Source organism: Pseudomonas sp. RA_35y_Pfl2_P32, from assembly GCF_963970735.1.
Lineage (GTDB): Bacteria > Pseudomonadota > Gammaproteobacteria > Pseudomonadales > Pseudomonadaceae > Aquipseudomonas.
The window spans coordinates 55701-112358 of record NZ_CAXAQF010000021.1 but is presented as its reverse complement, the minus strand read 5'-3'; the positions used below and the strand labels follow the sequence as shown (position 1 = coordinate 112358).

The window sequence follows — 56658 nt, the reverse complement described above, 5'->3', positions numbered from 1 at the left end:
AAAAGTCACAAGATGGGCGAGGTGCATGACGGCGCCGCGACCACAGACTGGATGGTGCAGGAGCAGGAGCGTGGTATTACCATTACTTCTGCTGCCATCACCGCCTTCTGGAAAGGTTCTGCCAAGCAGTACAAAGACGAGCATCGCTTCAACGTAATCGATACCCCGGGCCACGTAGACTTCACTATTGAAGTTGAGCGTTCCCTGCGTGTACTCGACGGCGCTGTCGTTGTGTTCTGCGGTACCTCGGGCGTTGAGCCTCAGTCGGAAACCGTATGGCGTCAAGCCAACAAATACGGCGTCCCGCGTCTTGTTTACGTCAACAAGATGGACCGTGCTGGTGCGAACTTCCTGCGCGTGATCGGTCAGATCAAGCAGCGTCTGGGTCACACTCCGGTGCCAATCCAGTTGGCCATTGGTTCGGAAGATAACTTCCAGGGGCAGATCGATCTGCTCAACATGGAAGCGGTCTACTGGAACGATGCCGACAAGGGCATGACTCCACGTCGTGAAGCTATCCCTGCTGAACTGCAGGAGCTGGCTGACGAATGGCGCAACAACATGGTTGAGGCTGCTGCCGAAGCCAACGAAGAGCTGATGAACAAGTACCTTGAGGGTGAAGAACTCACCAACGAGGAAATCAAGGCTGCTCTGCGTCAGCGTACTATCGCTGGTGAGATCGTCTTGGCTGTTTGCGGTTCTTCCTTCAAGAACAAGGGTGTTCCCCTGGTTCTCGACGCTGTTATCGACTACCTGCCTGCACCTACCGATATTCCAGCCATCAAGGGTACTGACCCGGATGACGAGACTATCGAGCTGGAGCGTCATGCAGACGATGCGGAGCCGTTCTCGGCTCTGGCGTTCAAGATCGCTACCGACCCATTCGTGGGTACTTTGACCTTCGTCCGCGTTTACTCGGGCGTGTTGAGCTCCGGCGACGGCGTGATCAACTCGGTTAAAGGCAAGAAAGAGCGTGTGGGTCGTATGGTGCAAATGCACGCAAACGCCCGTGAAGAGATCAAGGAAGTGCGCGCTGGTGACATCGCGGCCCTGATCGGCATGAAGGACGTCACCACTGGTGAAACCCTCTGCAACGCTGACAAGCCAATCATCCTGGTTCGCATGGACTTCCCGGAGCCGGTTATTTCGGTTGCCGTAGAGCCTAAGACCAAGGACGACCAGGAAAAAATGGGTATCGCTCTGGGCAAGCTTGCTCAGGAAGATCCATCTTTCCGCGTTAAAACCGATGAAGAGACTGGTCAAACGATCATCTCTGGCATGGGCGAGTTGCACCTGGACATCCTGGTTGACCGGATGCGCCGTGAGTTCAACGTCGAAGCCAACATCGGCAAGCCTCAGGTTTCCTATCGTGAGCGCATCACGAAGAACTGCGAAATCGAAGGCAAGTTCGTTCGTCAGTCCGGCGGTCGTGGCCAGTTCGGTCACTGCTGGATTCGTTTTGCTCCTGCTGACGAAGGTCAGGAAGGTCTGCAATTCCTGAACGAAGTAGTAGGTGGTGTGGTTCCTAAGGAATACATCCCGGCTATCCAGAAGGGTATCGAAGAGCAGATGAAGAACGGCGTTGTTGCCGGCTATCCGCTGATCGGCCTGAAGGCTACCGTGTTTGATGGTTCTTACCACGACGTCGACTCCAACGAGATGGCGTTCAAGGTGGCTGCTTCCATGGCGACCAAGCAACTGGCCCAGAAGGGCGGTGGTGAGTTGCTCGAGCCGATCATGGCGGTAGAAGTTGTTACGCCTGAAGACTACATGGGTGACGTGATGGGCGACCTTAACCGTCGTCGCGGCATGATCCTGGGTATGGAAGACACGGTTTCCGGCAAGGTAATTCGTGCTGAAGTGCCGCTGGGTGAGATGTTCGGTTATGCAACCGACGTTCGTTCCATGTCCCAAGGTCGCGCAAGCTACTCCATGGAATTCAAAAAATACAATCCAGCTCCGACGCACATCGTCGAAACTGTCACCAAAAAACAAGGCTGATTCAGCCCTTTAGGCAAGGAGTTAATTGTCGTGGCTAAAGAAAAATTTGATCGTTCCCTACCGCACGTCAACGTTGGCACCATCGGTCACGTCGACCACGGTAAAACCACGCTGACTGCTGCTCTGACTCGCGTCTGCTCCGAAGTTTTCGGTTCGGCTGTTGTTGCTTTCGACAAAATCGACAGCGCTCCAGAAGAAAAGGCTCGTGGTATCACCATCAACACCGCGCACGTTGAATACAACTCGCTGATCCGTCACTACGCTCACGTTGACTGCCCAGGTCACGCTGACTACGTGAAGAACATGATCACCGGTGCTGCTCAGATGGACGGCGCTATCCTGGTTTGCTCGGCCGCTGATGGTCCGATGCCACAAACCCGTGAGCACATCCTGCTGTCCCGTCAGGTTGGCGTTCCGTACATCGTTGTCTTCCTGAACAAGGCTGACATGGTAGACGACGCTGAGCTGCTGGAACTGGTTGAGATGGAAGTGCGCGATCTGCTGAGCACTTACGACTTCCCAGGTGACGACACTCCGATCATCATCGGTTCGGCTCTGATGGCTCTGAACGGCCAAGACGACAACGAAATGGGCACCACTGCCGTTCGTAAACTGGTTGAAACTCTGGACAGCTACATCCCAGATCCAGTTCGTGTTATCGACAAGCCGTTCCTGATGCCAATCGAAGACGTATTCTCGATCTCGGGTCGCGGTACTGTTGTAACTGGTCGTATCGAGCGCGGTATCGTCAAGGTTCAGGATCCACTGGAAATCGTTGGTCTGCGTGACACTACCGTCACCACCTGCACCGGTGTTGAAATGTTCCGTAAGCTGCTCGACGAAGGTCGTGCTGGCGAGAACTGCGGCGTGCTGCTGCGCGGCACCAAGCGTGACGACGTTGAGCGTGGCCAGGTTCTGGTCAAGCCAGGTTCGGTTAAGCCGCACACTACCTTCGAAGCTGAAGTGTACGTGTTGAGCAAAGAAGAAGGCGGTCGTCACACTCCGTTCTTCAAAGGCTACCGTCCACAGTTCTACTTCCGGACCACTGACGTGACCGGTAACTGCGAACTGCCGGAAGGCGTTGAAATGGTAATGCCAGGCGACAACATCAAAATGGTTGTCACCCTGATCAAAACCATCGCAATGGAAGATGGTCTGCGTTTCGCTATCCGTGAAGGCGGTCGTACCGTCGGCGCTGGCGTCGTAGCCAAAATTATCGCTTAAGTAAGTGATGACTTGAAAAAAGCCCCCGCTCAGCGGGGGCTTTTTTTATTGAGTTGACACTGTGATAGCCCGTCTATAGAATTGCGCCTCCTTTTAACGGGCGTATTGCGCTCGCTGGGAATAGCAGCCGGAGTCTGAAATCCAATGCAAAATCAGCAAATCCGTATCAGGTTGAAGGCTTTTGACCATCGCCTGATCGACCAATCCACCCAGGAAATCGTGGAAACCGCGAAACGTACTGGTGCTCAAGTGCGTGGTCCAATTCCACTGCCTACCCGTAAAGAGCGGTTCACCGTTCTGGTCTCCCCGCACGTCAACAAAGACGCGCGTGACCAGTACGAGATCCGTACTCATAAGCGCGTTCTGGACATCGTCCAGCCAACGGATAAAACCGTTGATGCACTTATGAAGCTTGATCTTGCGGCCGGTGTGGAAGTGCAGATCAGCCTCGGCTAAGACTCGGTCTTAGTCGTGTAACGCTCTGAAATGGGCGGCCATAGCGGGTGAAAGCCCCGTACACTCATGAGGTTTACAACATGACTATTGGTGTAGTCGGTCGTAAATGCGGTATGACCCGTATTTTCACCGAAGAAGGTGTCTCCATTCCGGTCACGGTCATTGAGATCGAGCCGAATCGCGTCACCCAGTTCAAAACTGAAGAAACCGATGGCTATCGTGCAGTGCAAGTCACTGTCGGCGAGCGTCGCGCTTCGCGTGTTACAGCTGCTCAAGCTGGCCACTTCGCTAAAGCGAACGTTGCCGCTGGTCGTACCGTAATGGAATTCCGCCTTGAAGAAGGCGAGTACCAGGCCGGCGATCTGATCAACGCTGAAATCTTCGCCGCTGGTCAACTGGTTGATGTAACCGGTCAGTCCAAGGGTAAAGGCTTCCAGGGTACGATCAAGCGTTGGAACTTCCGCGGGCAAGATAATACCCACGGTAACTCCGTGTCCCACCGCGTTCCAGGCTCTATCGGCCAGTGCCAGACTCCTGGTCGTGTATTCAAGGGCAAAAAAATGTCCGGTCATATGGGCGCTGAGCGCGTGACCGTGCAGTCCCTCGAAGTAGTGCGCGTGGACGCTGAACGCAATCTGTTGTTGGTCAAGGGCGCTGTTCCTGGCGCTACTGGCGGCAACTTGGTTGTACGTCCAGCAGCCAAGGCTCGCGGTTAAGGGGAAGCTGACATGCAATTAAATGTAAATGACGCTCAAGCGATCGAAGTTTCCGAACTGACATTTGGCGGCGAATTCAACGAGACGCTGGTTCACCAAGCAGTCGTGGCCTACATGGCCGGCGGCCGTCAAGGTAGCAAGCAGCAAAAGACCCGTTCCGACGTTCGTGGCGGCGGCAAGCGCCCATGGCGTCAGAAAGGTACTGGCCGTGCTCGTGCCGGTACTATCCGTAGCCCAATCTGGCGCGGCGGCGGCACCACTTTCGCAGCTCGTCCACAGGATCACTCCCAGAAGCTGAACAAGAAGATGTATCGCGCAGCAATGCGTTCCATCCTTGCTGAGCTGGTGCGTACTGATCGTCTGGTCGTGGTTCAGGATTTCGCCGTTGAAACGCCGAAAACCAAAGACCTGCTGGGCAAACTGAACAACATGAGCCTGACCGACGTTCTGATCGTGTCGGACGCTGTTGATCAGAACCTGTACCTGGCTGCTCGTAACCTGCCACACGTTGATGTACGTGACGTGCAAGGTTCCGATCCAGTTAGTCTGATCGCATACGACAAGGTGTTGATCACCGTGTCGGCCGTGAAGAAATTCGAGGAGCTGCTGGGATGAACCAGGAACGCGTATTTAAAGTTCTGCTTGGCCCGCACGTTTCCGAGAAGGCTACGGTTCTGGCAGACAAGAAAGGCCAGTTCGTTTTCAAGGTTGCTACTGATGCAACCAAGCTGGAAATCAAGAAGGCCGTCGAAAGCCTGTTCAGCGTGAAAGTAGAGCGTGTTACTACCCTGAATGTTCTGGGTAAGAGCAAGCGCACTGCTCGCGGTCTGGGCAAGCGTAATGACTGGAAGAAGGCAGTAATCTCCCTTCAGCCAGGCCAAGATCTCGATTTCAGCAGCAGTGCTGAGTAAGGAAGGGGTGCATCATGGCAATCGTTAAATGCAAACCGACTTCCCCTGGCCGCCGTTTTGTGGTCAAGGTGGTCAACCAGGAGCTGCATAAAGGCGCTCCTCACGCACCGCTGCTCGAGAAAAAATCGAAGACTGGTGGTCGTAACAATAATGGCCGTATTACTACCCGTCACATCGGTGGTGGTCATAAGCAGCATTATCGTATGGTCGATTTCCGTCGCAACGACAAAGATGGCATCGTCGCCACTGTCGAGCGTATCGAATACGATCCAAACCGTACTGCTCACATCGCACTGCTGTGCTACGCAGACGGCGAGCGCCGCTACATCATCGCCCCTAAGGGCGTGAGTGCTGGCGACCAGCTGATCGCAGGCGCACTGGCTCCAATCAAGCCAGGCAACGCTCTGCAACTGCGCAACATTCCAGTCGGTTCCACCGTACACGGCATCGAACTGAAGCCGGGTAAAGGCGCTCAGATCGCTCGTTCCGCTGGTGCTTCGGCTCAGTTGATCGCTCGTGAAGGCGTTTACGTGACCCTGCGTCTGCGTTCCGGTGAAATGCGTAAAGTCCTGGCTGAATGCCGTGCGACCCTGGGCGAAGTCTCGAACTCCGAGCACAGCCTGCGTTCGCTGGGTAAAGCTGGTGCCAAACGCTGGCGTGGCGTTCGCCCAACCGTTCGTGGTGTTGCCATGAACCCGGTTGACCACCCACATGGTGGTGGTGAAGGTCGTACCTCTGGTGGTCGTCATCCGGTATCGCCATGGGGCTTCCCGACTAAGGGCGCGAAGACTCGTGGTAATAAGCGTACCGACAAAATGATCGTCCGTCGTCGCAAGTAAATAGAGGGATACGACAGTGCCACGTTCTCTGAAAAAAGGTCCTTTTATCGATCTTCACCTACTGAAGAAGATCGAAGTGGCGGCGGAAAAGAATGATCGCAAACCGGTGAAAACCTGGTCGCGTCGTTCGATGATCCTGCCACAAATGGTCGGTCTGACCATCGCAGTACACAACGGTCGTCAACACGTCCCGGTTCTCGTTAACGAAGACATGGTCGGCCACAAACTGGGCGAGTTCGCCGGTACCCGCACTTATCGTGGGCACGTGGCAGACAAGAAAGCCAAGCGTTAAGGGGTTAGGAAATGGAAGTAGCCGCTAAGTTGTCGGGCGCTCGAATCTCCGCCCAGAAAGCCCGCTTGGTCGCCGACCAGATCCGCGGGAAGAAGGTGGGCGAAGCGCTCAACCTGTTGGCTTTCAGCAGTAAGAAAGCCGCCGAGATCATGAAGAAAGTGCTGGAGTCGGCCGTAGCCAACGCCGAGCATAACGAAGGCGCAGACGTTGATGACCTGAAGGTCAGCACCGTTTTCGTCAACGAAGGGCGTTCGCTGAAGCGCATCATGCCACGTGCCAAAGGCCGTGCTGATCGCATCGTCAAGCGGTCTTGCCATATCACTGTCAAGGTTGCTGACAAGTAACGGAGTCGAAGAGATGGGTCAGAAAGTACATCCCATTGGCATTCGCCTGGGAATCGTCAAGGAGCACACCTCCGTCTGGTACGCAGACGGTCGGACTTATGCGGACTACTTGTTCGCTGATCTGAAGGTGCGTGAGTATCTCCAAGACAAACTAAAAAGCGCGTCCGTAAGTCGTATCGATATCCATCGTCCGGCCCAAACTGCACGTATCACCATCCACACCGCTCGTCCAGGTATCGTTATCGGGAAGAAAGGTGAAGATGTTGAGAAACTGCGCCAGGACCTGACCAAGCAAATGGGTGTGCCTGTGCACATCAATATCGAAGAGATCCGCAAGCCGGAGCTCGACGGTATGCTGGTTGCGCAGAGCGTAGCTCAGCAGCTGGAGCGTCGCGTAATGTTCCGTCGCGCTATGAAGCGCGCTGTTCAGAACGCCATGCGCATTGGTGCCAAAGGCATCAAAATCCAAGTGAGCGGTCGTCTCGGCGGTGCTGAAATCGCACGTACTGAATGGTATCGCGAAGGTCGTGTGCCACTGCACACCCTGCGTGCCGACATCGACTATGCCAACTACGAAGCTCACACCACTTACGGTGTGATCGGTGTAAAGGTTTGGATCTTCAAAGGCGAAGTAATTGGTGGTCGCCAAGAAGAGCTGAAACCACAAGCACCAGCGCCTCGTAAAAAAGCTGCTAAGTAAGGGGTACGCCAAATGTTGCAACCAAAGCGTACGAAGTTCCGCAAGCAAATGACTGGCCACAACCGTGGTCTGGCATTGCGCGGTAGCAAAGTCAGCTTCGGCGAGTATGCGCTGAAGTCTGTAGCTCGTGGTCGTCTCACCGCTCGTCAGATCGAGTCAGCGCGTCGTGCTCTGACCCGTCACGTAAAACGTGGCGGCAAGATCTGGATCCGTGTGTTCCCGGACAAGCCTGTAACCAAAAAGCCACTCGAAGTTCGGATGGGTAAAGGTAAGGGTAACGTGGAGTACTGGGTTGCCCAGATTCAGCCAGGCAAAGTCCTGTATGAAATCGAGGGTGTTTCTGAAGAGTTGGCGCGTGAGGCCTTCGCCCTGGCTGCTGCAAAGCTGCCACTCGCCACCTCCTTTGTTAAGCGGACGGTGATGTGATGAAAGCGAATGAACTTCGTGAAAAATCAGCACAGCAGCTGAACGAGCAACTGCTCGGCCTGCTGCGCGACCAGTTCAATCTGCGTATGCAGAAAGCAACTGGCCAGTTGGGGCAGTCTCATCTGCTCTCGCAAGTTAAGCGTGACATCGCTCGCGTGAAGACTGTGCTCAACCAGCAGGCAGGTAAGTAATCATGGCTGAAGCCGAAAAAACTGTCCGTACGCTGACTGGCCGTGTTGTCAGCGACAAGATGGACAAGACCATCACCGTTCTGATCGAGCGTCGCGTTAAGCACCCGATCTACGGTAAATACGTTAAGCGTTCGACTAAGCTGCACGCGCACGACGAAACCAATCAGTGCCACATCGGCGACAAAGTCACTATTCGTGAAACTCGTCCGCTGGCCAAGACCAAGTCTTGGGCACTGGTTGATGTTCTCGAACGCGCTGTGGAAGTCTAAGGACTAGGGGTCGGAGAAATTATATGATTCAGACTCAATCCATGCTCGATGTGGCCGATAACAGCGGCGCACGCCGCGTTATGTGCATCAAGGTGCTGGGTGGCTCCCATCGTCGTTACGCTGGTATCGGTGACATCATCAAAGTTACCGTGAAGGAAGCAATTCCTCGCGGTAAAGTGAAAAAAGGCCAAGTGATGACTGCTGTTGTAGTCCGCACTCGTCACGGCGTTCGCCGTGCTGATGGCTCCATTATCCGCTTTGATGGCAACGCTGCTGTTCTGTTGAACAACAAGCAAGAGCCGATCGGCACCCGTATCTTTGGGCCAGTGACCCGTGAACTTCGTACTGAGAAGTTCATGAAGATCGTCTCGCTCGCCCCAGAAGTGCTGTAAGGAGATCCGACATGCAAAAGATTCGTCGTGACGACGAGATCATCGTGATCGCCGGCAAAGACAAAGGTAAGCGCGGTAAGGTGCTTAAGGTTCTCGCTAACAACCGTCTGGTTATTGGTGGTCTGAACCTGGTCAAGCGTCATACCAAGCCTAACCCGATGTCGGGCGTACAAGGCGGTATCGTCGAAAAAGAGGCTCCACTGGACGCTTCTAACGTCGCCATTTTCAACGGCGAAACCAACAAGGCTGACCGCGTTGGTTTCAAAGTAGAAGACGGCAAGAAAATTCGTGTCTTCAAGTCGACCCAAAAAGCGGTTGATGCTTGAACACTGCTAGGTAGATAAGACCATGGCACGACTAAAAGAGATTTACCGGAAGGAAATCGCTCCGAAACTTAAGGAAGAACTTAAGCTTTCGAACGTGATGGAAGTTCCGCGCGTTACCAAAATCACCCTGAACATGGGTCTGGGCGAAGCGATCGGCGACAAAAAAGTCATCGAGCACGCTGTTGCTGACCTGGAAAAGATCACCGGTCAAAAAGTCGTTGTGACTTACGCTCGGAAATCCATTGCTGGCTTTAAAGTCCGTGAAGGTTGGCCGATCGGCGTCAAAGTGACTCTGCGCCGTGAGCGTATGTACGAGTTCCTGGATCGTCTGCTGTCGATCTCCCTGCCTCGGGTTCGCGACTTCCGCGGCCTGAATGCCAAGTCCTTCGATGGTCGTGGTAACTACAGCATGGGCGTGAAAGAGCAGATCATTTTCCCGGAAATCGATTACGACAAGATCGACGCTCTCCGCGGTCTGGACATTACCCTGACCACCACTGCCAAGAACGATGATGAAGGCCGCGCTCTGCTGCGTGCTTTCAAATTCCCGTTCCGCAACTGATTGGAGTAGGAAAATGGCCAAGAAGAGCATGAAAAACCGTGAGCTGAAGCGTCAGCTCACCGTTGCCAAGTACGCCACCAAGCGTGCAGCGCTGAAAGCTATCATCGTTGATCTGAACGCAAGTCCAGAAGCGCGTTGGGAAGCTACCGTAGCTCTGCAGAAGCAGCCACGTGACGCAAGCGCTGCGCGCATGCGTAACCGCTGCCGCCTGACTGGTCGTCCGCACGGCGTTTACCGCAAGTTCGGCCTCGGCCGTAACAAGCTGCGTGAAGCTGCAATGCGTGGTGACGTACCAGGTCTGGTTAAAGCCAGCTGGTAAGTGCTGTCAAAGTCTCGATGGTCGGGATCGTATGATCCCGACCATCGGTGGCCTTGAATCTGAATCAAGCCCCTTTTGGGGCTTGATTCATTTCTGGAGTGTGTCTAGAATATCCGGCTCGCCTGAGCCCGTGTTTTTTATGCTCGGAGATTCTCGGCGACATGTAGTAGCCGCAAGGCTAATTTTTCTGTATTAGGAGCGTCTAGCCCATGAGTATGCAGGACCCGTTAGCGGACATGCTAACTCGAATCCGTAATGCCCAGATGGCTGAAAAGTCCGTCGTAAGCATGCCGTCTTCCACGTTGAAGGTGGCTGTAGCTAAAGTCCTGAAGGACGAAGGTTACATCGCGGGTTATCAGATCAGCAGCGAAATCAAACCACTGCTGTCTATCGAGCTGAAATATTTCGAAGGCCGTCCGGTCATCGAAGAAGTGAAGCGCGTTAGCCGTCCAGGCTTGCGTCAGTACAAGTCCGTCGATGATCTGCCAAAAGTTCGTGGCGGTCTCGGTGTGTCTATCGTCTCCACCAACAAAGGTGTGATGACGGATCGTGCTGCGCGCGCTGCCGGTGTCGGCGGCGAAGTTCTTTGCACTGTGTTCTAAGGGGGGATAAGCATGTCTCGCGTCGCTAAGAACCCCGTTAAGCTGCCAGCCGGTGTCGAAGTAAAATTCGCAGGCCAACAGCTTTCGGTGAAGGGTGCCAAGGGTACTCTTGAACTGAACATCCATTCGTCCGTTGAGATCGTTGAAGAAGCCGGTGAGCTGCGTTTTGCTGCTCGCAATGGCGATCAACAGACTCGCGCAATGGCTGGTACCACTCGTGCGTTGGTAAACAACATGGTCCAAGGCGTAAGCCAAGGCTTCGAGCGCAAGCTCCAGCTGGTCGGTGTTGGTTACAAAGCGCAAGCAAAAGGCACAGTGCTGAACCTGGCTCTCGGCTTCTCGCACCCAGTGGATTACGAACTGCCGGAAGGCATCACCGCTGAGACTCCTAGCCAGACCGATATCCTGATCAAGGGCATCGACAAGCAGCTGGTAGGTCAAGTGGCCGCCGAGATCCGCGACTTCCGTCCACCAGAGCCGTACAAAGGCAAAGGTGTGCGCTACGCGGACGAAGTCGTCCGTCGTAAAGAAGCCAAGAAGAAGTAGGGCATAGCAAATGACCGACAAAAAAGTTACTCGACTGCGTCGCGCTCGCAAAGCACGCCTGAAAATGCACGAACTCGAAGTCGTGCGTCTCTGCGTGTTCCGCTCTTCGCAGCACATCTACGCCCAGGTCATTTCGGCCGACGGCAACAAAGTTCTGGCATCTGCCTCGACTTTGGACAAAGAACTGCGTGATGGTGCCACTGGCAACATTGACGCGGCCACAAAGGTTGGCCAGCTGGTCGCTACGCGTGCTAAGGCCGCTGGCGTCTCGCAAGTGGCTTTCGACCGCTCTGGCTTCAAGTACCACGGCCGCGTTAAAGCGCTGGCTGATGCTGCTCGTGAAGCTGGGCTGGAGTTCTAAGTTATGTCAAATAACGACCAAAAGCGCGACGAAGGCTACATCGAGAAGCTGGTTCAAGTTAACCGCGTAGCCAAAACCGTTAAAGGCGGCCGTATCTTCACTTTCACCGCGTTGACCGTGGTAGGTGATGGTAAGGGCCGTGTTGGCTTCGGCCGTGGCAAGTCGCGTGAAGTGCCTGCTGCAATCCAGAAGGCAATGGAAGCTGCTCGTCGCAACATGATCCAAGTGGACCTGAACGGCACCACTCTGCAGTACGCAATGAAGTCCGCCCATGGCGCTTCCAAGGTGTACATGCAGCCTGCCTCTGAAGGTACCGGTATCATCGCTGGCGGCGCTATGCGTGCTGTCCTCGAGGTTGCTGGCGTTCAGAACGTTCTGGCCAAGTGCTACGGCTCGACTAACCCGGTAAACGTGGTTCACGCCACTTTCAAAGGTTTGAAAGCTATGCAATCTCCTGAATCCATTGCCGCCAAGCGTGGCAAAAGCGTCAAGGAGATCTTCTGATCATGGCTACCGTTAAAGTAACGCTGATCAAAAGCATGACCGGCCGCATCCCTAACCACAAACTGTGCGTTAAGGGTCTGGGTCTGCGTCGCATCGGTCACACTGTAGAAGTACTGGATACTCCCGAGAATCGCGGGATGATCAACAAGGCTTACTACATGCTGCGTGTCGAGGGTTAATCGATGAAACTCAATGATCTGAGTCCAGCGCCGGGTTCCCGTCGCGAAAAGCATCGTCCGGGCCGTGGTATCGGTAGCGGTTTGGGTAAGACTGGTGGCCGTGGCCACAAAGGTCAAACCTCCCGCTCCGGTGGCACCATTGCTCCAGGCTTTGAAGGCGGCCAACAGCCGCTGCATCGTCGCCTGCCTAAGTTCGGTTTCGTTTCCCTGAAAGCCATGGATCGCGCAGAAGTGCGTCTGTCCGAGCTGGCTAAAGTGGAAGGCGACATCGTCACTGTGCAGTCCCTGAAAGATGCCAACGTGATCAACGTCAACGTACAGCGTGTGAAAATCATGCTGTCCGGTGAAGTGACTCGCGCTGTCACTATCGGCAAGGGAATCGGCGCCACCAAAGGTGCGCGTGCGGCTATCGAAGCAGCTGGCGGCAAGTTCGAGGAATAAATGGCTAAGCAAGGTGCTCTCTCTGCGCTCGGCAAAGGCGGTATGTCTGAACTCTGGGCTCGTCTGCGTTTTCTGTTCCTGGCGATTATCGTCTACCGAATAGGCGCACACATCCCGGTTCCAGGTATCAACCCGGACCGACTCGCGGACCTGTTTCGACAGAATGAGGGGACCATTCTTAGCTTGTTCAACATGTTTTCCGGCGGCGCGCTGGAGCGGATGAGCATCTTTGCACTGGGGATCATGCCGTACATCTCGGCATCGATCATCATGCAGCTGATGACAGCCGTCAGCCCGCAGTTGGAGCAGTTGAAGAAGGAAGGTGAAGCTGGGCGTCGCAAGATCGCTCAGTACACCCGCTACGGCACTGTCGTCCTCGCTCTCGTCCAGGCAATTGGCATGTCCATTGGTCTGGCAGGGCAGGGCGTTGCGTTCACTGGTGACTTTGGCTTCCATTTCGTTGCGGTAACCACTTTTGTGGCAGGCGCAATGTTCATGATGTGGCTGGGTGAGCAGATTACTGAGCGTGGTGTTGGCAACGGTATCTCGATGTTGATTTTCGCAGGTATCGTCGCCGGTCTTCCGAGAGCGATCGGGCAGTCTTTCGAGTCTGCGCGTCAGGGTGATATCAACATTTTTGCCCTGGTTGCCATCGGTTTGCTGGCAGTAGCGATTATCGGTTTTGTGGTGTTCATTGAGCGTGGTCAGCGTCGTATTGCTGTTCATTACGCCAAGCGTCAGCAGGGCCGCAAGGTGTTTGCTGCGCAGACCAGCCACTTGCCGCTGAAGGTGAACATGGCCGGTGTTATTCCGGCCATTTTCGCGAGCAGCATCTTGCTGTTCCCGGCTTCGTTGGGTACCTGGTTTGGTCAGTCTGAAGGTATGGGCTGGCTGCAGGACATCTCGCAGTCGATCGCTCCTGGTCAGCCGTTGAATATTCTGCTGTTTAGTGCAGGGATTATTTTCTTCTGCTTCTTCTATACGGCGTTGATGTTCAATCCGAAAGACGTAGCGGAAAACCTGAAGAAGTCCGGTGCCTTTATTCCGGGCATCCGTCCAGGTGAGCAGTCTGCGCGCTACATTGATGGCGTTCTGACTCGTTTGACCCTGTTCGGTGCTCTATATATGACGGCCGTGTGTCTGTTGCCCCAGTTCCTGGTGGTTGCGGCAAACGTTCCGTTCTACCTTGGCGGGACCTCGTTGCTGATCGTCGTCGTGGTTGTGATGGACTTCATGTCCCAAGTACAATCGCACCTCGTTTCGCACCAGTACGAATCCCTGATGAAGAAAGCCAACCTGAAGGGTTACGGCAGCGGCATGCTGCGCTGACCCATAAGGTTCGAGGAGTTGGTGATGAAAGTTCGTGCATCGGTGAAAAAGCTGTGCCGTAACTGCAAGATTATTCGCCGCGAAGGTGTTGTTCGAGTAATTTGCAGCGCGGAACCGCGTCACAAACAGCGCCAAGGCTGAGTGTGATTGTGCTTCAAGCCCGGCAGCTAGTGCGCTGCCGGGTTGATTATTTGTTATTACAGCGATATTATCTCGCGCCCTATTTCTTGGCTTCCGGGGCGTAGGTAGCTGTCAATTGGAGTCCCACTGAATGGCCCGTATTGCAGGCGTCAACATTCCAGATAACAAGCATACTGTTATCTCGCTGACCTACATCTATGGTGTTGGTCGCACTACTGCGCAGAAGATCTGTGCAGTGACTGGGGTAAACCCAGCAGCAAAGATCAAAGATCTGAGCGACGAGCAAATTGAACAGCTGCGTGGCGAAGTGGCGAAGTTCACCACTGAAGGTGATCTGCGTCGCGAAATCAACATGAAAATCAAGCGCTTGATGGACCTCGGTTGCTATCGCGGTCTGCGTCATCGTCGTGGTCTGCCAGTACGCGGTCAGCGTACCAAGACCAACGCGCGTACCCGTAAAGGTCCGCGTAAGCCGATCCGCAAGTAATCGCCCCAGCGAATCGACAGGAAAATTATCATGGCAAAACCTGCTGCTCGTCCTCGTAAAAAAGTTAAAAAGACAGTGGTTGATGGCATCGCCCACATCCATGCATCTTTTAACAACACCATCGTGACCATCACCGACCGTCAAGGTAACGCGCTTTCTTGGGCTACCTCCGGTGGTTCGGGTTTCCGCGGTTCCCGCAAGTCCACCCCGTTCGCTGCTCAAGTAGCTGCTGAACGTGCTGGTCAAGCTGCGCTGGAATATGGCCTGAAAAACCTCGACGTTAACGTCAAAGGTCCAGGTCCAGGTCGTGAGTCCGCTGTCCGTGCTTTGAACGGCTGTGGCTATAAGATCGCCAGCATCACCGACGTGACGCCAATCCCGCACAACGGGTGCCGTCCGCCGAAGAAGCGCCGCGTGTAATCCAGGAGATTGTAAAGAATGGCTCGTTACATTGGTCCAAAATGCAAACTCGCTCGTCGCGAAGGCACCGATCTCTTCCTGAAGAGCGGCGTGCGCGCGATCGAATCGAAGTGCAACATTGAAGCAGCACCTGGTATCCACGGCCAACGCCGCGGTCGCCAGTCCGATTACGGCACCCAACTGCGTGAAAAGCAGAAGGTCCGTCGTATCTACGGCGTTCTCGAGCGTCAGTTCAGCGGCTACTACAAAGAAGCTGCTGGCAAGAAAGGTGCAACCGGTGAAAACCTGCTGCAACTGCTCGAATGCCGTCTGGACAACGTTGTATACCGTATGGGCTTTGGTTCGACTCGTGCCGAATCCCGTCAGCTGGTATCGCACAAATCCGTAAGCGTTAACGGTCAGACCGTAAACGTGCCGTCGTACCAGGTTCGTGCTGGTGACGTGGTCGCGATTCGCGAGAAAGCAAAGAATCAACTTCGCATTGTCCAAGCTCTCGATCTGTGTGCCCAACGTGGCCGCGTAGAATGGGTAGAAGTAGACACTGAGAAGAAGTCGGGCGTTTTCAAGAACGTTCCAGCTCGCAGTGATCTGTCCGCCGACATCAACGAAAGCCTGATTGTCGAGCTCTACTCCAAGTAAGGGCTAGAAAATAGGTGCATCCATGCAGATTTCGGTAAATGAGTTCCTGACACCCCGCCATATTGATGTGCAGGTTGTCAGTCCAACCCGCGCCAAGATCACTCTCGAGCCTCTCGAGCGTGGTTTTGGCCACACCCTGGGCAACGCGCTGCGCCGCATCCTGTTGTCCTCAATGCCCGGCTGTGCAGTAGTCGAGGCCGAGATTGACGGTGTGCTCCACGAGTACAGCGCCATCGAAGGTGTACAGGAAGACGTAATTGAAATCCTGTTGAACCTTAAAGGTCTGGCTATCAAGCTGCACGGCCGTGACGAAGTTACGCTGACCTTGTCGAAGAAGGGTTCGGGGGTGGTTACCGCTGCCGATATTCAGCTGGATCATGATGTCGAGATCGTTAATCCCGATCACGTAATCGCTAACCTGGCGTCTAACGGCGCCCTGAACATGAAGCTCGTAGTAGCTCGTGGTCGTGGTTATGAACCGGCCGACTCGCGTCAGAGCGATGAAGACGAAAGCCGCAGCATTGGTCGCTTGCAGCTTGACTCTTCGTTCAGCCCGGTTCGCCGTATCGCATACGTGGTGGAAAACGCCCGTGTCGAGCAGCGTACTAACCTGGACAAGCTGGTTATTGATCTGGAAACCAACGGTACTCTGGACCCTGAAGAGGCTATCCGTCGCGCTGCAACCATCCTGCAACAGCAGTTGGCTGCGTTCGTGGACCTCAAAGGCGACAGCGAGCCAGTGGTAATCGAGCAAGAAGACGAGATCGATCCGATCCTGCTTCGCCCGGTTGACGATCTGGAACTGACTGTACGTTCGGCTAACTGCCTTAAGGCGGAAAACATCTACTACATCGGTGACCTGATTCAGCGTACCGAAGTAGAACTGTTGAAGACTCCGAACCTGGGCAAGAAATCCTTGACTGAAATCAAGGACGTTCTGGCCTCCCGCGGTCTGTCCCTCGGCATGCGCCTCGACAACTGGCCGCCTGCAAGTCTTAAGAAGGACGACAAGGCGACTGCCTGATCGTCGTAATCACCGAACGTTGTGTTTGGTAAGGAATGAACCATGCGTCATCGTAAAAGTGGTCGTCACCTGAGCCGCACCAGCTCGCACCGCAAGGCCATGTTTCAAAACATGGCGGTGTCGCTGTTCGAGCACGAGCTGATCAAAACTACACTGCCAAAAGCCAAAGAACTGCGTCGCGTTGCTGAGCCGCTGATCACTTTGGCCAAGACAGACAGCCTGGCTAACCGCCGTCTGGCTTTCGACCGTACTCGTTCGAAAGCTATCGTTGGTAAGCTCTTCAACGACCTGGGCAAGCGTTACGCTACCCGTGAGGGTGGCTACCTGCGCATCCTCAAGTGCGGTTTCCGCGCTGGCGACAACGCGCCTATGGCGTACGTCGAGTTGGTTGATCGTGCTACCGGCGGCGAAGCAGTATCCGCTGAGTAAGACGTCAGTCTGAAACGAAGAACCGGGCCTAGTGCCCGGTTTTTTGTGGGCGCTGGAAAAGTACCGACGACGGACGGCGCTATCGCCGTCTATCCGGCACTGCTTTCAATTAGTTAATTTCTATTGATGCTGATCAGTTAATGAATTTGATGGTGTCATGTTCCTGATTAATACTCCCTCTCAGCCGATTAGCCGGCAGTTTCCAAGACTGAAGAGGAAGATTGTGCATGAGCCAGAGTAAAACGCTGACAACCGCCAGTGGCGCTCCCGTCGCAGATAACCAGAATTCCCGTTCCGCCGGTCCTCGCGGCCCGTTGCTGCTGGACGATTTCCACCTGATAGAGAAGCTGGCCCACTTCAACCGCGAAAACATCCCCGAGCGCCGTGTACACGCCAAAGGCTCGGGCGCTTACGGCACCTTCACCGTCACCCGCGACATCACCCAGTACACCAGCGCCAAGCTGTTTGCGGCCGTCGGCAAGCAAACCCCGACCTTCCTGCGCTTCTCCACTGTCGGTGGTGAGCGTGGGTCGGCGGACACCGAGCGCGATCCTCGTGGCTTCGCTTTGAAGTTCTACACCGAGGAAGGCAACTGGGACATCGTCGGCAACAACACGCCAGTGTTCTTCATTCGTGATCCACTGAAGTTTCCTGACTTCATCCACACCCAAAAACGCCTTCCGCAAAGCAATCTGAAAAGCGCGCAGATGATGTGGGATTTCTGGTCGCACTCCCCTGAGGCGCTGCACCAGGTCACTATCCTGTTCTCTGACCGTGGCATTCCTGACGGCTACCGTCACATGCACGGCTTTGGTAGCCACACCTACAGCCTGATCAGCGCCACCGGTGAGCGGCATTGGGTGAAATGGCACTACAAGACCCTGCAGGGGATCAAGAACCTCGCACCGGAAGAAGCCGCGCGCCTGGCCGGTACCGACCCGGATTACGCCCAGCGCGATCTGTTCGGCGCCATCGAGCGCGGTGACTTCCCGAGATGGCGCGTGTGCATCCAGATCATGAGCGAAGCCCAAGCAGCGGCGCATTACGAGAACCCGTTCGACGTGACCAAGACCTGGTCGCAGAAAGAGTTTCCGTTGATTGAAGTCGGCGAACTGGAACTCAACCGTAACCCGCTGAACTACTTCGCCGAAGTCGAGCAGGCCGCGTTTGGCCCGAGCAACATGGTCCCGGGGGTCGGACTGTCACCGGACCGCATGCTGCAAGGCCGTGTATTCGCCTATGCCGATGCGCATCGCTACCGTGTGGGCACCAATCACCAGCAACTGCCGGTGAACGCACCACGCGGCCCGGTCAACAGCTATCAGCGCGACGGTTCCATGGCGTTTGGCAGCAACGGCGGTGCGGCGCCCAACTACGAGCCGAACAGCTTCCCGCAGTCGCCCAAGCAGGCACCGCAGTTTGCTGAGCCGCCATTGGCGTTGAGTGGGGCGGCTGATCGTTACGATCATCGCGAAGATACCGACTACTACAGCCACGCCGGTGCACTGTTTCGCTTGATGAGCGCTGAGCAAAAGGCGCTGTTGGTCAGCAACATTGCTGGCGCCATGTCCGGAGTTTCCGCTGACGTGGTCGACCGTCAACTGCAGCATTTCTTCAAGGCCGACCCGGCGTACGGAGAAGCAGTCGCAACGGCGTTGGGTGTACGGCTTAACGAAGTCTAAACGAGAAGCAGAACCGCCCTCAATTGGGCGGTTTTTGCGTTATTTAAACTACTTTTCTCAGAATATCTTCGCTTTTATCTCGCGAATCGAGTGACCGAACGGTCGCCTTGGTTCAAACTACAGACTTTCAAGCAGGGAGATGTAGGGCGATGCAAGGTCACCCGGACGTAATCGATTACCTCAACACATTGCTCACGGGCGAACTGGCAGCGCGTGATCAATATTTCATCCATTCGCGGATGTATGAGGACTGGGGCTTTACCGAGCTCTACGAGCGCATCAATCACGAGATGGAAGAAGAAGCCGGGCATGCCGATGCGCTGATGCGCCGGATCCTGATGCTCGAAGGCACACCGCGCATGCGCCCGGACGACCTCGACGTCGGGACTACCGTGCCGGACATGCTGGCCGCTGACCTGCGTCTGGAATACAAGGTGCGCGCCGCGCTGTGCAAGGGCATCGAACTGTGTGAGCGGCACAAGGACTACATCAGTCGCGACATGCTGCGCATCCAGTTGGCCGATACCGAAGAAGATCACACCTACTGGCTGGAAAAGCAGTTGGGCCTGATCAAACTGATCGGTCTGGAAAACTACCTGCAGTCGCAGTTTTGATTTTGCAGTGAAAAGATCCCAGCCTTCGGCGGGGTGATTTTTCAGAAGTATAAAAAAGCCCCTGTCACCGATAACGTGACAGGGGCTTTTTCATGTGCCGGCATCAGGCCCGGTCGCGCTCCAGCAGTGGTTTGAGGTAGAAGCCGGTGTGAGACTGCTTCATCTCGGCCACTTCTTCAGGCGTACCCACGGCGATGATCTGGCCGCCCTTGGAGCCGCCTTCAGGCCCCAGGTCCACCAGCCAGTCGGCGGTCTTGATCACGTCCAGGTTGTGCTCGATCACCACCACGGTGTTGCCGTGATCGCGCAGGCGGTGCAACACGTCGAGCAATTGCTGAATGTCCGCGAAGTGCAGGCCGGTGGTCGGCTCATCGAGGATATACAGGGTCTTGCCGGTGTCGCGCTTGGACAGCTCGCGGGACAGCTTGACCCGCTGCGCTTCACCGCCTGACAGGGTGGTCGCCGATTGCCCCAGCTTGATGTACGACAGGCCGACATCCATCAGCGTCTGCAGCTTGCGCGCCAGGGCCGGCACCGCGTCGAAGAACACCCGGGCTTCCTCGATGGTCATTTCCAGGGTTTCGTGGATGCTCTTGCCCTTGTACTTGATCTCCAGGGTTTCGCGGTTGTAGCGCTTGCTCTTGCACACGTCGCACGGGACATAGATGTCCGGCAGGAAGTGCATCTCGACCTTGATCAGGCCGTCGCCCTGGCAGGCCTCACAGCGTCCACCCTTGACGTTGAACGAGAAGCGGCCCGGACCGTAGCCCCGCGAGCGCGACTCCGGTACTCCAGCGAACAGCTCACGAATCGGCGTGAACAAACCGGTATAGGTTGCTGGGTTGGAGCGTGGCGTACGACCGATCGGGCTCTGGTCGATGTCGACCACCTTGTCCAGCAGATCCAGGCCCTTGATGCTGTCGTGGGCCGCGGCTTCCAGGGTCGTCGCACCATTGAGCGCGGTGGCGCTCAGGGGGAACAGCGTGTTGTTGATCAGGGTCGACTTGCCCGAGCCGGACACGCCGGTCACGCAAGTCAGCAGGCCGAGTGGGATTTCCAGGTCGACATTGCGCAAGTTGTTGCCGCGCGCGCCCTTGAGGTGCAGTGCCAGCTTCTTGTTGCGCGGCGTGCGTTTGGCGGGGACAGCGATCTTCACTCGGCCTGACAGGTATTTGCCGGTCAGCGAATCCGGGTGAGCCATGACCTCGGCCGGAGTGCCTTCGGCGACGATATGTCCACCATGCACGCCAGCCCCGGGGCCGATGTCCACCACGTAGTCGGCCAGGCGAATGGCGTCTTCGTCGTGCTCGACCACGATCACCGTGTTGCCGATGTCGCGCAAATGCTTGAGCGTGCCCAGCAGTCGGTCGTTGTCCCGCTGGTGCAGGCCGATGGACGGCTCGTCGAGGATGTACAGCACGCCCACCAGGCCGGCGCCGATCTGACTGGCCAGGCGAATACGCTGCGCCTCACCGCCGGACAGGGTGTCGGCACTGCGGTCCAGGGACAAGTAGTCGAGGCCGACGTTGACCAGGAACTGCAGGCGTTCGCGGATTTCCTTGAGGATCTTGTCGGCAATTTCGCCGCGCCGCCCTGTCAGCTTCAGGGTGCCGAAGTACTCCGACGCATCGCCAATCGGCAAGTTGGTCACCGCCGGCAAGGTTTTCTCGCCGACCCACACGTGCCGCGCTTCACGGCGCAGGCGGGTGCCCCGGCAATCCGGGCAGGGCTGGGTACTGAGGAACTTGGCCAGTTCTTCGCGCACCGAAGCGGACTCGGTTTCGCGGTAGCGGCGATCGAGGTTCGGCACGATGCCTTCGAACGGGTGCGAACGCTTGACGATGTCGCCCCGGTCATTGAGGTACTTGAAATCGACGTTCTGGCTGCCGCTGCCGTGCAGGATGACCTTTTGCTGGTCGGCCGGCAGTTGGTTGAACGGCACTTCCAGGCTGAACCCGTAATGGGTGGCCAGGGAGCCGAGCATCTGGAAGTAATAGACGTTGCGCCGGTCCCAGCCGCGAATCGCGCCCTCGGCCAGGGTCAGCTCGCCGTTGACCAGGCGCTTGATGTCGAAGAACTGTTTGACCCCCAGGCCGTCGCAGGTCGGGCAAGCGCCCGCCGGGTTGTTGAAGGAGAACAGCTTGGGTTCCAGTTCGCTGATGGCGTGGCCGCAGATCGGACAGGCAAAGCGTGCGGAGAAGATCATCTCCTCACCCGGCTCATCGTCCATCGGTGCGACCAGCGCGATGCCGTCGGCCAGCTTCAGGGCGGTCTCGAACGACTCGGCCAGGCGCTGCTGCAGGTCCTCGCGGACCTTGAAGCGGTCGACCACCACATCGATCGAGTGCTTCTTCTGTTTATCCAGCTTCGGCAGCTCATCCAGCTCGCACAGCTTGCCATTGACCCGGGCACGGACGAAGCCCTGGGCCCGCAGTTCTTCGAACACCGACAGGTGTTCGCCTTTGCGCTCACGGATCACCGGGGCCAACAGCATCAGCTTGCTGCCTTCGGGCTGGGCCAGCACCAGGTCGACCATCTGGCTGACGGTCTGGGCCTCCAGGGGGATGTCGTGATCCGGGCAGCGCGGAATACCCACGCGAGCGTAAAGCAGGCGCAAGTAATCGTAGATTTCGGTAATGGTGCCGACCGTCGAACGCGGGTTGTGGGAGGTCGACTTCTGCTCGATAGAGATGGCCGGCGACAGGCCTTCAATGGTGTCGACGTCAGGCTTTTCCATCATCGACAGGAACTGCCGGGCGTAGGCCGACAGCGACTCGACATAACGCCGCTGACCCTCGGCATACAAGGTGTCGAAGGCCAGGGACGACTTGCCGGACCCGGACAAGCCGGTGATGACGATCAGTTTGTCCCGTGGCAGGGTCAGGTCGATATTCTTCAGGTTGTGGGTTCGAGCCCCACGAATCAGGATCTTGTCCAAGGTGGCCTCGCTCGGCGGGCGTAAACGTAGGAGTATAAGGCCAAATACTGGATGGATGCACACTATCAAATGTGCATAACCGTGCCTCACATGAAGACTCTGTCATCCGTGCGCGGCAAAGCGTCACCCTATACCCCGTCAACCGATGGGACTGATAGAATCGCCGCCGGTTCACATGAGGTAATTCCATGCACGATCCCCACAGCGAACGCATGAGTGGTAGCGAGACCCGCGCAGCGAGCGGTCTGGCCCTGGTGTTCGCGTTCCGTATGCTTGGCATGTTCATGGTGTTGCCGGTACTGGCGACCTACGGCATGGACCTGGCAGGCGCGACCCCGGCCCTGATCGGCCTGGCGATTGGCGCCTACGGCCTGACCCAGGCGATGTTCCAGATTCCCTTCGGGATCATTTCCGACCGCATCGGGCGGCGCCCGGTGATTTACCTGGGCTTGATCGTCTTTGCCCTGGGCAGCGTGCTGGCGGCCAACGCCGACTCGATCTGGGGCGTGATCGCCGGACGCATCCTGCAGGGCGCCGGGGCGATTTCCGCAGCGGTCATGGCCCTGTTGTCCGACCTGACCCGCGAACAGCACCGCACCAAGGCCATGGCCATGATCGGCATGACCATCGGCCTGTCATTTGCTGTGGCGATGGTGATCGGGCCACTGCTGACCCGGGCCTTTGGCTTGTCCGGCCTGTTCCTGGCAACCGGCGGCATGGCATTGCTGGGCATCGTCATCGTGATGTTCATGGTGCCGCGCTCCACCGGGCCTTTGCAGCACCGTGAGTCCGGCGTCGCCCGCCAGGCTCTGCTGCCGACCCTCAAGCACCCGGACCTGCTGCGCCTGGACCTGGGCATTTTTGTGTTGCACGCGATGTTGATGTCGAGCTTCGTCGCCTTGCCCCTGGCACTGGTTGAAAAAGCCGGGTTGCCCAAGGAACAGCACTGGTGGGTGTACCTGACCGCGTTGCTGATTTCGTTCTTCGCCATGATTCCGTTCATTATCTACGGCGAGAAAAAACGCAAAATGAAACGAGTTCTACTCGGTGCCGTCGCGACGCTCATGCTCACTGAGCTATTCTTCTGGCAGTTCGGCGACAGCTTGCGGGCCCTGGTGATTGGTACGGTGGTGTTCTTCACCGCGTTCAATCTGCTGGAAGCCTCCTTGCCGTCGTTGATCAGCAAGGTTTCACCGGCGGGCGGCAAAGGCACGGCCATGGGCGTCTACTCCACCAGCCAGTTCCTCGGCTCGGCACTGGGCGGCATCATGGGGGGCTGGATGTTCCAGCATGGCGGTCTGTCGGTTGTGTTCCTCGGATGCGCAGGTCTGGCTGCCCTCTGGTTGGCCTTTGCTGTTACCATGCGCGAACCTCCCTATGTGACGAGCCTGCGCTTGCCGTTATCGCCCGAAGCGATCCGCGAAGCCGGTCTGGTTGAGCGCCTGATGGCCGTCGTTGGGGTAACCGATGCCATTGTGGTGGCTGATGAAGCCGCCATTTACATCAAATTGGACACCGAACTATTGGATCGCACCACCCTCGAGCGCCTGGTCAACAACCCGGCGCCGACAGCGTGTGAAGCCTAGGAGAACGTTATGGCCCGTGGGGTTAACAAAGTCATATTGGTCGGCACTTGCGGCCAGGATCCCGAAGTTCGCTACTTGCCTAACGGTAACGCCGTGACCAACCTGAGTCTGGCGACCAGCGAACAATGGACCGACAAGCAAACTGGCCAGAAAGTCGAAAAGACCGAATGGCACCGTGTATCGATGTTCGGCAAGGTTGCAGAGATCGCCGGCGAATACCTGCGTAAAGGTTCGCAGGTCTACATCGAAGGCAAGCTGCAGACCCGCGAGTGGGAAAAAGACGGCATCAAGCGTTACACCACTGAAATCGTGGTCGACATGCAAGGCACCATGCAACTGCTGGGCGGCCGTCCACAGGGCGACCAGCAAGGCCAGGGCGGCGGTAACAACTACCAGCAAGCCGCTCCACGCCAGCAGGCACCGCGTCCTGCACCGTCGCAGCAGCCACAACGTGAGTCGCGTCCAGCGCCACAGCAACAGGCTGCACCGCAGCCGGCTGCAGACTTCGACAGCTTTGATGACGATATTCCGTTCTAACCTACATAAGATCAAAACGTAAAGGTGATTGATTAGCTAAGCGGTTAAATCATTGCCTTACGTGAGTAAACCAAGCCCTCTTTGCTGTAAAGCTAAGAGGGCTTTTTTTTGCCCTGTGTAAAGCTACCAATAATTTAACTACACAAGAAAGGAGTGTAGAGATAAAAGTCTACATAACTAAACGTAAAGGAGGAGTGTGCTATGGATGTGAAAATGGTACGACATCCTTCCGGGTGGAAGCTGCCAATCCTCCTTGACGATGATGGCCTGCCGGTTCCGCTTGCAAATGAGTGGGTCTTGCAACGGCGAGGCCTAAGCCCTAACACGCTCATGAGAAATCTCAGAGAGTTGGCGATTCTATTTGCTTGGCTGGATTCCCTTCGCATTGATTTTGGTGCCTGCATGGCAGGTGACCGCATGTTTACCGAGGCTGAATTAGCGGGAAGTCTCTGTGAGCACCTACGCATAGCGGTGAAGGTTCCCGCCTTGCTGGCGGGGGGGGGTTCTATAAATCAGGGTAAGAAGGTAGCTGTGTCTCCTCTGACATATAAGTTGCGCCTGATCACTGTGCGGCAATTCATGGGTTGGTGTTTTCGATTCAAGATGGGGTCGATGGCGTCCGGAGACCCCGCGCTCCTCAGAATTCAAGCACACAAAGAGCATGTCGATAAAATTCTCAGCGATCAAGAAATCAGTGATCCTCCCCAGAATAAATCTATTACTAAAGGCCTGCGGGATCATCAAGTAACGGCTCTCATTTGGTGTGTGGATTTTAGGAATCCAAAAGCGTATGGCTTAGACGAGCATGTAAGATTTAGGAACTTCATCATTGTAATGATTATGCTGACCTTTGGTTTAAGGCCGGCAGAAGTTTTGACTCTTAGAGTAGAGGATGTCGAGTTCGGAGGCGTCACTGCTCTGCGTGTGTTAAGGCGTGTTTCGGATCCTAATGATATGCGGAGCCCTCAGCCTAGAGTCAAACGGAACGGTCGAGACATGATAATGCAAACGCCTACGCTCATACGCCTGATTGAAGAGTACATTGAAGTTCATCGCGAAAACGTTATGGAATGCTTTGGCAAAGATCATAACTATTTGATCGTTTCAGATGAGGGCGACCCGTTGCATGGAAATAGCGTGTCTAATTATTTTCAGATAATTCGTGAGAAGTTCAAGCAAACGTTACCTTCAAATCTAACTCCTAAGACCCTTCGGCATACATACTCCAGTAGAACTGAGCGTGAAATGGCTGGCCGTGGCGTTCCTGAAGATGAGCGTAAACAGGTTTTGGCGTACCTAAGGGGGGATAGTAGTGTGCGTTCTCAAGAGGTATATATCAGTGGTGAAATTATTCGCCAGGCCACCGCTGTTCAATCTAAATACCATGATACATTGATGGAAACTTTCTTGGAGTACTCCAGTAATGAGTCAAGCGTTTAGGCATCAGCCTGATGAAGCTGAACTGTGGGAGTCCATTCCTAAATCTGTTATAAGCAGAGAAGGGCATGTAGTTGACACGAGTGGTTTGCAGTGGCACATGCCAACGACCAGTGGCAGATACGCTACTCTTAAGTTTCAGCGCATACATAATTTGAGATTTCGGTATGCGCTGATGCGTTACTGTGTGTATGTGATGAGAACCTCGTCGGCGGGCTATGCTTACACCACTTGGGTAGATTGTCATAGGTTTCTTCTTTTGCCTTATCCTGAGTTTAATCGGGAAGAAATTGCCGATTTTGAGGTGGAGCTGGTTAGTTATTACGAGCGAATGATAGCAACGACGAGACAAGACCATAAGCTATATCAAGTCTCGCGTGCTAAGTCGTGGTATCTCTGGGGGTGTCAGTACCTAAGTGAGGTAGGCTTCAATGCCGAATATGGCAGCGTGTTGGAAGCTCTCAAAATACCCGGAGGTCCCAAGGGTGAGGCGGTTAAAAACGAAGACGTAGATGCCGGTCCACTGCATCGTATCTATGAGTTACAGCCACTCTACAATGCTCTTCACACTACGACTTGTGCCGATGTCGCAGAGTGCGAGCAGCGAGCTGCACTGGCATTGTTCATTGCTCACGGTAGAAACCCGGCGAACCTGTCGTGGCTGCGAGAAAGCGATCTGATCAACGTAGGCCCAGGACTCGATGAGCCGTGCTGGGTAATAAGATATCCACGAATCAAAAAACGACTGCTGAGCCCTCGGGATGACTTCGTTGAAGTACAACTTCCTACTGAATTTGCGCCTTATATCCAAGACCTAATCGCCGCCAATCGTGATATTGAACCGTTCGATTGGATGGGAGTTGATTCTGAAGGTTTTGACAGGCCGTTATTTTTCAATCACAACGTCAATACGGCGGCTGCCGCGTCAGGCCAGCGCGATGCATATTTCAATTACGAGTCTGGTTACTTTGCAACGCTGCTTCAAAATTTTGTACTAAGACATCGTATAGTCTCGCCTTTGACCAAGATGTTGATACATCTTAGTCCTAGGCGCCTTCGTTACACGTTGGCAACAAGCTTAGTTAAAGATGGGGCAACGCAGCGGCAGCTTGCCCAGATTCTTGATCATACCGATCTTCAACACGTACAGGTTTATTTTGACCTGGCTGGTAATATCGTAGAGTTACTAGACAAGGCGCTAATTGGTCCTTACTCACAAATTCTCCGTTTCTTCAAGGGTGATTTCATCGCGCCCGGGCAGAAGGCCGTAAATGAAGGAGACATAGGTAAGCATATTCCGTTTGTTTATATTGAGACTGCTCCAGACATCGATTTGGGCGTGTGTGGGAAGCACTCCCTTTGCTCCTTACACCCCCCGTATTCGTGCTACAAATGTCCAAAGTTTCAGGCTTACCTTGAAGCCGATCATCAAGCCGTGTTGGAGTATTTGATAAATGAGCGCGAAGAGAAATTTCAGTCCGCTGACAAGCGAATAGCCAGTCAGCTCGACGAAATAATCTTCGCTGTGGCTCAAGTTGTTGAGAAATGCAAAGAAGTTAAAGCGGGAGCGACATAATGGCAAAGGTAGCAGCGTTCTTAAGTAGGCTTGAGCTAGATCGTGTCGCTAATTTATCGCTTTTGGTGGAAAAGGCGCAGATGCTCGGCATGCTGGGTTTTGAAAGTATTGTCTGGGATGAACCGAAGTGGAAGTTCACAGCCGGCCCCATGACAATACTATCGGCTAAGCGTTCTGGCTCTCCTAGCATCTACTTTCGGCATGCGCCTAATATCGGCGAACAGCCCATGGAAGGCGACTGGGCTGCTGTGGCGAAATCTCTTTTCTGTCTGCGGGCGCATCGGTCAAATCAGAAAATTAGCAACCAGCAAATGTTTGTAACTGCTATAAGTTATATAAGCCACTGCGTAGGCGGAACGAGTCGTCCGTTATCAAGGCTGATGCCAGAAGACTTAGATTCTGCATGTAGGCTAATTTCGGGTGATTACCAAGAGTCAACCGCTTATAACTTACATAAGGCTATAAATGAATTCGCAGCGCATTGCGATGCTAATCAGCTTTGTAATGTTAGGTTTGAATATAAGTACTCAGGACTGAAGCGCCCTGCAAACGCCGGGGGAGTAGCTCAAAAACGATTGGACGCACCTGAAAACCTGGAACAGACCTCCGGGGACCGACTCATCAATCTGGAGGTGTTTGAGCTTATTGGCTTGCTGTACCAACATGTACCGAGCAACCATAAGTACCGGATGTACATCCTGATGCTCGTTTTGTTGGCGTGCATTGGAAGGCGTTTTAGCGAAATCGCTACACTGCCATTGCAAGAGGTCGGCTCTGACTCGGAAGGAAGGAAATATCTACGCTTTTTTTTGATGAAAACAAGCAAAGGCGATAACTCTCATCCCATTGATAGGACATGGCTTCCTACTGATGCCGTTTCGATTGTTGAGGACGTAATCGCTGAGCTAACAGATATTACCCGAGCGGCCAGGTCGACAGCGCAGGAGATGCGGATCACTGGTGGCCCTGATCTACGTTGGATCGCACCTTTTGCTGAAGATCATCGATTCTACATTGCCGACCTTGATGCCTTGGGTTTTACCTTCAATGTCTTACGCCCAGCGGGTTGGCTTACGAAAAATGGCCTCACGTTTCCAGATCCGGATAAGCTGACAGTTCAGGGGATTCGTCCAGCTAAGCCATCTCGCTTCACCACCAAGCAGGCCTTAATGTCCTATTGCAAGAGTATGTTTGACCCACGATTGAATGATCCTGTCCGTATCGCTGCCAGCGGTCAGGTGTATTACCAAGAAGATCTTTTCTTCGTGCGATACGCGGGTATGTCTTCCGGAGGCGTCTCTGTGTGTGTGGTCGCACCAGTCACCCACTCAATGTTCACGACCTTCATACGGGATCATCTTGAGCCGCTTGCGTCCGAGTACGGTGGCAGCAACGTCAAACCCGACTTTTCAAGCCACGATTTTAGACACACCATTAATACTCTCTTGAATGACGGTGGAATGAGCGATTACGTACAAACTAAGTGGTTTGGGCGGAAGTATGCAAATGACACCAAGGCTTATCAGCACACATCCCGTGAAAAGAGAGCATTGATTTATCAAGAAAAAATTCGGGAGGGCAAGATTGGTGGAGCGGTAGCCGATAACTACATCCAACTTCCTGTTGAGTACAAAGAGGCTTATCTCAAGGCTAAGATTACCGGAGTCCATGAGCTTGGGACCGGCATGTGTACGCGTAACCTGTCGCAATCGCCTTGCCCAAATCATCTCGAGTGCCATGCCAAATGTTCGGATTTTTCCTGGGAGAAGGATGACGACGGGAAGAAAGCAGGCGTAGTGCGCGCTTTCGAGATCGAGGTCGTTCAATACGAGAATGCGATAACCAAGTCTCAATCGAATAGGCCGGGCGAGAGCCACCAATGGTTGGCCCATTCGCAGAAGAAAATCGAAACCCTCACCGCCATGCTGGTTGATTTGCAGATGGACGCTGAAGCCATCAAAGCGAAAGCACTTGGAGCACAGCCATGAGCAAATTTGGTAAGAGGATGGACTCGGGGGATGTCAAAGCTATCGTAAGGGAATTGGATCGCTGGGCTTTAGGTGAGCTGGGTTCCGGCCTGCGGTGGAAGACGCTTGAAGACCAGTTTGGGTTTACGCGCCAGGCTTTGAATGCTCGTCTTGAAATCAAGGTTGCGTTCGACGCTGCCAAGGCGTCTCTTGTAGGTGGCCTGGCTGCTAAACAGAAAAAAGCAGCGCAGAGCGCTGACGAGCTGGTGCTTCGGGTTGAGCAGCTTGAGAGGGAGCTACAGACCTACAAGGATCGTGAAGCCAAATGGCTGCTGAGATGGCAGCAAATTGCCTACAACATCAGGGTAAGGTTTGGCGCTCAGATGAGCAGCATTGATATGTCTGGCGGCTCGCGAGAGGGGCTTCCAAGTCTGCGTACCACGGAGAGCATCCTTAAGCACCTTGATAGCCCCATTCCTCCAGTGGGGAGCTTGGATGCTAATACCGATTAGTGTTTTAGCGGCGTGAAAATGACTTTTCTCTAAACTATGTGGGGCGACTGAGTGTGGATGGGTAGTCCAGTTCGGTTCTATTTGCGTTGTCATAGAACGATCAAGATCAGATTTCAATGGGGATTCTACAAGGCTGAAATCTCACGGTTGAATTTGCAGTGGTAGACGGAGGGTGTAAGCTTGGCAAGCATGCATTGGGTAGGGATGAAATATGATGCTTTTTAAATATATTTCTAGTTGCCGCGAAGGAAACGTTTTTTGCACGACGGAAACAGTTAGACGTCTATGCTCTTCTAGTGAAAAGGTTGAAGCCATTTGCGTTTCACCGCAATCACAGACACTAACCCCTGTTGAGTTGGAATCATTGCGTAAGGAAATGCGGTTGGCAGGCGCCTGGATGCAGTCAGTATTGAGACTTAGAAATCGGTCCAAAGACAAATAGTAGATATGGTACCTTGCGCATTTAAATGGGGCTCAACTGGTGTTGTTTTTTTTATAGATGATCTGCTTTTCTGTCGCCTTGGATATTAAGTCGGTAGCCGATATATGATTGTCTGGCTGATAGTAAACTTTATCGCCTTCAACTGAATATGCCTCAATGGTGCCGTAGGCGCTGCTGTGATAAATAGTTAGCTCCACTAATGTTTCCATTTTCCAGTCTCCTGACTCATTTAAATAATCTGGGCTAACAAGTTTTATTGTTTCAATCACTGTGTGTTGTGGTCTTGTCTGTATCAGTCTGCATAGGAGAGTCGGATCCATTATCTGAATCATCGATTTTCTAGTACCGGTCGGTGTAACGCGTAGCAGGCTTAGGTAAAACCATGGAAGATTGAGGGTGTGCTCGACTGCGGTCCAATGGAGCGCGTCGCTTTCTGAGCCAGGCTCGCTAAGAAGCGCCCAATGTGGGGTGATGAACATAAGAAGCGTTCCTTGGCAAAATGAGTCCTATAGATTGTAGTCCTATAGGGTTCTCGGAGGCTTCGTGTTTCATTTTAGGATGGATCATGGAACTGAAGCCTGCGTTCGGAACGGCTCTCAAACTCATACGCAACAGAAGGGGAATGAGCCAGGAAGACTTTAGTGTAATCAGCAGCAGGACCTACCTCAGCTCCCTCGAAAGGGGGCTGAAGTGCCCGACCATTGAAAAAGTCGAAGATCTTGCTGCATTTTTGAATGTTCACCCTCTGACCGTTTTGGCGGTTGCATACACAATCAAAGACTCTGCAGCTTTGGAAACCCTGATGCATCAGGTGAAAGGGGAGTGTGAATGGATTTTTTGTAACCGTCCGGCCAACACATCTTCCTGATCCCCGCGTTTAAGGCTACGGGGTCTGCCTTTGTCGATGTCAGCTACGCGGATCGAGCTTCGGCTCTAGATAGATCTACAGAAGCTCTGATGGCATCAATTACGTCTTGAGCGAGCGCCATAACTGTCGTTGTACTGATTTCAATTCGACTGATAATGTCTTCTCTCGGGCCCTGTTTCCAGGCAGCGCTTGCGTAAAAAGCATCTTGAGATACTTGGCGATGGCTCTCGCTTTCATAGGAGCGAATTAGGTGATAGCTGTCACAATCATGTAATGAGCTGCCATAAGAAACGACATCTATGCCAGCTTCTAGGTGAAGCGGAACACTTACATTCTGCATTATTTGATGAAAGTCCAATCCCGATCCTGGCTTTAAGGTGTACATCAGGATTTCAATAATTCGAGTCATTCCAAGTCTTCCATGTGGAGTTTCAACGTGAGCATCCGTACATCCCAGCTTACGTTATTAGGCGGGAGTCCAGCTATGCGGATCTCTTCGACAGCGGCCCCTCAAATTCTTCCAGCCACGATTCGAATCGAAGTGCCTCATTCAAAAGGCATAGTCGTGGTGAGTTGGCCGGCAGAAAATGCAGCGACATGCTCCGCTTTTCTGCGAGCCCGCTGGTTGGATTTGTAAATGCTGTCGCGCACGGGGGGCACGCCCAATTTGACGCAATCTATCCATTCCTGGGTCGACATGACTGCTGCAAAGCGCGATTGCAACACTACGCTGAAGACGCGATGGATATCTTCAGCACTCGCATAACCCGCTTGGTTCCGATACGACACGGTGCCGGATGCGTCATGTAAAAACTCAACGTTGGAACCGTTATGTAAGGCGTGGTTGATAGTGGACGCATTGCAGTTGTGGGTCATGTAGCCAACTACCGTAAGGGTATCGATACCGTTCTTCTCAAGCCATTGCGCCAGATCGGTCTCTGGATAGGCGCTGGGCAAGGTCTTACTCACAGAGTGGTCATGAGCACGCGCGGCCACTACCGGATGCAGTTGCCAGCCATCCGTATGGATGGCAAACAGCGGCGAGCCGGCCGGCGAAGTTTGTTGGACCACCATGATCGGAATTCCGGCGGCGCTTGCCACATCCATGGCGATGCCGATATTGGCAATGGTTTCCAGCGGGTTTGGGTACTCGATGGGCAGGTTCCCGGTGAAGTATTCGTTTTGTACATCGATCACGATCAAGGCGCGTTTTTGGATAGTAGGCATGGTCAGATTCCTGTGGGGTTTCTGGTCGCTCGCGAGTGGCTGCAACCCTTAGCCCGAATCTTAGAGAGATGCTATGCTCGCCGTTAGCGGCCCAAAGGACATCGCTCGATGATATTGGGCCAATATCTATCGATGCTCATTCCTCATTCCTCATCGACCATCCGCCTTATGCCATCCATAACCATTGCTGTTTTAGCGTTTAACGGAATCAGCCCTTTTCACTTGTCGGTGCCGTGCCTGGTATTTGAAAACCGTTCCTCGGCGGGATTACCGGCCTACCAACTACACATCTGCGCGGCAGAGCCTACTGTGGGAGGCGTACTGCGCACTAACACGGGCTTTGCCATCCAAACGGACCTGACCCTTGCCGATGCTGCGCAGGCCGATGTGCTGATCGTACCGTCCTGGCGTGACCCAGCCGAGGTACCACCCGAACCGATGTTGGATGCGGTGCGAGCTGCCCACGCGCGTGGGGCGACGGTAGTGGGGCTGTGCCTGGGGGCATTTGTGCTGGCTGAAGCCGGCTTGCTGGACGGCCGGCAAGCCACCACGCATTGGAGCAGTGTTGAGCGGTTCGCCGCTTTATACCCAAGGGTAACCTTGGTGCCGGACGTGTTGTATCTGGACGCGGATGACGGGCTAATCGTAACGTCCGCCGGAACCGCTGCGGCGCTGGATTGTTGCCTTCACCTAGTGCGCCGTTGGCATGGCGCTGAAGTTGCCAATCGCATAGCGAGGCGGTTGGTCGCCGCGCCACACCGGCAAGGCGGGCAGGCTCAGTACATTGAGCAGCCGCTGCATTATGCGCGCGGCGGCGACCGCCTTGGCGAGTTGCTCAACTGGGCTGTGGCAAATCTGAGCGTGCCACATTCCCTGGATACGCTGGCCGAACGCGTCGCGATGAGCCGTCGCAACTTTACCCGCCGATTTCGGGAATTGACGGGCACGACCGTTGGGCAATGGCTACTGGGGCAGCGCCTGGCCTACGCGCAAAGAATGCTGGAAACAACGCGAGAACCTATCGAGGTTATCGCGCAGCACGCGGGCTTCGGCAGCGCGGTATCACTGCGGCAGCACTTTAACCGGGTGTATCAGACTTCACCCAGCGCTTATCGGGCGTTGTTTGCACAGCGTTGAAAATGCGCTGGCGACTTTCATGGCATGCCTGGCGGGGCAGGGTGTAATGGTGGCCTTGAGTTTGATGAAACCTTGCCAGTTGGACTGTACCTCTACAGCCATCAGGTTCCGATCAGGGATATCTATCTCGAGGCCCGCGCGGTGCGCGAGGTCCTGGTCAGCCGGCACAACGAGAAATGGACCCTTTCTATTCGCCTGGGCGGCGCCGGCAGCCGCTGGCTGCCCGTGCGCTCACGCTGCGAAGCCGCTACGCACCTGGGCGAGCCGAAGCGATCGGCATGGGGGGCTTTGCCGTCGAGCTGCGAAGCGTTTCGCGGGCGCGAAAATTTTGCCATGGCAAAGCCATGCGTGAGGGTTTGAGCGACGGCAGGCGGCGTTTTTCAAGGTAGTTGTCTCGTCAACCGTTCAGCTATGCCGCTCTTTTCTCAGTCTGCTGCTCCCGATCCGGGTTCAGTATCACCGTGCCTATCGGCTCCCAGTTACGCGTCTGATCTGACCAGCGTTCCGGGTTGTTCTCCTTGGCCCGTTCGTACAGTTCATGTCGCCGCGCCAGGATCTGATGATCCAGTCCTCGATGTCGCTCCGTTGGTGTCACGAAGCGGATCCGGCTATGCCGGTGCTCGTTGTTGTATGACTTCAGCCCGAGCCGTGCCGGAGAGCATGCGCGTAACTTCCTCGGTTCCTGGAATGGCAAGCTGGTGTACGACGACTTCGCTGGCTACAAAGCCGGCTTCGAGAAAGGCATGATCGAAATTGGTTGTATGGCTCATGCCCGACGCAAGTTTTTCGATCTGCACATGGCGAATAAAAGCCAGTTGGCAGAACAGGCACTGCACTCGATTGGCGGCTTGTACGAAGTTGCCGACGCAGCGGGCGAGTGAGATTGATCAACTGCTGCCGCATCAGTGGGTATCTGCCTGAGTTACACAAGACCTGATGTCCGTAGACTTACACTACGCTGTCTGCCAAAAGCACTCACTCTAGGATTCTGGCTTGTCAGATCGCTGCAATATTGCTAGTGTCGATCTATGACTAACTATTGCCTCACCTCGACTACCACCACCACGACCGCTGAAAGCGGAGCGTGCGAGGTGTCGTGAGCCAATAGCAGACGAACTTCAAAGGCCCGCCAGCGATGGACAGGGCCTTTTTTATGCCCTTGTGTCGCTGGCTCAAACGCAAGGAGATGCACCCATGTACGCCCTGTTGATACTCGATATCCAAGTCGGGCTTGTTCACGGCCCGGAAAAACTATGGCGCTGCGAAGAGTTGTTGGAAACAGTGAATACGCTGATGGACAAGGCACGCAGCGCTGGTGCTCCAATTTTTCTCTCGCGCCACATCGGGCCCGCTGGATCTCCAATCGAACCAGGCAGCCCGTTGACGATGGTTGCGCAGGAACTGAAACTTCTGGGTGGAGAGGTGGTATTCGAAAAGCGGCGGCCTAACGCCTTCGAAATGACCGACCTGGCGGACAATTTGCGGTCTCGCGGGGCTACCGGTGTGGTAATCACTGGCATGAAAACTCAATACTGCGTCGACAGCACCTGCCGTGCTGCTCGTGATCTTGGCTTCGATGCGGTACTTGTCGCCGAAGGTCATACCTGTTCAGACACGCCAGTGATGAAAGCTAAGGACATCGTTGCTCATCACAATGCAACTCTTGACGGGCCGTTCTGCCAGCTAGTTCGGGCTGAGGAGTGGAGCTTCTAGCAGAGCCCGAAACTACGGGAATACACATGACTTGCCGTAAGCACTGGCACCATGTGACATTCCCGTACTTTAAATGGGACGTTATGGGTCTGCTGTATATCAAAGATACGAACACCGTCGCATCTGGTGATAGGCCGCAAGATGTATTGCCGGAACGCTTACTGCGGATCTGCGCGTGAACGCTATCGTTCAGGCATGAGCTAGGGGTGGCTCAAATAGGTGAGCTACCTAGATCTGCGAGCAGGTCTCACCGAAGCGCACGGGCGGTTTTGACCCAGCGCAAGGCGCCAATGCCCGACGTCATGCCACGCGCTATACGTACCGGGGTGAATAGAGAAAACGGACAAAACCGTAAGCTAAGAATGGTCTGTCGCCATGCTCGCAGGCAACCGATCTAGGCTCGAAATCTCTTGTGAACGCTTGTAGAGCCTTGTTGACGCTTGTGGAATCGTTATTTATGATTGTCCTCAGTGACTGTATCTAGTGGAACCCGCAGGTTAGGTCTCTCAACCAGACCCGCAAAAGAAAACCGCCCCTCAGGCGGTTTTTTTTGGCCTCGATTTGGAGTGACTAGTCGAGCACAAGTACATTCTCATTCGCATTCGCACAAGCGTATGCGTCCGGCCAACACACCTTCCTGACCCCGACACCAAAGGCGATGGTACCAAACGTCAGCGGTACAAAAGCGCGTAAAGACTTGCCTTGCTCACCTCGCCACGGATTTTTTCGGAAACTGGTCAGAATTTGGGCGAGTCCGCGGGTCGTTGAGCCTGCGCAGCCTCATAAAAGATGATGACTAAGAGTGAGCCATCCTTGGCTGAATTTGGGAGGGTGAGCCACCCCTAGCTCACATTTGAGCAATAACGTTCACGGTTGAGCCATCCCTAGCTCAAATTTGAGCGATAGCGTTCACCGTTGAGCTACCCCTGACTCAAATTTGAGTGATTTCTTCCGTGTAAGCTTTACCCTGCCCCAATTCGGTGTAGTGCCAAACGTGTCATGTTCACAGGTGCCCCAAGCACTCGATCTGAACGGTATCAAACAAGTCGTAAGGCGTTCGCTATGTAGCCTGAGCAAATTCAGCTTGGGAGCACTGTTCTCAAACTGACGATTGTGAGCGTCTTTGCTCCGCGTGTGAGTGCAACATAAAGATCTTTTGGGGTCATGGTGTCCGCCTCTAAAATGATTGCATGTTGATACTCCAAGCCTTTCACAAGTAGAGTTGTGCCTATGAGCTTGTTATATCGGACAGGTCTGCCAGTATGGCGAAAATCACGCTGGAAATTATTGGCACTTTCCATAAGTGATTTGTCCGGAGTGTCGACATTGTTCTGTAGAACTTTAATCAATCTGTTAAGAAGGTCTCGGCGGTACGTCGACGTTTCTTTGGCTTGTTGGATAGCTTGCAGGAAGGCTAGAAGGTGAGCGCTTGTCGCTGAGGAGAGAAATTTATTCGCAATTCCGAGAATTTGGGGGTACTTGGTGGCTTGAGTGGCCTTTGCAACTTCACCTCGTTTAGTTCCAGTAGTCAATGTTCCTTCTACCCCTGTCATGCATTTTTTAGTGAACTCAATGGCCAGGATCATTTTTTCGCTTAGTGTTTTTGCGGCTTCGATCTTTTTGATGAATCTAAACAAGTCTTTTCCTTCCACCTCTTCGATGCTGGAGAATTTTCCGCCTAAAGCCTGCGCAAGCTTGTGTGCTTTATTCTTGGATTTTTGATCTCCGGAGTATATTGCAATCACAGAGTCTTCATCGTTCAGAAACTTATACAGGAAATTAAGCCTCTTACGGTCTGCGAAGTCATTTAGGTCCACTGAAATGCGAGTTATCCCCCTTGGCAACGGCGCCTGAATTGAAAACTGTTCGTTCGCGCGAAGCCTAGTCCCGATGTTGTCTAGCCATTGACCTAGCTCCGGTGCTTTCGCCAGCTGCCAGCGCCAAGGTATCCTCAGCTCCCCCAGCTTTTGATAATGGGGATATATGTGTTTTTCCCATTCAACAGGCTGATTGGCAAAATCAAAAATCGCTTGTAGTGGGTCACCCAATATCCTGCAAGGTAAAACTGTAGCGATCCCTTCGACGAGCATATGCTGCTGTATCGAACAGTCTTGGTACTCATCGACATATAACCCTGAATAAGAGCTTTCCAGTAGTTTTTTAATGAATGGCCTGTCCAATAAAGATGCACATGCTGAGTAAAGCTTGTCCCACTCTTTACCGTCAGGGCACTCAACGGACCACTTGGACGTAGCGGGGAAACTAAGGCACACACGCAGAGCCCAGCTTGCGATGGTATCTACTTGGTAGAGCGATGACGGAACCGCCAACCGCTGCATCTTCTTTTTGAGGGAGCTTACTCCAGCGTAGGTATGGGTTAGGACCAACTGCCGGTGGGTGGCGGCACCCACTGCCATGGCTATTAGGTGGGTCTTACCATAACCCGCAGGTGCTATGACATACCCTTTCTTTTGAGTCTCGGCCAGTATCGTGTGCAGGTGTTCAGTCATGATCAGCCCACGCGCGAACCTGCAACAGTTTTTTGCCAAGATCGCTGAGCACGAATTTAGCGTCGGAAAAAGCGTCAGCAATCACTTCTACCCAGGCCTCGCCACCAGTGATGGACTTGAACCATGCGGAGCTTTTCGCCGCGTCACCTATAGCTTGACGCAACTCCGGTGAGTCTTGCCATTTCATAAGATCCTGGGGCTGGGCTATAGCAAGCTTAGATCGCACGTTATCACGAACAGGATTACCTGATTCTTCGGCGAGTTTTAAGCTTGCCTTAACGTAGCTCCATGGCAAGTCGAACATTGCTCTTTGCTCCAAGGCTAGCTGCTCTGACCACATCATTACTGATACGCCATTTTCTTCTAAGTCATGGCTGTCTTTGTCCGAAAAGTCCTTTGGCGCATCGCCATCAGCGATAACGCAGACCTGATATCCCAATTTTTTAAACGCCATAGCGAGGCCTTTGACCTTGCTAGCTCCCTTGGCGTCAAGAACCGCCGTGCCCAAGTATGAGAAAGCGTCCAAGTCTTGGCCGAGCCAATAGTCGTCCAGCCCTCGTAGGAATCCGACCTCAGTGGCCCCCTCGCAAACTACAATCTTCTTAGACAGAAATGCTTCAGCACTCGATCTGATATGTCCTTGGACATTTAGCTCGGATAGTTCTGGGGAGTTGGTGTTCACGACCGTCACCATATCTATCAGGCGATGAACGATGTGCAGATTTGAGGTGTTAAGTTCTCTTAGCACTGATGGTGAGTGCGTGGTTATAAAGTACTGTCCGGTTTTGTCATCTTTGATGTATTTAACTAATCGAGCAATCCGGTGTGGCTCAAGACCTATTTCAAGCTCGTCAAAAAGGGTAACGTGATTCTTCTGAAGATTTTCTTTCTGAATGCCGCACATTAGCATCCGTCTAGAGCCTAACCCTAGTTGCCTCAATGGCATCTCACCGTCATGTAGGCTTAGGCCACCTACTCGAATGTTGATAGAGGCCGTGTCCAGATGCGCTTGGTAGTTTTGATGGATAGGTACGCCCAGCCCTCTAGCCACGGCTTCAGATTTGGTAGCCGCGGCGTCAAACTTGACCAGGGCGTTTGCTCGTTCACCATCTAATGACCCGCGTGCAGCACGGCTGGCGTCGACTAGGGATTCCGCAAGGTTGTCTGACTCGGTAATTCTGGCCAGAGCGCTACCTGCCCCCCAGGTGAGCTGTTTCTCGCTATATGAGCCTATGATCCCTACGTTGAGCTTCGCCCGGTCTGTCGCCCGGAAATCGACTCCGTCAATGTTACGGTCAGCTTTGATTTTCCACTTTGGCTCCAAATCCCGTCCTACGGTTAGATTAGCGCTCAGTACAATCTCGTCGTTGTCTTCAGGCTCATCATTCAGCTTGGATTTAGCCGCGTCCCAGCCTTGCAAAAGCCCTCCATATTTTTGTATGGACAAAAACTCATTCGGCATCTCTCCGAAAACTACGGTGATGTCTATTGGTTCGTTAACGTTGCACAGGTGAAAGTCTGAGTCGTTAAAGGAAAGGTTCCATTGTGGATGAAAAATGCAACGTATGCCTTCAAGTATCGTTGTCTTTGCAGAGTCTCCTTTCCCGATCAAACAAACTATTCGTTCATCAGGTACATTCCAATCGAGGAGCTTGATGCCTCGAAAATTTCGAATGACAATTTTCCTAATCTTCACGTCGCCTCCGCTGCGCTTTAATTTCTGTTTAGAGCAGCTTAGCTGAGGCACGGGTCGTTGTAATATCAAAGTGATACCGAGCAGCGACCCTAACGGCTGTGCGGTGACGTGGTCACTGGCCCCTGCGTCCACCCTGCGCGTCGTGACTTAGTGATATCGAGCCTGCAGCGTGAGAGCCAAGCTGCATGACGGTTGCCAGGAGCCTTCCCAAGAGCAGTGATGGTCACCGTAGCGAAGGTTCGCGACGAAGCTATCCCTCTTGGGCACCGCGAACCACGTATCCATACGATGTTCCGCGTCACGGGAAGTGACGGCGAAGGGCATTACGTTAAGACAGATTCGGAGGCTGCCTGGATGGCTATGAAGCTAAATAAGCGATCTCTAGGCCATGAGGAGCGTAAGGGCCGGTGAACACTCTTTTCGAGCCGGCCCATAAGGACGATTGTGTCCGTATATTTTGAGCGGACGAATTACCCTGAACGTCAGGATCGTCATGCGCCAACGTATAGTTTGTGTCTGTCATCGATGAAATTCTAATATTTCCAGAAATCCATTCTGAGACAACGGGTTGATGCCCTTCTTTTACTCACCCAGTTCGTTAGCAGATGCCAGGGATGAGCCTCTGGAACTTATTGATAAAAAGCGGCCGATCCGTAGAACTCGATCGATGAGTAGTCTTCCTCTTTACGCCTAAGCTGTTGGATGAGTTCGAATCCGTCACCTATCTTGGATGTTAGGTCCTCAGCTATCGCGTATGTTGTTTTTCGGACCGAGAGCATCGCAAGCTTATACGCGTCAAAAAATGACGTGCCTTCTGCTATGTAGTATGCGAGGTATGCTCCGAATGCGGCAGCTGGGTAGCCTAGTACAGGCCATAGATGAGAGATTGTCGCTTGGTCGGCGCATGCTAAACCTGGCGCCAGACCGATTTTAGGGAGGTATCCTCTTTCTTCAAAACGCGCTCCGTCGCATATGTTTAAAAACAGCAGGCGGCGTTCTTCACGAATGGGTGCCTTGTTCCAAAGATCTGCCAAAGAAACGGACCTGCCTTCTGCAACGTGCATAGTCACCTTTTTAGGAGACCAGTGATCGTAGGTACCGTGGGATGCGACCCATATCACGTCATAACGATCGTCTTCATAGGCAGTGGTAAAATCTCGTTGTGCTGACTCTTCAAAGCAAACTACTTCAACTATGGCTCCAGCCCTTTCAAAGATTTGTTTGATAGCCTCAGCTTCAAGTCCTTCTGTAAGGCTTCCGCCGCCGCACCATATCAATACATTCTTCGGTTTTCTATCGGGTTTTGGGATAGAAAAGGATGAGGCAATCGGCCAAGTTTTCCCCCATTCTTTAAGCTGGATCGCCTGCACCGGATTGCACTCATTGTCTAAAATTAACTGATACAAGGGCTCCGAATTGAATAAGTAAAGACTTGGGCAATAACCTTTTTTCATTGCGGATTCGTAATCTGTGGAGTCGCCATACATGGGTATCCCAATACGATCCGGAATTCTCAGCCCGGAATTGTCAGCGTAAGCGATTGACTTTGCCACACCCAGAAATCTGTTGCTCGCATGTACTAGATCTTCGAGAAATGCCTGAGAATCCCGATCAATGAATATTTTTTCAGAACCCACCACTGACGAGTAGCCGTGCTCTCCGAATGGTATGGAAAGATATAGGTGTTTTGCAGTGATACTGAATTCATCTGACGGTAATTGATACCAAAGCCGTAGCCCCTGAAGTGTTAGTTCAGTATAGGGGGCGTTAATAGTTTTGACGATGAAAGGCTGAATTGCACCGCTTCGTATGGCTGCATCTCGGAAAAATGCGATCTCTTCCAGCTGCGATTTCAAGTGCCGTTGGACCAAGTCTATCTGACTGAGCAGCGTGGAAGGATCTTCATCTTCAGTGCCTGCGTAGACTGTAGATAGCAGTTGCACCTTATGTGCGTCAGCTAGGGAGTCGTCACATTCGGCAAGCGCCTTTTGCGCCCATTCAGATGAAACTTTGCTTGAATAAAAGCCAGCTGATGTAGACAAGCCAGAATAAAGCAGAGCGCGAAATTGGTTGGGAAGTGAATCATTCTCAGAGATGGACTCAAGCTGAGGTACGAAAACTTTAGCCAATTCGGGGGCCTCTTTTGCGGCCCAGCACGCTAGATTTAATCCAAGAAAAACCTCAGGAAGATCAATATGCTTAGTGGGCATCTTCATTGTTTTCTTAAAACTTAAAGTTGCGCTGATCCAAAGATCTCGCGCAATATTATTCATCGCTGTCCGCTCTCGGGCGTAAAAGTAAAATGCCCCAAAAAACTTTACCATTGTGGGCATGAACCCTGGCCAGCTCATAAGTGTTGGGGATGAATAAAAATCGACTATTCTGCCAATGTGTAGTTCTTTGGTATGACTTTCCACCAAGTCTTCAGAAAATGCCCAACCAATCCAGTCTCCCATTTCAGTCAATTCATAACTTTCATAAGCGTTGTAAAGCGCCTCGGTTGCGAAAATGAATTGGGCAAAGCATGGCATTAGGCGGAGATCAGCTGGCATGTTCTGTTGACGTTCTATCAAATGAAAAACAAGTCGCTGGGCCTCGTTATAGGAAATCGACACGGCCAGACGCGCATCACGAAAAGCGCTGTCCAGAAACTGATGCGATATTTTTAAGGCTTGTTCAACTTCCATAATGTCAGCTTCCTTTAAAATTGATAATAAAGATCTGGGCCGGCGGTTATGAACACCTGCTCTTAACACGCGTACCCCATGGGTAACCGTGTTACTGAAAGGCGCCTCCTTCGGAGGCTAGCATTTGCTACTTCGTATCGGCCGGAAGTCGGACGGCAAAGTGCTGAGTCTTCCTTAGAGTTCGGGATTCACAGAAACGCACATTGCGGCCTCGGCCAGTGTAGGCAATGCAAGAGGTGGTAGCGGCGTGGCAGGGGTTGCCAAGCGGCGCTTAGCTGCTCGATCCTCCCTGCGCTGTTGTCGTCTCTTCTCGGCCTCGAATTCCTGCATAGGATGTCTAACGAAATGTTGTTCGTATGTCTTCAGCAGACCGGCCTCTTTACTAGCCTTTGCTTCGGCGAGAACGTATTCAGCGTCGCGGATCTGAATCACCAGCTTGCTGCTTTCTTCCTGTCTAGCGCTCACGAGGGCTATTGCTTCCTCTGAAAACCTGCCACTAGTCCACAGCTCATAGCGCTGGGTCAGAGTTGCCCAGTCCGAATGAATTTTCGCAGCTCCCCTTAGGACAGGGATTCGCTTATCCAGCCATTTGATCACCTCTTTGTCGTCAAGGGTGCTCGCCGGATGGATACCCTTGCACTCAATGAAGATGACCTCATGATTTTTGCGTACCGCAAGAACGTCGATTTCGGCCTGTTTCCCCATAACGTCCTTCACGATGCGATTCATCTCTTGATCGTATCCGGCGAACGTAGACCTAGCGATCTGTGCCACTGCAAATTCGAAAAGGCTCCCACGTAAGGAATAGGACGCACCCTCTATGCGGGATAGGTCGTTGAAGACTTTATCTAGTGCAGCTGGGCTTTCTATGAGCTTGGCTGTGTCGTTTAGAACGTTGCATAAGTTTTTCAACGCAAGAGCTACGTCGTGGCCAAATAGGCTTTCAGTGGTTGCCGGGATGACGCCTTCACTTTTTAGCTGCGCAAATGCCTCGGTTTGATAGGCCTCAGCCACGAACACCTGAAGGCATTTGCCGATTTTCGGTAAGCTGCGGAGGGTGACGCATTTGTGCAGGAACGCGCCGATATCGTCCGGTGAGATCCATCCGTTTAGCGCTATATCGCAAACGAAAAAGCCAGGTTTCAAGGCTGTGCTGGTGTAAGTCCGCATTGGATGCAGGTAGGAGGGACCTGCTAGGTCCCAGTTGAAAGTGCCTACCTTAGGCAACGATTCGCGATCCTCATCCTCCCTAGTCTCAACTGACTCATAGCTCACCATCCCAAGGTTTCTCGCCCAGTCTTTGACAGCCAGGAGCGTGACCTTCTCTGCGATTAGGCGGCCTTTCATTTTCCCCCACATGGATGGAATGTCCGACAGCTGCTCCCTATCGCATCGCATAATGGAAATCTGTCCAACTGGAAGATCAACTTCCTTCACCAGCCCAGCTTTAATCAGTCGTTCGAGCAGGCTTTCGGCTGAGATGTGTCTTTTCTGCGCGATGGGAGCGCCGCACGAGATGAGGAAATGCGCCCGAGGCATCACGTTGTCGCGCAGCTCTAGCGCCCTCAAAGCTAGGTAATACGCACTCCGCGTTTTCTTCAGAGCTTCCATCAGGTTGTGGAAAAAGTAAGGGGAGCCGTAACTTTGTTCTAGATACACAAAGCGAGCCCGGTGAGGAAAAACGATTTGGCTCAGTTTGTTAATCCCATCACCACCGCGTTCAACGCGTTTTCTGGCGGCTGTTGGATTCAAGCCATACCGCTGCTCCAGCAGTTTCGATAGGTCACTGCTCAGCATCGGTCCTTCATGTTTGAGGATATCCACGATAGGGTTGTCGGTCATGATGGGCACCTTAAATGTCACACAGCGCTATTTATACTACTTGTAAACAAGTGAGGGTCGAGTTTTCGCGATTCCGTACGGAGGCCCCGTGAAATAAGGCGCACAGGGCGGCCAAAATGAATTTTCCGTTAAAATGTCACAATAGGTGATTACTGTGAGGTTTCAGCAGCTGAGTATTTGCTTCTCGCAGGCTCCATCACGTGCTGGTCTTTGCATTTCAGGGAAAGAGCCTAAGCGGAAGTGACCCGCAGACCGCTATCGAGCCGAAGCAGACCTTGATGAAGGTCCGCTATTGGAGGATGAAGGCTGCCAGGAAAGCGTGAAATAGATCTCAAGTCATGCTCGCAAAAGCAGTGACGGCTTATGCTTCAAGCAGAGGCAAGGGCTCTCTGGTTAATTGTCGAGAAATCACCATTTGTTAAAATCAGGAGCATTCAACAAGCGGCAATATATCTTGGTCGAAAATAGTAAGGGCTGTACGTCCGCAGGGTTTGTAGCCCACGACTCCTTCCAGGGGTTCGATGGTTCCGCCTACGGCTACAATGACGTACCTGAGGGTTGTCTCGCCGTGTGAAACCTGTCTAGCCGGTAGTGCATTCATTACAGACAACATCTGAGGGTTGGTTCGTTTAAGAAAGTTATTAAAGTTCCCAAACTGTAACGGTATAGAACGCAACATTTGATGATTCATCAGATCTTCAGGTTTCCAACTGGCCGAAGTGAAAGTTTCGGAAACAATGAAATTCGGAAGAAAATTGAGGACTGGTCGCTCATACGCCTGGAGCGCAGCGGTAACATCCACCACGTAGAACGGTGGAGCCACAACGATCGCATGAGCCGCAGTGAAAGAACGTACATCAAAGGTCCAGAAATGTTGAGGGGGGCGGTCAGCGCTGGCCGGGAAGTCAATGGTCAACGTTGTCGTCGCAACATAGTTCCAGATACCGAGACGATCAAGCATCCGTCCGAGCATTCCAGAAACATCAACACATGCGCCTAGACGCCCATCCTTTTTTACCGCTGAAAATAGTACTTGGACGGCAATTTCAATTTTCCGCTTAGCCTCTGTCAAATAATTTGTATCGTAGGCGCGAGCTTCGACATAACGTGCGTAATTTTCTAGATATCTTGGATCTCGTTCCTCATTTTTTAGAAAATTGGGCTCGTCGTAAAATCCAGGCTTCCCGAAATCAATTTCATCTTTATGAAAGAGCTTCTCTAGCTGTTGCTCAAGCGCATTGTTGGATAGCTTCCATGACATGGTTTAAGTCCTTCTAATATTATTTATCATGTTTATCACGGTCCAGAGCGACACCAGTAATTTTGCTAGTGATTCTTGGATCGATTATTGTCACGTCTAACTCAAAGAGATAGTCAAATAGAGTGCAGTCTCGTAGCGGATCAACGCCTACAGTACCCACTGCTACGAGGCAGTAGGCCACGGTGGTGAGATTGCTCTCCGCATTGCGATGTTAATATCGCATACATTCTCTTCATGTCCCTATTACCGCGATGGCTACTCCAATGCGGTTTTCTACCGTATCACGCTACGACGTCGATTTGACCTGCTCCAACCTGCTCAGGCACGTGGACGGCCAGAGGTTGAAAGCTCTGTGATTCCGTCTCTGATGAACTCCAAGTTTTCATCCAACATGGCAAGCGCGCAGCGCACGTTGTCGGCGATGTCGGCGCGATCCGCGCTGCTCTACCCAATTGAAACGCTCATCCACTGCGGCGACTTTGATCCAGTCGGCGCGAATCAATGGGCATGATCCATACGAGTATTTGAAGGGCATCCTCACACGTCTGCCGACGCAGCGTGCGAGTGAGATTACCGAGCTACTGCCGCATAAGTGGGCGCCCGTCTAACCATGCAAGGGGTTCTGGGCAAACGCTACTTCGTATCCGACCGCTTGCGATTTGCGGAGACTATCTATCGGCTCCCAGCGTCACCAAAATAATCATCCTTCGCGACCAGACCGAGATTATCGGTGAGATCCTGGCCATCCTCGCTGAGCAGATGTTGAGTTCGCCGCTCCTGCTTGAGGTAAGCCAGCGTTCGGAAGAAGCACTCCTCACACAGGTGCAGTTCATAGCGCTCCCCATCATGGGCAGTGCCATACCCCCAGTGTGCTTGTAGGGTGCCGAACTGATGCCCGCCAGTATCCAAGCGGGTGGAGCAACGGCACACATCGCACACGACGTCCGTGACGGTCTCGACTTCGACTCTTCCGGTTATTTTCATCGCTGACTCCTACAAACGGCTCTGACTTTTGCTTTCAGCATACAGGCTCCAAGACGGTGCGTAGGCTGGCTATTGTTACATCCACCGTTTGAATCCACAGTCGTTCTCTGCCGGTCAAGGTCATGAAATGTGGTGGTCAATTCCATGCAAATGGCTGGTCAGGTCGAATTGGATGGGCGAGTCTGCGCAATACCCCAACCACGCAAGGTGAGTTGGCGGAACGCTTATGGCTAATTTGCTAACGGGGCCGTTTCTGACTCCTAGCGGACAGTTATGTTAGGTCAACTTTGGTAGAGGCGGAAAGGGTGATGAGCACCAGTCGTCAGCGGGAAAAAACGTAAAGCGTGATCTTTACAGCGACTTGTCAGATAAGCGTGAGTGGCATCGTTCGACCGTGGATGTCGCGTCGTTCTTTACGTTTTACAAAATTCTGCGCTTACCAATTTAGCTGTGTCCCTCGTAGTATAAGGGCTATAGAGCGATTGTATTTTTTCTTAAGCGGTTCTTATGTGAACTACCCTTCTAGTGAATACCTGTGACTAAAACGTAAAGTTTTAGCTGAAAAGCCCCTTAATCGGGGCTTTTTTTATGAGTTTACGTTGTAAAGTTTGTAACTCCGATTTGGCTGTTTTCGGAATTATCCACTACCTTGGAAAACGTAAAGTTTTCACGGAGTGCGATCCTGATGAGCGTGTTGGCGATCAAACACATTCAGTTCCGCCACGGCGAGCGGCACAAATTGTTGGTAGATGTACAGACCGGCATTCCCCTGTACTACCCCTCTCTATTTATTACTACCCAGGTCCGTGCCGGCGGTTTTTCCGTTTCGACTGTGCACGCGTCGCTGACCGCACTCAAAGTCCTGTATGCCTGGCAGGCGGATCGAGGCCTCAACCTCGAAGCGTTGTTTTTGACAGGCAAACTGCTCCGACTTGAAGACATTACTTCCCTGGTCGGCTTCAGTGCGCGCCTGTTAAGTGAGGAGCGCCCACGTACGACCTTCAAGGTCGTCCGACTCGGGTTCAAAGCAGGACGAGCCGTTACACGCAGCGTGTCTAATGTCACCACTCAGACTCAATTTTCGCGGCTCAGTACGATTGGCAGGTACTTGGGCTTCCTGGCGGAGACCTTGCGTGTTGGGCGGACCAACTGTCTTGCTGACGGTGCGGTGAGTGAGATGGTCGGGCGGATCAACGCCTACAGACCGAAAACTACCCACTCAACGGCGGTGGACCGGGATGAGAAGGGCTTGGACCTTGAGGTCGTAGATGATGTGCTGGAATTTCTGCGACCTGGCCATCCGCAGAACCCCTTTGCGGATCAAGCCGTACAACAACGCAATCATCTGATCGTGGCATTACTTCGTTATCTGGGCATCAGGCGCGGTGAACTGTTGAACTTGAGGGTGGAGGACGTGGACTTTAGCAAGTCCACGCTCAGCATTGTCCGACGCCCAGACAGCTCACACGACAGTCGTCGGCACCAACCGCTGGTCAAGACAAAACCACGGCACATTCCGATCAATGACGCGCTGCAGAAGGCATTGAGTGACTATATTTTGCGCTTCAGAGCCTGCTTTCGTCAGGCGAGAAAGCACCCCTATTTGCTGGTGACACACAAAGCCGGTCCGAGTCAGGGCAGTCCGATGTCGAATAGCAGTTTTGGCAAGCTGATGGCCACCGTTCAAGGCATGACCCACGAATTTTCAGCCGTTCATGCCCATGCGTTCAGGCATACGTGGAACTATGATTTCTCGCGTATCACCGACGCGGCAGGCAATGTGTCGCCTGAGCAGGAGCACAAGATGCGGGCTTACCTGATGGGCTGGTCCGAAACCTCCGGTACCGCAGTTACGTACGATAAACGTCATATCAAAGAAAAGGCTGCTAAGGCCGCATTGGGGTTCCAAGAGGCGCTGAAAGTTCGGAAGGAGTAGACCTGTGATCGATATTCATCCGGAAGCAGAACAGCACGAAGTACTTCGCTCTCGCGATGGGTGGGATTTCGATCGATACTCACTTATTTGGCGCTTAAATAAAGATATTGCCATTAACTTGCAGTGGGTCGAATCCCTGTCTGGAGATGTAAAAACATCATTTCTGGCTACGCTAAAATATTATGCAGTAATGTTTTCGGCGTCACATGCCAATAACGTTTGTCAGAGAGCAAAATGGTTTTTTAGATTTACGGGAGGAAAACTAGATACACGATCGCTCCTTGCCTATCGATCAAGTTTAGATTCATCGAAAGAGCATTATCTTGGGGGGTTGAGAGGTTTTTTTGTTACCTGGTACAGGCAAGGTCATCCTGGGATAAATGAGGAGTTCATTAAGACGTTACAGGCTTGGGTGTTGAAAGGGAATGAAACCGGACGTGCAGTCCTGCAGATGGACAGTCTGAACGGTGCGTTGACTGACATTGAAATACAAGGTGTACTTGATATCGCGATAACTTGTTATTCAACGCGTCGTTTGAGGTTGGAAGCGTTTGCCTTGATCCTCACTTTACTTTACACGGGGCGGCGGTCGATCCAAATTGTTGCCCTGAAGATCAAAGACGTGCGGACAACCACAAGAAACGGCATTGCAGGCTATGAAATCAACTTTCCTCGCGCGAAGCAGCGGCATGCTCTGTGGCGTTCCACATTTACCTCTTACGCCATCGACGAAGATCTATGGTTAATATTGCAATTGCAGGTGGCTGATACCGTAAGAAAGTTGCAGTCCCTTGTCGAGTTTCCTCTTTCGGCTGCTCTTATCCAGGAGCTACCGCTTTTTTCTGATTTTGCAGATGTCTCGTACCGGACAACCGAGCAAGACTTGTTGAGTCTCTTGCAGTTCGACTATGTCCACGCACCCGTTACGATATGTAATACCGCTTTAACCCGATTTTCGGAAACACACCGCGTGTTTTCCGAGAGAACGGGTGAACCCCTGAACCTGACGTCGCGCCGTTTTAGGTCAACGCTCGGGACTAACCTGGCACGCCAAGGCTACGGTATCGCCGTCGTGGCGGAAGTACTGGATCACTCTGATTTGCAGAATGCGGGTTATTACATAAAAAGTCTGTCGGACATTGTCGAGCGCATCGATAAAGCGGTCGCGCAACAGCTGGCGCCTCTGGCTCAGGCCTTTCAGGGGGTTCTGGTGACATCGGAGCGGGAGGCTATCCGAGGAGATGACCCCAGCAGCCGTATTTCCAATGGGCGCGTGAATGTGGGCACCTGTGGAAGTTATGGCTTTTGTGGGGCGTTAGCCCCGATCGCTTGTTACACCTGTTCGCACTTCCAACCGTGGGTAGATGGTCCACACGAAGAAGTGCTGAATGAACTCCTTGCCAGTAGTGACCGTATATGGGGAGTAACGCAGGACATCAAAATATCCTCGGCCAATGATCGCCTGATTCTAGCAGTCACTGAAGTGGTGCGGCGCTGTGCGGATTCGAAGAGGGAAAATCGTAATGGCTAAGATATTCAAGTTTACCCCTAGCGAAAGTATCGGGGCCAAAGCCAATGTGCAAGCGTTTACCATTCGCTGCCGTCAAGACCTAGACGTATTAGCGCCGGAGATTGATTGGGACAGTCATTGTTGGAAGGGCGAGGTTGGCTTTATAAAGGCTGGCATCAATGCACGCAAGACAGATGCAGCAAGCTTGCTGAGTCAGGACATCATTCCTTTTGCTAAGGCATATGTCACCTATCAAAAAGCGCATCATCCACGTGCTAGAGCTACTTCCTTTAGTATTATAGCCATTCGTTGTATAGAACCGGCGTTGTTGAAAGTTAAGAAAGTTGCCGATATTTCCCTAGTCGATCCGGTAGTACTGGATCAAGCCGTGGTGGAGGCGCGTGAACATTATCCATTTTGTGGTAATCAGGCCAGTTCAGAATTGAATCGACTCGTCAGTTTTCTGCTTGAGCATAAGATGGTGGACAGGAAATTTCAGTGGAAGTGCTCTATTTCAGGCCCTAAAGGAATAGGAAGAACAGATAGGGAAGGAAAAAAAGCAAGCCAAGATAAAATGCCACCTGAGCATGTATTGCATTATATGGCGGAACTATTCGCAAACAATCCGCAAAATTCAGCCGATAAATACGTAGTGTCACTGTTTGCGCTATTGATGTGTGCGCCTTCACGCATTTCAGAAGTCCATGATCTTCCGGAGGACTGCTTATACTATGAAGCTGATTCGGAGGGCGAGGAAAGGCTAGGTTTACGCTTTTATTCAGGTAAAGGTTTTGGTCCAAATTTGAAATGGGTCCCAACAGTATTCAAAGATGTCGCAGTAAAAGCTGTTGGTCGGCTTATAGAACTAACGGATGAAGGTCGACGGATAGCGAAGTGGTATGAGGAATATCCTAGTGAGTTCTACCGGCACCCGAAATGTCCGAAGGTAGACAGCCACACGGTGCTAACACTGACACAGGTCTGTGATGCTGTTGGTATTGAGTATGGAGGGCATGCTTATACGGCTCGAAGTATTCTTAAAAATTTAGCTAATCCAATAGCGAATTTTCTGCACAAAAGCAGTATTTCTATAGATACTGTTACGTTGTCAGACCTAAATGAGTATGCACGTTCGAGGCTGCCAAAAGACTTTCCATGGAAAAATAGATCGCAGAAATTAAAGTGGTCCGACAGTCTATTTTGCATGCGACTTAATGAACTCCACCTTCAGAGAGGCGTATCGCCAATCATTATCTGGGGGCCGGGAAGCAGCAGTATCAGCAGCGCTTTGTCCATCACCAGCGGCACTAGGGATATGCAAACAGTATGGGATCGGAATGGGTACAAAAATCCAGATGGCAGTCGCGTCAGTTTGACGACCCATCAAGTGCGTCATTTTCTTAACACTACGGCACAGCGCGGTGACCTTGGACAATTTGATATCGCTCGTTGGTCAGGCCGCGCCAATATTGCTCAGAACAGCACCTACAACCACATGTCCGATGAGGAATATCTGGAGAAAATTGACAGCATTCCGGCGCTCACAGCCTTGGCCGGGCCGTTGGAGAAAATCACCGCCAATATGCCGGTAACACTGGCCGACTTGGATGCCATCGGCGATGTCATGGCCCACGTCACCGAATTCGGTTTCTGCGTACATGATTACTCGATGTTGCCGTGTCAGAAACACAGAGATTGTTTGAACTGTGCCGAGCAGGTATGTGTGAACGGTGATGCGGAGAAGCTCGAACGTCTGAAGCTGCAGCGAGATGCTATTGCCTTACAGCTTGCCCAGGCAGAGCAGGCCCTGGGGGAGGGCTATTACGGAGCTGATCGATGGACTGTTCATCAGCAAAAAACCTTAGACCGAGCAAACCAGCTCATTTCGCTGCTTGAGTCTGATGAAGTCCAGGTGGGGGCACTCGTGCGGTTGAGTAATGATCAGGAGTTTAGTCCGCTGAAGCGGGAGTTATCAGCGACGAGTTCACAGCCCAAGCTTTCGGAAAATGGGACGCTCGACTAGACCTTTTCATTTGGGGGGAAACAATGGCAAGGCACCTGACGGCTGTTGATATTGAAAGGATTCTTCAAAAACTGGATGGCTGGGAGGGCCGGCTCACGTGGGAAGCGTTTTGTGACTCGTTGCTCTCGCTTATTGGAACACGTCCAACGCGTCAAACCCTGAGCGCTTACATAAAGATTCAGGAGGCGTTCCAACATAAGAAGGGTAGAGGCGACGTCGGGAAGGTAAAAGTCAAAGTTCCAGCTTCGATCACTGTGGCGGCTCATCGCATAAAGCGTTTGGAGGAAGAAAATGCTCGGCTAAAAAATGAAAACGAGGGCCTGTTGGAGCAGTTCGTCATCTGGCAATACAACGCCTACTGCCATGGTCTTACGGAGCAGCAATTGACAGCCCCACTTCCAAAGGCTAGGAGAGGGGCTTCAGAGGAATGAATAGTTGAAGTGGCCAAATGAATTTGGACACTTCAATCTGGCGCTTTGATGGCGCCAAAGTCCGAGGCGTTTGGCCGAACTTAGCCTGTCAAACTAGTAATGCAGTTTTGCATCAGGAGGATATTGAGTGGTAGCGTAAGAACGCTAATACTCCGATGGCAAAGTAAACGGAATCGGTTGAGTTGAAGAACAAGGAAGATCAAAGCCTGGGCGACAAGATGAAGGTAGGCGAACCGCTGATGGGGCGCGCGCTACAGACGTTGCGACGGTACTCCGAAGCGTAAGAGACGTAAGATGAGTCGCGTGCGGCTGTAGTCGCCGCATTTTGGGATTTCAGCTCTAGTCGTTACTTGCTCAAAGACGCGGAAAGGTTACGCCAGTTCAAGGAAGGTTTTTCTGCTCACCTTTTTCGAGTTGTTCGCGTGACCTTTGACCTTCCAGACCGTAGCGTAGAAACGCTGTTCAATGCTTCAATTTCCACGCTCGAGCGGCGTAGGCGTGAGCAAAAAAACCTCGATCCTATTGCGTCCGAACGACTAGATCGAATTGCCTCTATCTGTCATCTAGGCAAAGAGGTCTTTGCAAGCAAAGAGGCGACTGCTATCTGGATGTCGAAGCCTAACAAAGCACTCGGAGGAAGTGTGCCTATTTTACTCTGTGATACCGAGATCGGAGCTCGGCAGGTTCGCCGCGTGCTTCACGCTCTGGAATGGGGCAACGCGACCTGAAGCTGTGAAGGCGGTACAAAATGATTGGCTTTTATCGGAATCCTGAAGTAACTGTTCTTCGAAACCCCCGATTCAGCTGACGCAATCTCGTTCGATCTGCATCGAGTTTTAGGCGGGTAGTATGTGTGGTGTTTCACCGTGAAACGCTCAAAAATTGGTTTCTTCCCCCGTGGTCGATTTCCTGATTCTTCCGTTTTTGGCAGGTGTGTCCGCCTATTTTGCGAGTGACTGCGGGTTCCGGCGGGACCGATGAGGCCCGGGTCAAGCACAGTAACCAATGGGATGGACGCCCCCGTCCATAATCGTATCGCCGTGCCAGAGTGAGTGGTGTCACCATCCACTTGCACGAAGGGGTAATCAGCCATGGAAATCAGAACTGTTGGTATCGACCTAGCCAAAAACGTGTTCCAGATCCATGGCATGAAAGAGCGAGGCAAGCCCCTATTGCGCAAGCAACTGAAGCGCGATCAGGTGGCAGTATTTTTTTGCCAACTTACCGCCCTGCCTGATCGGCATGGAAGCTTGTAGTAGTGCTCATTACTGGGCCCGTAAGCTTGAAACGCTTGGCCATACCGTGCGACTCATGGCCCCGCAATTCGTCAAACCCTATGTCAAAAGCAACAAGAATGATGCAGCAGATGCCGAGTGTTGGGGGGGGCAGTTTTCAATCAGCGCCTACACAGTCAGTACGTGGGCAGTCTGGAAGTACCGACTTTTTCAACAGAATCGACCTGAAGAGGCCGTTCAGGTTACTCACCCTAGACCCTATGAGACCGAGCAACTTCAATTCGTGGTCAACCACATCGAGTTGTGAGCTTGATCCGCACTGCCTGGGGAAGGCGACACAGAAACTCGCTATGGTCTCCATTGGTGAGAGTGAATCTAACTAAAAGACGTGTTATCTCCTGAGACTGAGCAAGGCTTGTTCTAGTGTCCCGATGCCCGCCTCGACTTGAGCGACTGACTCCTTGATCCGGTCCAAGGACACGTGCGGGTCAAGGCACGCCGCTTCTAGGCTGCGACAGCATTGAACCAGATGCTCGGCCTTGACCACTCGCGCCGCGCCTTTAATGCGATGTGCTAATTCCGCAAGCTTGTCGATCTCGCCCTCCAGCAGTAACGCAGACATCAGCTGAGAGTCTTCGCGATTGCTCCTGATCAGTTCATCAAGGATCTGTCGAATCTTCATCGGTTCGCTGCTGATGAGGTGTTCCAGCGGACCAAGATCAACCAATTGCACCGAGTCGGGAACCATGACCAATTGTTCCGTTGAGGGTTGTTCGGTTTCGCCGACCTGGTGATGTCCCAACAGGTGCGCGTCCAGTTCATCCAAGCTGATCGGCTTAATCAAACAATCGTTCATCCCTGCAAGAATGCACATCTCCAGTTCTTCAGGTTGGGCATCGGCAGTCAAACCGATGATCACGGTCGGTTCGAGCGCGTTTTCCCGTTCTTCTCGTCGAATGGCGCGCGTCAGTTCGGCGCCATTAATGACGGGCATGTGGCAATCGGTGATGATTACGTCGAACGCATTGATGTTCCAGGACTCATAGGCCTGTTGGCCATTTTCGGCCTCGGTGACATCGTGGCCCAAGTACTTCAATTGTTGAGACAGTACCTGGCGATTGACTTGATGATCGTCCACGACCAACACCTGCAAGCGATAACGCTGTCTGGGTTGTGGTGGGGCCAGCAGTGGGGCGACGCTGATACGTTCCAGTACCTGAACGCGTAACTCAATGTTGACCTGCGTGCCCCGACCCAGCGCGCTGCTCATGCTCAACTGGCCGCCCATCATATCGCAGAGTGAGCGACATATCACCAGGCCCAGACCGGCCCCTTCGGTGTGTTGCACATTGCGCTGTACCTGGGCGAAGGGGCGAAACAGCCGTTGCTGGTCAACTGAACTGATTCCGACGCCGGTGTCTTCAACACTGAGGCTGACATGGAGTTGGTTGTTGTCGATCAGAGCACCGACGATGCTGAGTTTGACCGTGCCTTCCTCAGTGAACTTGATCGCGTTGCTGATCAGGTTGGAGAGGATCTGTTTGAAGCGCAGGGCATCGACCAGCACATCACAGTTGATGTCGGAGTCGATTTCCAGCATCAGACGCAAGCGCTTCTGTCGAGCCAATCCTTCGAAGACACGGGCCACCGACTCGACTAGCTCGCGCAGGTTGGCGCGATTGGGCGTGAGGCTCAAGCGCCCGGACTCGATACGGGCAATGTCGAGAATATCGCCAATCAGCTCCAGCAGGCTTTTCGCCGAGGTATGGGCAATTTCAATGCTGGCACGATCAATGGGCTCGTGCGTGGCGCGCTTGAGCGCCAACTCCAGAATGCCGATCACAGCGTTCATGGGCGTGCGGATTTCATGACTCATGGTCGCCAGGAAACTGGTCTTGGCTCGGCTGGCGCTGTCCGCCTGACTCTTGGCTTCTTGCAGTTGATGCACCAGTTGGCGGTGTTCGCTGATGTCCAGCCAGCCGCAGATAACGCCCTTGATGATGCCTTGGCAGTCGTGGAACGGTTGCACCCAATGACTGATGGACACGGCTTTGCCTTGCAGCTCAATGATCTGCACCGACTCATGGATCTGACCGTCGCTCAAGGCGTTGTGGTAATCGTGATCAAACTCGGGCGGGCTCTTGAAGTGCTCTGCGGGCAAGTCCTTCACGGCCTTGTTCAGTACCTGCTCTTTGCTCAAGCCAACGCTTGCGAGGAAGCGACGATTGCACGACAGGATAAGCCCGTTGGCATCGCACACGTACAGCGGGGGCGGCATGCAGTCAGTCAAGGTTTCGACAAATTGCAGTTGATCGTTGAGCATGTGCTCGGCCTTGAGCCGGGCATTGATCTGTCGGCGCAGATAGAGCACCCAGGCCAGCGCCAGCAACAATAGCAACCCTGCAATGATGACAATCTGGCGGATCATGCGCTCGTAGTCGACCCAGGTTTGTCCGCTCATGCCTGGGGGGGAGCGCCAGCGGTTGGCAATCGCGCTGAGCTCATCCGGGCCCAGGGTCTGCAATACCTTATCGATGATGGACTGCAGCTCTGCATCACTGCGGCGCAATGCAAAATTGACCGTGCTGGAGCCCAGATCCAGTACATGGTTAATGACCAATTTGTCGCGAAACAGACGCTCGGTGTAATACCGCGCCGCAGGCAGTGCAATCACTGCGGCATCGGCCTTGTGTTCATAGAGCAGGTTCATCGAGTCCAGTGTGCCGCCCGCTTCGATCACGATGGCTTCGGGGTAACGCTTGCGCAGTTGCGGTATCGCCACGTGGCCACTGGGAATGGCCACGCGCTTGCCGACCAGACTGTCCAGGTTGCCTGGCTGATCAGCGTTGCTGAGTAACACGAAGGGCCCGTCGATGACCGGCCTGGAAAAGCGCAAGGACTCTTCACGTTCAGGGCTGGGTGTCATTAGGGCCAGCTCGGCTTCGTCCTTGAGCAAGGTGTTGATGATTTGCGGGTAACCGCCGCCGCGCGAGATCACCTGAAAATGCAGCCCGGTGCTCAGGGTGATGACCTCAAGAAGATCGGCCACGCCACCGGAAAAAACCCCGTTGGCATCGAAAAATGCACCGGGGGCCATGTCGTCATTGATCACCAGTCGAGCCACCGGATGGCGCTCGATCCAGAGCAACTGTTGCGAGGTGAGGTCGATGGGCTCTTCGTCGGGAATGAAGCTGTTGCCGACCCAGCGCTTGGCCATGTTGATCAGTTGGTTGTCGC

58 protein-coding genes and 4 pseudogenes (2 of these 62 running past the window's edge) are annotated in these 56658 nt (G+C 53.2%); 50 read left to right on the top strand and 12 right to left on the bottom strand.

Annotated elements, in window-relative coordinates:
* From fusA to bfr, 32 genes are all read left to right on the top strand, one after another.
* Positions 1 to 2001 carry the 3' portion of an elongation factor G gene (gene fusA / locus AACY45_RS21180; RefSeq protein WP_185819081.1) on the top strand. 105 nt of this gene lie to the left of the window's left edge, so only the last 2001 of its 2106 coding nucleotides appear in the window; the start codon falls outside the window, past its left edge; it ends in the stop codon at positions 1999 to 2001.
* A gap of 30 nt (positions 2002 to 2031) precedes the next feature.
* Positions 2032 to 3225 carry an elongation factor Tu gene (gene tuf, locus AACY45_RS21175; RefSeq protein ID WP_150582439.1) on the top strand — a complete coding sequence of 398 codons (1194 nt, stop codon included), beginning with the start codon at positions 2032 to 2034 and terminating at the stop codon, positions 3223 to 3225.
* 144 nt (positions 3226 to 3369) lie between these two features.
* On the top strand, positions 3370 to 3681 hold the full coding sequence (rpsJ, locus tag AACY45_RS21170) for a 30S ribosomal protein S10 (protein WP_003186070.1): 312 nt from the start codon (positions 3370 to 3372) through the stop codon (positions 3679 to 3681).
* 80 nt (positions 3682 to 3761) lie between these two features.
* Positions 3762 to 4397: a 50S ribosomal protein L3 gene (rplC, locus tag AACY45_RS21165; protein ID WP_003186059.1), complete on the top strand. Its 636-nt coding sequence runs from the start codon at positions 3762 to 3764 to the stop codon at positions 4395 to 4397.
* A 12-nt stretch (positions 4398 to 4409) separates the two neighbouring features.
* Complete coding sequence (gene rplD / locus AACY45_RS21160) at positions 4410 to 5012, top strand: 50S ribosomal protein L4 (protein WP_003228735.1); 603 nt, start codon at positions 4410 to 4412, stop codon at positions 5010 to 5012.
* The gene (gene rplW, locus AACY45_RS21155) at positions 5009 to 5308 is read left to right on the top strand and encodes a 50S ribosomal protein L23 (protein WP_002555488.1); all 300 of its coding nucleotides are present in this window, start codon (positions 5009 to 5011) and stop codon (positions 5306 to 5308) included. Before rplD ends, rplW begins: the two co-directional genes overlap by 4 nt.
* A gap of 14 nt (positions 5309 to 5322) precedes the next feature.
* Positions 5323 to 6147 (top strand): 50S ribosomal protein L2, encoded by an 825-nt coding sequence (gene rplB, locus AACY45_RS21150; protein ID WP_003228734.1) that lies wholly within the window; start codon positions 5323 to 5325, stop codon positions 6145 to 6147.
* A gap of 16 nt (positions 6148 to 6163) precedes the next feature.
* Complete coding sequence (gene rpsS, locus AACY45_RS21145; RefSeq protein ID WP_002555486.1) at positions 6164 to 6439, top strand: 30S ribosomal protein S19; 276 nt, start codon at positions 6164 to 6166, stop codon at positions 6437 to 6439.
* 11 nt (positions 6440 to 6450) lie between these two features.
* A complete protein-coding gene (gene rplV / locus AACY45_RS21140; protein WP_003103908.1) occupies positions 6451 to 6783 on the top strand; it encodes a 50S ribosomal protein L22 in 333 nt (110 codons plus the stop codon).
* Between the two features lie 13 nt (positions 6784 to 6796).
* Positions 6797 to 7483 carry a 30S ribosomal protein S3 gene (gene rpsC / locus AACY45_RS21135; protein WP_003176422.1) on the top strand — a complete coding sequence of 229 codons (687 nt, stop codon included), beginning with the start codon at positions 6797 to 6799 and terminating at the stop codon, positions 7481 to 7483.
* A gap of 12 nt (positions 7484 to 7495) precedes the next feature.
* The gene (rplP, locus tag AACY45_RS21130) at positions 7496 to 7909 is read left to right on the top strand and encodes a 50S ribosomal protein L16 (protein WP_027898303.1); all 414 of its coding nucleotides are present in this window, start codon (positions 7496 to 7498) and stop codon (positions 7907 to 7909) included.
* A complete protein-coding gene (gene rpmC / locus AACY45_RS21125; RefSeq protein WP_002555481.1) occupies positions 7909 to 8100 on the top strand; it encodes a 50S ribosomal protein L29 in 192 nt (63 codons plus the stop codon). The genes rplP and rpmC overlap by 1 nt, the downstream gene beginning before the upstream one ends.
* A 2-nt stretch (positions 8101 to 8102) precedes the next feature.
* A complete protein-coding gene (gene rpsQ, locus AACY45_RS21120) occupies positions 8103 to 8369 on the top strand; it encodes a 30S ribosomal protein S17 (protein WP_003176419.1) in 267 nt (88 codons plus the stop codon).
* Positions 8370 to 8392: 23 nt separating this feature from the next.
* Positions 8393 to 8761, top strand: coding sequence for a 50S ribosomal protein L14 (rplN, locus tag AACY45_RS21115; protein ID WP_002555479.1), 369 nt, complete (start codon positions 8393 to 8395; stop codon positions 8759 to 8761).
* A gap of 11 nt (positions 8762 to 8772) precedes the next feature.
* The gene (gene rplX, locus AACY45_RS21110) at positions 8773 to 9087 is read left to right on the top strand and encodes a 50S ribosomal protein L24 (RefSeq protein WP_003176416.1); all 315 of its coding nucleotides are present in this window, start codon (positions 8773 to 8775) and stop codon (positions 9085 to 9087) included.
* A 22-nt stretch (positions 9088 to 9109) separates the two neighbouring features.
* Positions 9110 to 9649 (top strand): 50S ribosomal protein L5, encoded by a 540-nt coding sequence (rplE, locus tag AACY45_RS21105; RefSeq protein ID WP_003210069.1) that lies wholly within the window; start codon positions 9110 to 9112, stop codon positions 9647 to 9649.
* A 13-nt stretch (positions 9650 to 9662) separates the two neighbouring features.
* Positions 9663 to 9968 (top strand): 30S ribosomal protein S14, encoded by a 306-nt coding sequence (rpsN, locus tag AACY45_RS21100; protein ID WP_007918460.1) that lies wholly within the window; start codon positions 9663 to 9665, stop codon positions 9966 to 9968.
* A gap of 209 nt (positions 9969 to 10177) precedes the next feature.
* The gene (gene rpsH, locus AACY45_RS21095; RefSeq protein ID WP_003186040.1) at positions 10178 to 10570 is read left to right on the top strand and encodes a 30S ribosomal protein S8; all 393 of its coding nucleotides are present in this window, start codon (positions 10178 to 10180) and stop codon (positions 10568 to 10570) included.
* A 12-nt stretch (positions 10571 to 10582) separates the two neighbouring features.
* On the top strand, positions 10583 to 11116 hold the full coding sequence (gene rplF / locus AACY45_RS21090) for a 50S ribosomal protein L6 (RefSeq protein ID WP_003176412.1): 534 nt from the start codon (positions 10583 to 10585) through the stop codon (positions 11114 to 11116).
* 10 nt (positions 11117 to 11126) lie between these two features.
* Entirely contained in the window at positions 11127 to 11477 is a 351-nt protein-coding gene (gene rplR / locus AACY45_RS21085; RefSeq protein ID WP_003186037.1) for a 50S ribosomal protein L18, read from the top strand.
* Between the two features lie 3 nt (positions 11478 to 11480).
* On the top strand, positions 11481 to 11981 hold the full coding sequence (gene rpsE / locus AACY45_RS21080; protein ID WP_003186035.1) for a 30S ribosomal protein S5: 501 nt from the start codon (positions 11481 to 11483) through the stop codon (positions 11979 to 11981).
* A 2-nt stretch (positions 11982 to 11983) separates the two neighbouring features.
* A complete protein-coding gene (rpmD, locus tag AACY45_RS21075) occupies positions 11984 to 12160 on the top strand; it encodes a 50S ribosomal protein L30 (protein WP_003186033.1) in 177 nt (58 codons plus the stop codon).
* A 3-nt stretch (positions 12161 to 12163) separates the two neighbouring features.
* Complete coding sequence (gene rplO / locus AACY45_RS21070; protein ID WP_003228720.1) at positions 12164 to 12601, top strand: 50S ribosomal protein L15; 438 nt, start codon at positions 12164 to 12166, stop codon at positions 12599 to 12601.
* On the top strand, positions 12602 to 13930 hold the full coding sequence (gene secY, locus AACY45_RS21065) for a preprotein translocase subunit SecY (protein ID WP_186532290.1): 1329 nt from the start codon (positions 12602 to 12604) through the stop codon (positions 13928 to 13930).
* Positions 13931 to 13954: 24 nt separating this feature from the next.
* On the top strand, positions 13955 to 14071 hold the full coding sequence (gene rpmJ, locus AACY45_RS21060) for a 50S ribosomal protein L36 (RefSeq protein ID WP_002555468.1): 117 nt from the start codon (positions 13955 to 13957) through the stop codon (positions 14069 to 14071).
* A 130-nt stretch (positions 14072 to 14201) separates the two neighbouring features.
* The gene (rpsM, locus tag AACY45_RS21055; RefSeq protein WP_003186020.1) at positions 14202 to 14558 is read left to right on the top strand and encodes a 30S ribosomal protein S13; all 357 of its coding nucleotides are present in this window, start codon (positions 14202 to 14204) and stop codon (positions 14556 to 14558) included.
* Between the two features lie 30 nt (positions 14559 to 14588).
* Complete coding sequence (gene rpsK / locus AACY45_RS21050) at positions 14589 to 14978, top strand: 30S ribosomal protein S11 (protein WP_002555466.1); 390 nt, start codon at positions 14589 to 14591, stop codon at positions 14976 to 14978.
* An 18-nt stretch (positions 14979 to 14996) separates the two neighbouring features.
* Positions 14997 to 15617: a 30S ribosomal protein S4 gene (gene rpsD / locus AACY45_RS21045; RefSeq protein WP_003210056.1), complete on the top strand. Its 621-nt coding sequence runs from the start codon at positions 14997 to 14999 to the stop codon at positions 15615 to 15617.
* A gap of 22 nt (positions 15618 to 15639) precedes the next feature.
* Positions 15640 to 16641, top strand: a complete 1002-nt coding sequence (locus AACY45_RS21040) for a DNA-directed RNA polymerase subunit alpha (protein WP_007924176.1) — start codon at positions 15640 to 15642, stop codon at positions 16639 to 16641.
* A gap of 42 nt (positions 16642 to 16683) precedes the next feature.
* Positions 16684 to 17070, top strand: a complete 387-nt coding sequence (gene rplQ, locus AACY45_RS21035; RefSeq protein ID WP_024778333.1) for a 50S ribosomal protein L17 — start codon at positions 16684 to 16686, stop codon at positions 17068 to 17070.
* Positions 17071 to 17297: 227 nt separating this feature from the next.
* Entirely contained in the window at positions 17298 to 18752 is a 1455-nt protein-coding gene (locus tag AACY45_RS21030; RefSeq protein WP_339547233.1) for a catalase, read from the top strand.
* Between the two features lie 149 nt (positions 18753 to 18901).
* Positions 18902 to 19366: a bacterioferritin gene (gene bfr / locus AACY45_RS21025; RefSeq protein WP_166591484.1), complete on the top strand. Its 465-nt coding sequence runs from the start codon at positions 18902 to 18904 to the stop codon at positions 19364 to 19366.
* A gap of 103 nt (positions 19367 to 19469) precedes the next feature.
* Here the strand turns inward: bfr and uvrA are convergent, their stop codons facing one another.
* Positions 19470 to 22304, bottom strand: a complete 2835-nt coding sequence (uvrA, locus tag AACY45_RS21020) for an excinuclease ABC subunit UvrA (RefSeq protein WP_339547232.1) — start codon at positions 22302 to 22304, stop codon at positions 19470 to 19472.
* A 188-nt stretch (positions 22305 to 22492) separates the two neighbouring features.
* Between uvrA and AACY45_RS21015 the strand changes: the two genes are divergently transcribed.
* The 6 genes from AACY45_RS21015 to AACY45_RS20990 all read left to right on the top strand — a co-directional run bounded on the left by AACY45_RS21015 (position 22493) and on the right by AACY45_RS20990 (position 29919).
* Positions 22493 to 23890 (top strand): MFS transporter, encoded by a 1398-nt coding sequence (locus AACY45_RS21015; protein ID WP_339547231.1) that lies wholly within the window; start codon positions 22493 to 22495, stop codon positions 23888 to 23890.
* 9 nt (positions 23891 to 23899) lie between these two features.
* The gene (locus AACY45_RS21010) at positions 23900 to 24427 is read left to right on the top strand and encodes a single-stranded DNA-binding protein (RefSeq protein ID WP_159998187.1); all 528 of its coding nucleotides are present in this window, start codon (positions 23900 to 23902) and stop codon (positions 24425 to 24427) included.
* A 201-nt stretch (positions 24428 to 24628) separates the two neighbouring features.
* Positions 24629 to 25867, top strand: coding sequence for a tyrosine-type recombinase/integrase (locus AACY45_RS21005; protein ID WP_339547230.1), 1239 nt, complete (start codon positions 24629 to 24631; stop codon positions 25865 to 25867).
* A complete protein-coding gene (locus tag AACY45_RS21000; RefSeq protein ID WP_339547229.1) occupies positions 25851 to 27440 on the top strand; it encodes a site-specific integrase in 1590 nt (529 codons plus the stop codon). The genes AACY45_RS21005 and AACY45_RS21000 overlap by 17 nt, the downstream gene beginning before the upstream one ends.
* Positions 27440 to 29428, top strand: coding sequence for an integrase (locus tag AACY45_RS20995; protein WP_253418115.1), 1989 nt, complete (start codon positions 27440 to 27442; stop codon positions 29426 to 29428). The genes AACY45_RS21000 and AACY45_RS20995 overlap by 1 nt, the downstream gene beginning before the upstream one ends.
* Complete coding sequence (locus tag AACY45_RS20990; protein ID WP_339547228.1) at positions 29425 to 29919, top strand: protein kinase; 495 nt, start codon at positions 29425 to 29427, stop codon at positions 29917 to 29919. Before AACY45_RS20995 ends, AACY45_RS20990 begins: the two co-directional genes overlap by 4 nt.
* Positions 29920 to 30393: 474 nt before the next feature.
* On the opposite strand, the gene AACY45_RS20985 is transcribed toward AACY45_RS20990, so the two are convergent.
* Entirely contained in the window at positions 30394 to 30840 is a 447-nt protein-coding gene (locus AACY45_RS20985) for a hypothetical protein (protein WP_339547227.1), read from the bottom strand.
* 86 nt (positions 30841 to 30926) lie between these two features.
* Between AACY45_RS20985 and AACY45_RS20980 the strand changes: the two genes are divergently transcribed.
* Positions 30927 to 31229: a helix-turn-helix domain-containing protein gene (locus tag AACY45_RS20980; protein ID WP_253418121.1), complete on the top strand. Its 303-nt coding sequence runs from the start codon at positions 30927 to 30929 to the stop codon at positions 31227 to 31229.
* 43 nt (positions 31230 to 31272) lie between these two features.
* Here AACY45_RS20980 and AACY45_RS20975 read toward each other — a convergent pair whose 3' ends face one another.
* Together AACY45_RS20975 and AACY45_RS20970 are read right to left on the bottom strand one after the other, a co-directional pair.
* The gene (locus AACY45_RS20975; protein WP_212626431.1) at positions 31273 to 31638 is read right to left on the bottom strand and encodes an NIPSNAP family protein; all 366 of its coding nucleotides are present in this window, start codon (positions 31636 to 31638) and stop codon (positions 31273 to 31275) included.
* A 137-nt stretch (positions 31639 to 31775) separates the two neighbouring features.
* On the bottom strand, positions 31776 to 32456 hold the full coding sequence (locus AACY45_RS20970; RefSeq protein WP_095162376.1) for a cysteine hydrolase family protein: 681 nt from the start codon (positions 32454 to 32456) through the stop codon (positions 31776 to 31778).
* Between the two features lie 168 nt (positions 32457 to 32624).
* On the opposite strand from AACY45_RS20970, the gene AACY45_RS20965 reads away from it, so the two are divergent.
* Together AACY45_RS20965 and AACY45_RS20960 are read left to right on the top strand one after the other, a co-directional pair.
* Entirely contained in the window at positions 32625 to 33593 is a 969-nt protein-coding gene (locus AACY45_RS20965) for a GlxA family transcriptional regulator (protein WP_339547239.1), read from the top strand.
* A 72-nt stretch (positions 33594 to 33665) separates the two neighbouring features.
* The gene (locus AACY45_RS20960) at positions 33666 to 33953 is read left to right on the top strand and encodes a hypothetical protein (RefSeq protein WP_339547226.1); all 288 of its coding nucleotides are present in this window, start codon (positions 33666 to 33668) and stop codon (positions 33951 to 33953) included.
* A 49-nt stretch (positions 33954 to 34002) separates the two neighbouring features.
* Here the strand turns inward: AACY45_RS20960 and AACY45_RS20955 are convergent.
* Positions 34003 to 34233 (bottom strand): annotated as a pseudogene (locus AACY45_RS20955) (IS3 family transposase); the annotation flags it as partial.
* On the opposite strand from AACY45_RS20955, the pseudogene AACY45_RS20950 reads away from it, so the two are divergent.
* A pseudogene (locus AACY45_RS20950) lies at positions 34214 to 34453 on the top strand (IS66 family transposase); the annotation flags it as partial. The pseudogenes AACY45_RS20955 and AACY45_RS20950 overlap by 20 nt on opposite strands.
* Positions 34454 to 34787: 334 nt before the next feature.
* Positions 34788 to 35306: a cysteine hydrolase family protein gene (locus AACY45_RS20945; protein WP_339547225.1), complete on the top strand. Its 519-nt coding sequence runs from the start codon at positions 34788 to 34790 to the stop codon at positions 35304 to 35306.
* 1079 nt (positions 35307 to 36385) lie between these two features.
* Here AACY45_RS20945 and AACY45_RS20940 read toward each other — a convergent pair.
* From AACY45_RS20940 to AACY45_RS20920, 5 genes are all read right to left on the bottom strand, one after another.
* Complete coding sequence (locus AACY45_RS20940; RefSeq protein ID WP_339547224.1) at positions 36386 to 37816, bottom strand: UvrD-helicase domain-containing protein; 1431 nt, start codon at positions 37814 to 37816, stop codon at positions 36386 to 36388.
* Positions 37809 to 39512, bottom strand: a complete 1704-nt coding sequence (locus tag AACY45_RS20935; protein ID WP_339547223.1) for an ATP-dependent nuclease — start codon at positions 39510 to 39512, stop codon at positions 37809 to 37811. The genes AACY45_RS20940 and AACY45_RS20935 overlap by 8 nt, the downstream gene beginning before the upstream one ends.
* Before the next feature lie 629 nt (positions 39513 to 40141).
* A complete protein-coding gene (locus AACY45_RS20930; RefSeq protein ID WP_339547222.1) occupies positions 40142 to 42199 on the bottom strand; it encodes a hypothetical protein in 2058 nt (685 codons plus the stop codon).
* A 174-nt stretch (positions 42200 to 42373) separates the two neighbouring features.
* Positions 42374 to 44041, bottom strand: coding sequence for a hypothetical protein (locus tag AACY45_RS20925; RefSeq protein WP_339547221.1), 1668 nt, complete (start codon positions 44039 to 44041; stop codon positions 42374 to 42376).
* A gap of 424 nt (positions 44042 to 44465) precedes the next feature.
* Positions 44466 to 45302: a hypothetical protein gene (locus tag AACY45_RS20920; RefSeq protein WP_339547220.1), complete on the bottom strand. Its 837-nt coding sequence runs from the start codon at positions 45300 to 45302 to the stop codon at positions 44466 to 44468.
* Between the two features lie 476 nt (positions 45303 to 45778).
* Here AACY45_RS20920 and AACY45_RS20915 point away from each other — a divergent pair.
* Positions 45779 to 45910, top strand: a pseudogene (locus AACY45_RS20915) (transposase domain-containing protein); the annotation flags it as partial.
* A 64-nt stretch (positions 45911 to 45974) separates the two neighbouring features.
* On the opposite strand, the gene AACY45_RS20910 reads toward AACY45_RS20915, so the two are convergent.
* Positions 45975 to 46286, bottom strand: a complete 312-nt coding sequence (locus tag AACY45_RS20910) for a hypothetical protein (RefSeq protein ID WP_253418127.1) — start codon at positions 46284 to 46286, stop codon at positions 45975 to 45977.
* A gap of 685 nt (positions 46287 to 46971) precedes the next feature.
* Between AACY45_RS20910 and AACY45_RS20905 the strand changes: the two genes are divergently transcribed.
* From AACY45_RS20905 to AACY45_RS20880, 6 genes and pseudogenes are all read left to right on the top strand, one after another.
* Entirely contained in the window at positions 46972 to 48222 is a 1251-nt protein-coding gene (locus AACY45_RS20905; RefSeq protein WP_339547219.1) for a tyrosine-type recombinase/integrase, read from the top strand.
* 4 nt (positions 48223 to 48226) lie between these two features.
* Positions 48227 to 49753, top strand: coding sequence for a site-specific integrase (locus AACY45_RS20900; RefSeq protein ID WP_339547218.1), 1527 nt, complete (start codon positions 48227 to 48229; stop codon positions 49751 to 49753).
* Positions 49746 to 51755 carry an integrase gene (locus tag AACY45_RS20895; protein WP_339547217.1) on the top strand — a complete coding sequence of 670 codons (2010 nt, stop codon included), beginning with the start codon at positions 49746 to 49748 and terminating at the stop codon, positions 51753 to 51755. The genes AACY45_RS20900 and AACY45_RS20895 overlap by 8 nt, the downstream gene beginning before the upstream one ends.
* Positions 51756 to 51778: 23 nt before the next feature.
* Positions 51779 to 52186: a hypothetical protein gene (locus AACY45_RS20890; protein ID WP_339547216.1), complete on the top strand. Its 408-nt coding sequence runs from the start codon at positions 51779 to 51781 to the stop codon at positions 52184 to 52186.
* A 350-nt stretch (positions 52187 to 52536) separates the two neighbouring features.
* Complete coding sequence (gene parS, locus AACY45_RS20885) at positions 52537 to 52914, top strand: type II RES/Xre toxin-antitoxin system antitoxin (protein WP_339547215.1); 378 nt, start codon at positions 52537 to 52539, stop codon at positions 52912 to 52914.
* A 363-nt stretch (positions 52915 to 53277) separates the two neighbouring features.
* Positions 53278 to 53560, top strand: a pseudogene (locus tag AACY45_RS20880) (IS110 family transposase); the annotation flags it as partial.
* 252 nt (positions 53561 to 53812) lie between these two features.
* Here AACY45_RS20880 and AACY45_RS20875 read toward each other — a convergent pair.
* Positions 53813 to 56658, bottom strand: partial view of a response regulator gene (locus AACY45_RS20875; RefSeq protein ID WP_339547214.1) — the 3' portion only. It continues 778 nt past the right edge of the window; the window shows 2846 of its 3624 coding nt (coding positions 779-3624); the start codon falls outside the window, past its right edge; it ends in the stop codon at positions 53813 to 53815.

Coding starts and splice junctions, on each gene's coding strand:
- rpsQ (WP_003176419.1), top strand. CDS start 8,103: ATGGCTGAAGCCGAAAAAACTGTCCGTACGCTGACTGGCCGTGTTGTC.
- AACY45_RS20945 (WP_339547225.1), top strand. CDS start 34,788: ATGTACGCCCTGTTGATACTCGATATCCAAGTCGGGCTTGTTCACGGC.
- rpsK (WP_002555466.1), top strand. CDS start 14,589: ATGGCAAAACCTGCTGCTCGTCCTCGTAAAAAAGTTAAAAAGACAGTG.
- rplP (WP_027898303.1), top strand. CDS start 7,496: ATGTTGCAACCAAAGCGTACGAAGTTCCGCAAGCAAATGACTGGCCAC.
- rpsH (WP_003186040.1), top strand. CDS start 10,178: ATGAGTATGCAGGACCCGTTAGCGGACATGCTAACTCGAATCCGTAAT.
- AACY45_RS20910 (WP_253418127.1), bottom strand. CDS start 46,286: ATGAAAATAACCGGAAGAGTCGAAGTCGAGACCGTCACGGACGTCGTG.
- AACY45_RS20990 (WP_339547228.1), top strand. CDS start 29,425: ATGAGCAAATTTGGTAAGAGGATGGACTCGGGGGATGTCAAAGCTATC.
- AACY45_RS21005 (WP_339547230.1), top strand. CDS start 24,629: ATGGATGTGAAAATGGTACGACATCCTTCCGGGTGGAAGCTGCCAATC.
- rplC (WP_003186059.1), top strand. CDS start 3,762: ATGACTATTGGTGTAGTCGGTCGTAAATGCGGTATGACCCGTATTTTC.
- AACY45_RS21010 (WP_159998187.1), top strand. CDS start 23,900: ATGGCCCGTGGGGTTAACAAAGTCATATTGGTCGGCACTTGCGGCCAG.
- AACY45_RS20905 (WP_339547219.1), top strand. CDS start 46,972: ATGAGCGTGTTGGCGATCAAACACATTCAGTTCCGCCACGGCGAGCGG.
- rplB (WP_003228734.1), top strand. CDS start 5,323: ATGGCAATCGTTAAATGCAAACCGACTTCCCCTGGCCGCCGTTTTGTG.
- rplE (WP_003210069.1), top strand. CDS start 9,110: ATGGCACGACTAAAAGAGATTTACCGGAAGGAAATCGCTCCGAAACTT.
- AACY45_RS20995 (WP_253418115.1), top strand. CDS start 27,440: ATGGCAAAGGTAGCAGCGTTCTTAAGTAGGCTTGAGCTAGATCGTGTC.
- rpsE (WP_003186035.1), top strand. CDS start 11,481: ATGTCAAATAACGACCAAAAGCGCGACGAAGGCTACATCGAGAAGCTG.
- rpsC (WP_003176422.1), top strand. CDS start 6,797: ATGGGTCAGAAAGTACATCCCATTGGCATTCGCCTGGGAATCGTCAAG.
- rplF (WP_003176412.1), top strand. CDS start 10,583: ATGTCTCGCGTCGCTAAGAACCCCGTTAAGCTGCCAGCCGGTGTCGAA.
- AACY45_RS20975 (WP_212626431.1), bottom strand. CDS start 31,638: ATGACTCGAATTATTGAAATCCTGATGTACACCTTAAAGCCAGGATCG.
- rplX (WP_003176416.1), top strand. CDS start 8,773: ATGCAAAAGATTCGTCGTGACGACGAGATCATCGTGATCGCCGGCAAA.
- rplV (WP_003103908.1), top strand. CDS start 6,451: ATGGAAGTAGCCGCTAAGTTGTCGGGCGCTCGAATCTCCGCCCAGAAA.
- AACY45_RS20890 (WP_339547216.1), top strand. CDS start 51,779: ATGGCAAGGCACCTGACGGCTGTTGATATTGAAAGGATTCTTCAAAAA.
- AACY45_RS20925 (WP_339547221.1), bottom strand. CDS start 44,041: ATGACCGACAACCCTATCGTGGATATCCTCAAACATGAAGGACCGATG.
- AACY45_RS21015 (WP_339547231.1), top strand. CDS start 22,493: ATGCACGATCCCCACAGCGAACGCATGAGTGGTAGCGAGACCCGCGCA.
- AACY45_RS20965 (WP_339547239.1), top strand. CDS start 32,625: ATGCCATCCATAACCATTGCTGTTTTAGCGTTTAACGGAATCAGCCCT.
- AACY45_RS20940 (WP_339547224.1), bottom strand. CDS start 37,816: ATGACTGAACACCTGCACACGATACTGGCCGAGACTCAAAAGAAAGGG.
- rpsJ (WP_003186070.1), top strand. CDS start 3,370: ATGCAAAATCAGCAAATCCGTATCAGGTTGAAGGCTTTTGACCATCGC.
- AACY45_RS20980 (WP_253418121.1), top strand. CDS start 30,927: ATGGAACTGAAGCCTGCGTTCGGAACGGCTCTCAAACTCATACGCAAC.
- AACY45_RS20985 (WP_339547227.1), bottom strand. CDS start 30,840: ATGTTCATCACCCCACATTGGGCGCTTCTTAGCGAGCCTGGCTCAGAA.
- rpsD (WP_003210056.1), top strand. CDS start 14,997: ATGGCTCGTTACATTGGTCCAAAATGCAAACTCGCTCGTCGCGAAGGC.
- rpmD (WP_003186033.1), top strand. CDS start 11,984: ATGGCTACCGTTAAAGTAACGCTGATCAAAAGCATGACCGGCCGCATC.
- AACY45_RS21030 (WP_339547233.1), top strand. CDS start 17,298: ATGAGCCAGAGTAAAACGCTGACAACCGCCAGTGGCGCTCCCGTCGCA.
- bfr (WP_166591484.1), top strand. CDS start 18,902: ATGCAAGGTCACCCGGACGTAATCGATTACCTCAACACATTGCTCACG.
- AACY45_RS20970 (WP_095162376.1), bottom strand. CDS start 32,456: ATGCCTACTATCCAAAAACGCGCCTTGATCGTGATCGATGTACAAAAC.
- rpmC (WP_002555481.1), top strand. CDS start 7,909: ATGAAAGCGAATGAACTTCGTGAAAAATCAGCACAGCAGCTGAACGAG.
- rplQ (WP_024778333.1), top strand. CDS start 16,684: ATGCGTCATCGTAAAAGTGGTCGTCACCTGAGCCGCACCAGCTCGCAC.
- AACY45_RS20920 (WP_339547220.1), bottom strand. CDS start 45,302: ATGTCATGGAAGCTATCCAACAATGCGCTTGAGCAACAGCTAGAGAAG.
- rplN (WP_002555479.1), top strand. CDS start 8,393: ATGATTCAGACTCAATCCATGCTCGATGTGGCCGATAACAGCGGCGCA.
- AACY45_RS21040 (WP_007924176.1), top strand. CDS start 15,640: ATGCAGATTTCGGTAAATGAGTTCCTGACACCCCGCCATATTGATGTG.
- rplW (WP_002555488.1), top strand. CDS start 5,009: ATGAACCAGGAACGCGTATTTAAAGTTCTGCTTGGCCCGCACGTTTCC.
- AACY45_RS21000 (WP_339547229.1), top strand. CDS start 25,851: ATGAGTCAAGCGTTTAGGCATCAGCCTGATGAAGCTGAACTGTGGGAG.
- AACY45_RS20930 (WP_339547222.1), bottom strand. CDS start 42,199: ATGGAAGTTGAACAAGCCTTAAAAATATCGCATCAGTTTCTGGACAGC.
- rpsN (WP_007918460.1), top strand. CDS start 9,663: ATGGCCAAGAAGAGCATGAAAAACCGTGAGCTGAAGCGTCAGCTCACC.
- AACY45_RS20895 (WP_339547217.1), top strand. CDS start 49,746: ATGGCTAAGATATTCAAGTTTACCCCTAGCGAAAGTATCGGGGCCAAA.
- rpsM (WP_003186020.1), top strand. CDS start 14,202: ATGGCCCGTATTGCAGGCGTCAACATTCCAGATAACAAGCATACTGTT.
- secY (WP_186532290.1), top strand. CDS start 12,602: ATGGCTAAGCAAGGTGCTCTCTCTGCGCTCGGCAAAGGCGGTATGTCT.
- rpmJ (WP_002555468.1), top strand. CDS start 13,955: ATGAAAGTTCGTGCATCGGTGAAAAAGCTGTGCCGTAACTGCAAGATT.
- rplO (WP_003228720.1), top strand. CDS start 12,164: ATGAAACTCAATGATCTGAGTCCAGCGCCGGGTTCCCGTCGCGAAAAG.
- rplD (WP_003228735.1), top strand. CDS start 4,410: ATGCAATTAAATGTAAATGACGCTCAAGCGATCGAAGTTTCCGAACTG.
- rplR (WP_003186037.1), top strand. CDS start 11,127: ATGACCGACAAAAAAGTTACTCGACTGCGTCGCGCTCGCAAAGCACGC.